We start from the raw sequence: 54,407 nt of genomic DNA on the forward strand, positions 1-54,407 counted from the left end.
GCATCCCGGCACCTTCAAGGTCGGCCGCGGCGAGATCGCCGCCGACCTGACGCTGAGCCCGCAGGAGAACGGCATCCCGCATGCCAAGGCGCAGATCGAGCTGCGGCGCGTCGACATCTCGCGCCTCATGCAGGCCGCCGGGGCCGGCGGCGCGGGCACGCTCGGCGGCGTCGGGCGGATCGAATCGACGGGCCGCTCGGTCTCCGAATTGCTCGGCAACGGCAATGGCGAGCTGACGGTGGTGAGCGTCGGCGGCAACCTGAGCGCCCTCCTCGCCGATCTCTCGGGCTTCGAGTTCGGCAAGGCGCTGCTCTCCGCCCTCGGCCTGCCGCAGCGGACCCAGGTGGAATGCCTGATCGGCGATTTCGGCCTGACGCGCGGGGCGCTGCGCGTGCGCACCCTGCTGCTCGACACCGACAGCCACATCGTGACCGGCAGCGGCGTGGCGGGGCTGGGCAAGGAGGTGCTGGACCTGCGCCTGCGCACCGACAGCAAGCGGTTCAGCATCGGCTCGCTGCCCACCGACATCGCCATCACCGGCACCTTCAAGAACCCCTCGATCGCGCCGGAGGTCGGTGAGCTGGCGGCGCGGGCGGGCGCCGCGGTCGGGCTCGGCGTGCTCTTCGCGCCGCTTGCGCTGCTGCCGACCATCCAGCTCGGCGTCGGCGAGAACAGCCAATGCGAGCGCCTGACCCAGACGGCGCAGGGCAGGGAGGCGCAGCAGCAGCGCTGATCCGGGCGGCACCGGCGTCTCGCGGCATCGTGTGGCGATGCTGTGCAACCCTGAGGCGGGGTCGACAGCTTATTACGTTCCGCTACCCTTCAACGATCGCCCGCGCGGCGTCGCACGAGACCTGATGACCACCACCCCTGCCGAGAAGCCGCGCGGCGGCCAGCCGCCTGCCCTGGAGGGCGGTCAGCCTTTCGACCCGACGAACCGGAGCAGCGAGGTCTTCTTCGCCGCGGTCGCGACGACCCGGATGCCGATGATCGTCACTGACCCGCATCAGCCGGACAACCCGATCATCTTCGCCAATCCCGCCTTCCTGGCCATGACCGGCTATGGCTGGGACGAGATCGTCGGCCATAACTGCCGCTTCCTGCAGGGGCCGCAGACCGACGGCGACACGGTGAACGCGATCCGGGGCGCCATCCGCGGCCGCACCGAGCTGGCGACCGAGATCCTGAACTACCGGAAGGACGGTTCCTCCTTCTGGAACGCGCTCTACATTTCCCCGGTACACGACAAGCAGGGCAGGCTGCTCTACTTCTTCGGCTCGCAACTCGACGTCTCGCGCCGCCGGGATGCCGAGGACGCGCTGCGCCAGGCGCAGAAGATGGAGGCGCTGGGCCAGCTCACCGGCGGCATCGCACATGACTTCAACAACCTGCTGCAGGTGGTGCTCGGCTACCACGAGCTGATGCTGCAGGGGCTCGACCGGCCGGAGCTCGACATCGCGCGCCTCAAGCGCGGCCTCGGCAATGCGCAGGCGGCGGCCGAGCGCGCCTCGACGCTGACGCAGCAACTGCTGGCCTTCGCGCGCAAGCAGCGGCTGGACGGCCGCGTGCTGAACCTGAACAGCGCCGTCCAGGGCATGCAGGACATGGCGCGCCGGACGCTGGGTGACGAGGTGGAATACCGCGTTGCGCTCGCCCCCGACCTCTGGAACTGCCGCGTCGATCCCAGCCAGTGCGAGGTCGCGCTGCTGAACGTGCTGATCAATGCCCGCGATGCGCTGGCGGGGCGGCCGGTGCGGCGGGTGACGGTGGAGACCGCGAATGTCGTGGTCGGGCCGGAGGACGTGGCGAATTTCGCCGGCCTGCCGCCCGGGCAATATGCCAGCATCGGCGTCACCGATACGGGCTGCGGCATGCCGGCCGCGGTGAAGGCGCGCGTGCTGGAGCCCTTCTTCACCACCAAGGAGGAAGGCAAGGGCACCGGCCTCGGCCTCTCCATGGTCTATGGCTTCACCAAGCAGTCCGGCGGCGCGGTGCGCATCTATTCGGAGGAGGAGGTGGGCACCACCGTGCGCCTCTACTTCCCCGCGGCCGAGGCGGAGAGCCGCCCCGCGCCGGAGGCGGCGCCGCGCGCCATGGACCGCCAGGGCAGCGAGACCGTGCTGGTGGTGGACGACCGCCTCGACGTCGGCGACGTGACCCAGGCCTTCCTCGAGGGGTTCGGCTACCGCGTGCTGCGCGCCGGCAACGGGCGGGAGGCGCTGCAGGTGCTGGATGGGCCGGAGCCGGTGCAGCTTCTGCTCTCGGACCTCATCATGCCCGGCGGCATGAACGGGGTGGTGCTGGCGCGGGAGGCGCGGCGCCGGCGGCCGAAGCTGCGGGTGCTGCTGACCACCGGCTATGCCGAGGCCTCGATCGAGCGCGTCGATGCCGGCGGCTCGGAGTTCGAGGTCATCAACAAGCCCTATCGCCGGCTCGAGCTCGGGCGGAAGGTGCGGCAGGTGCTGGACGGTCCCACCGGCGTGGGGTGAGGCCGTCCGGCCGGGTCAGGCGAAGAAGCGGTTGGCCGGGCGGGGCAGGCCGAGATGCTCGCGCAGCGTGCGGCCCTCGTAGTCCCGGCGGAAGATGCCGCGGCGCTGCAGCTCCGGCACGACCTGGTCGACGAACTCCTCGAGACCGCCGGGCAACCAGGGGAACATGACGTTGAAGCCGTCGCAGGCCTCCGTCTCCAGCCATTCCTGCATGCGGTCGGCGATCATCGCGGGGGTGCCGACCATGGCGAGGCCGCCATAGCCGCCCAGCCGCTGCGCGAGCTGCCGTACCGTCAGGTTCTCCCGCCGCGCCAGGCCGATGGCGCGCTCGCGGCCGCTCTTGCTGGCCTCGGTCTCCGGGATCTCCGGCAGCGGCGCGTCGGGATCGAAGCGGGAGGCATCGACACCGAGGGCGATGGAGAGCGAGGCGATGGCGCTCTCGTAATGCACGAGGCTGTCGAGCTTCGCGCGCTTCGCCTTCGCCTCCTCCTCCGTGCTGCCCACCACCACGAAGCAGCCCGGCAGGATCTTCAGGTGGTCGCGGTTGCGGCCAAGCCGATCCATGCGGCCCTTCACGTCGGCATAGAAGGCGCGGGCATCCTCGATGGTCGCGGAGGCGCCGAAGACCGCCTCGGCCGTCTCGGCGGCGATCTGTCGCCCGGCCTCCGAGGCGCCGGCCTGCACGATGACCGGCCAGCCCTGGATGGGCCGGGCGATGTTCACCGGGCCGCGGACCGAGAGCTCCTCACCCTTGTGGTCCAGCACGTGGATCTTCGCGGGATCCCAGAAGATGCCGCTCTCGACGTCGCGGATGAAGGCATCGTCGGCGAAGCTGTCCCAGAGGCCGGTGACGACGTCGAAGAACTCCCGCGCGCGTTTGTAGCGCTCGCCATGCGCCATGTGCGCGTCATGGCCGAAATTGAGCGCGGCGTCGGGATTGGCCGTGGTCACCAGGTTCCAGCCGGCGCGGCCGCCCGAGATGTGGTCGAGCGAGGCGAATTTCCGCGCGATATGCCAGGCATCGTTGTAGGTGGTGCTGGCGGTGGCGATCAGCCCGATCCGCTCCGTGACCATGGCGAGCGCCGAGAGCAGCGTCAGCGGCTCGAAGGAGGTGGCGGTGTGGCTGCGCTTCAGCGCCTCCACCGGCATGTTCAGGACCGCGTAGTGGTCGGCCATGAAGAAGGCGTCGAAGCGGCCTTCCTCCAGCTTGCGGATCAGCCGCACATAGGCGTTCAGGTTGAAATTCGCATCCGGCCAGGCGCCCGGGTAGCGCCAGGCGCCGGTGTGGATGCTGATGGGGCGCATGAAGGCGCCGAGGTGCAACTGCTTCGCGGGCATGGGTGTGTCTCCGCCGGTTGCGCGGAGCCTAGCCCGAAGCGGGGCCGGGGAGGCAACGCGCGCGGCGAATACCCCCCATTCCGCCCGCGACGGGTCAGGCCGCGGGCTTCGACCCGGCCATGGAGGGCCGCTGCTCGAAACGCCCGAACCACGCCGCCAGCCCCGGCCGGCCGGTGCGCCAGCCGAGATCGCCGAAACGGAAGTCCAGCCAGCCCAGGGCGCAGCCGATGGCGATGGTGCCGATATCGACGCGGTCGCCGAGGTCGGGCGCCAGCCGCTCCAACTCGTCCAGCGCGCAGGTGACCTTCTCCATCTGGCCGGACTTCCAGGCCTCGGACTGCAGCTCGGCCGGACGGGTCAGCGCCTCGTAGCGCAGCAGGATGCCGGCATCCATCAGGCCATCGGCCAGGCTCTGCTCGGTCAGCGCCCGCCAGCGCGCCAAGCCGGGTGCGGGGAACAGCCTGCCGCCGCCGCCCTGCGCGTCGAGATACTCGCAGATGACGCGGCTGTCGTAGAGCACCGTGCCGTCATCGGCGATGGCGGTCGGCACCTTGCCGAGCGGGTTCTGCGCGACCACGCCGCGGTCGCGGTTGATCGGGTGCGGCGCGGCCGGGACGCGCTCCAGCGCGATGCCCAGTTCGGCGGCGCAGACGGTGACCTTGCGGGCGAAGGGGGAGGCGGCGGCGAAGAAGAGCTTCATCGGTCGGTCCTCAGCGGTTGGCGAGTTCGGCATTGACCATGAAGGCCGGGTCGCGCGCCCCGTCCAGCACGTCGAGGATGTTCTGCGCCGCGCGCCGCGCCATGCGGGCAAGCCCTTCCTCGGTGCTGGCGGCGTTGTGCGGGCTGACCACCAGGTTCGGGAAGGCGTAGAGCGGGTTGGTGGCGTCCGACGGCTCGACCTCCAGCACGTCAAGCCCGGCGCCGTGCAGCCGGCCGGACCGCAGCGCCGCAACCAGGGCGAGTTGCGAGACGATCGGCCCGCGCGCGGTGTTCACCAGGATCGCGCCGGGCTTGAGGGCGGCGAAGGCGGCCTCGTCCATCAGGTGCTTCGTCGCCGGCGTCAGCGGGCAGTGCAGCGTGACGACATCGGCCTCGGCCAGCGCCGCATGCAGGTCGCGCGCCGGGGTGAAGCCATCGGCCGCGATGCGCATGGGGTGGAAGCCCGGGTCCATGACCATGACCTTCATCTGGAAGGCCCGGCAGTAATTCGCGACCCGGCTGCCGATGCGCCCATAGCCGACGACCAGCACCGTGCGGCCGGCGAGGTCCACCATGCCCGGATCCAGGCTGGCCCACCAGCCGCCGCCCTTGACGTGGCTGTCATGCTGCAACGCCCGGCGCGCGACCGCCAGCATCAGCATCATGGCGTGCTCGGCAACGCTCAGGTCGTTGGCGCCGTTCGTGACCATGACGGGGATGTCGCGGGCGGTGCAGGCCGGGATGTCCACCGTGTCAAAGCCGACGCCGTAGCGCGAGACCACCTTCAGGTGCGGCGCCGCGTCCAGCGCCGCCTGGTCCACGCGCTCCAGCCAGCAGAGCACGGCATCGGCCGAGGAGAGGTGCTGGTGGAACTGCTCGACCGGCGGGTCGTGCAGGGTGACGATGTCAAGGCCGGGGCGCGCATCGAGCACGGCCTGGCCGGCCGGATGGAGCTTGCGGCAGAGCAGGATGCGGTGCGGCATCGCCGGGCGATTCCCCCTTGGGTGTTTCGCCCAGTCTGGCGGCAATCCGCCGGACCGCGAAGGGGGTCAGCGGCGGCCGCGGCGCCCGCCGCCATGGAAGTGCCCGCCACGCCAGCCGCCGAAATGCCCGCCGTAATAGCCGCGATGCCCGCGCCACCAATGGCCGCGATAGACGCCGAAGCCGAGCCCGAGGCCGACGGACGGCCCCCAGTAGCCGGGGCCCCAATAGTCCGGCCCCCAGAAGCCGGGACCGGCGGCCAGCACTTGCGGCGGCGCGACCCAGGGCTGCTCCTCCGGCCCCCAGGGCGCGCCGTGATCCCATTCGTGCATGGCGACCACGGCGGGGTCCGGCAGCGGCGTCGCCGGCTGCGGCGCCGCGCATCCCGCAAGCGCCAGCGCGCCCGCCGCCATTCCCAACAGAATCCCGCGCCGCATGACCTTCCGTCCTCCGCCCCGTCATATGGGGCGGGCGGCAAGCGGCATCATCCTTTCGTTGCCTTACGCGGCGGCAATCTCGCCGCGCTCGATCACGAAGCTCCGCTCGACCAGCGGCCGCAGCAGTTCCGGATTGCTCTCGGTGATCAGGATGGCGACGTCGGGCAGAGCCTGGTGCAGGCGGCTCAGCGTATCCGCGTAGCGCAGCGCCAGCGCCGGGGCGAGGCCCTGGAAGGGCTCGTCCAGCAGCACCGCCCGCGTGCCGACCATCAGCGCGCGGCCGAGCGCGACCATCTTGCCCTGGCCGCCGGAGAGGCCGGCGGCGCGGCGCGGCGCCAAGTCCTTCAACTCGGGCAGCAGGGCGAAGACAGCATCAAGCCGGCGCGCCACCTCGGCCGCCGGCAGGCGCAGCACCTGGGCCGGCAGCAGCATGTTTTCCCGCACCGAGAAGCTGCCGAAGAGCCGCCGCTCCTCCGGCGCATAGCCGATGCCGAGGCGGGCGCGATGATGCGCCGGGACGCCCGTGGTCTCCGTCCCGTCGATGGCGATGCGCCCGGCGCGGATGGGCAACAGGCCCATCAGGGTGCGGAGCGTCGTGGTCTTGCCGGCGCCGTTGCGGCCGATCAGCGCCACGCGGCCGCCGGGCGGCACCACCAGATGCACGTCGCGCAGCACCGGCACGCCGGCGATGTCGACGGAGACGTTGTGCAGCTCAAGCATGGGTATGCGCCGGCTCGATGCCGATGACGTCGCGCTGCACGGCCGGGTCGTTCAGCACCTGCTCCGGCGGGCCGAGGGCGGCGATCCGCCCCTGGCTCCAGACCGCGACGCGGTCGGCGAAGCGCTCCACCACCTCCATGTCGTGCTCGACGAAGACGGCCGTGACCTGGGCGTCCCGCAGGACGCGGACCAGAGTCTCCACCACCCCCATCTTCTCCGTCGCCGCGACGCCGCTGGTGGGCTCGTCCATCAGGATCAGCCGCGGCTGCAGGGCGACGGCCATGGCGATGTCGGCGAGCTTGCGCGCGCCCTCGTTCAGCGCATCGGCCCGCTGCTCCGCCAGCGGCGCGAGGCCGAAGCGGTCGAGCAGCTCCATCGCCTCCCGCCGCCAGGAGGGGCGGAGCAGCGGGACCAGCGGCGACCAGATCCCGGCGCGGGCGGCGATGGCCAGCGCGGCATTCTCCAGCACCGTGTGCTCGGTGAAGAGCTGCGGGAGCTGGAAGCTGCGGCCGATGCCGCGGGCGACGATGGCGCGCGGGCCGAGACCGAGGATCGGCTGCCCGTCATAGTCGATGCTGCCGCCCTGTGGCCTGAGATAGCCGGTGGTCATGTTGATGAAGGTGGTCTTGCCCGCGCCGTTCGGGCCGATGATGGCGAGGAACTCGCCGGGCATGACGTCGAGGTCGATGCCGTCGGCCGCCTTCACGCCGCCGAAGGCGAGCTTCAGGCCGCGGGCCGACAAGAGCGGCGCGGTCATGCGCTCCTCCGCATCCGGCTGGTGAGCATTCCCCAGATGCCGCCCGGGGCGAAGAGGATGACCAGCAGCAGCACCGCGCCGAGGATCATCTGCCAGGCATCGGCGACGGCCGCCGCGGCATAGACCCGCACCAGCTCGAAGGCCGCGGCGCCGAGGAAGGGGCCGAGCGCGCTGCCCGCGCCGCCGAGGATGGCGATGAAGACCAGCTCGCCCGAGGAGGTCCAGTAGGCGAGCTGCGGCGTCACGTGCCGGCTGGTCATCGCCACCAGCGCGCCCGCGGTGCCACCCATCAGCGCCGAGAGGACATAGGCGAAGAGCAGCACGCGGCGGGCGGAGATGCCCATGAACTCCAGCCGCGTCTCCCGCGTCTTGATGCCCGCCAGCGCCCGGCCCATGGGGGAGGCGAGATAGGTCCGCACCAGCAGGCCGAAGCCGATGGCCAGCAGCAGGGCGAGGCCGAACATCAGCCATTCCTGCGTCTCGCGTTCCGGCCGCTGGCCGGCGAAACTCAGCACCGCGACGCGGATGCCGTCCGTGCCCTTGGTCAGGTCGTAGAGCTTCTCGAGCAGCGAATAGAGCACCATCGACAGCGCCAGGTTCAGCATGCCGAAGAAGATGTCGCGGTAGCGCATGACGAAGAGCCCGACCGCGAGGCCGAGCAGGGTCGCCAGCAGCATCGCCAGCGGCAGCAGCAGCAGCACCTCGGTCTGGCTCGGCGCCACGAAGGCGACGGCATAGGCGCCGGTCGCCAGGAACATGGCATGGCCGAAGCTGACCTGGCCCGCGCGCAGCAGCAGCAGGATGCCGAGCACGGCGATTCCTTTGGCCAGCGCCACGGTCAGGACGAATTTCAGCCAGGGCACCGCCCATGCCGCGAGGATGACCGCGGCGACGCCCAGGACGGCCAGCGCCGCCTCCGTCATGCTTCCGGAGGGCCGGATCAGCCGTCCGGTGCTCCGGGCATCGGGCCCCGCGCTCATACCCGCCGCGTCTCCAGCACGCCGAACAATCCCTGCGGGCGCACCAGCAGCACGGCCACCATGATGATGTAGGGCACCACGACCTCGAATTCCGGGGCGAAATAGACGGCGATGCTGCGGCCGAGGCCGATCAGCAGGGAGGTCAGCGCCGCGCCCTCGATCTGGCCGAGGCCGGCGGTCGCCACCACGGCGAAGGAGAGCACGATGGTCTGCGCCCCGATCCCCGGCACCAGGGAGGTGGTGGGGGAGGCGAGCGCGCCGCCGAGCGCGGCGAGCGCCGCGCCGAAGCTGAAGGTCAGCAGGGTCACCTTGGCAGCGTCGATGCCCATGGCCATCGCCGCCTCCTTGTCCGTCGTCACCGCGACGATCACCCGCCCCGTCAGCGTCCGCCGCAGGAACCAGGCGAGGCCGAGCAGGGTCGCCACCGCCACCCCCGGCAGGACGAAGAGCTGGTAGATGGTGAAGGGGATGACGTCCTCGCCGAAAGGGACGTCCACCGTGCCGAGGAATTTCATCGGCAGGTCCTGCGAGACCGGCTGCACGCCCCAGACCAGCTTCTGCACGTCCTCGAGGATCATGAAGAGCGCGAAGGTGACGAGGAGCTGCAGCACCTCCTCCTGCCCGTAGATCCGGCGCAGGATCAGCTTCTCGATCAGCGGGCCGAGCACCGCGCCGACCAGCGCCGCGGCGACGAGCAGCGCGGCATAGGAGGCCCAGGGCGGCAGGCCGGCCGCTGCGAGGAAGAGGCCGAGCGAGGCCGCCGCATAGGCGCCGATGGCGAAGAGGCTGCCATGCGCCACGTTGACGATGCGCAGCACGCCGAAGACCAGGTTGAGCCCGACCGCCACCATGAAGACCAGCGCCGCATAGGCGAGGCCGTCGAGCAGCGCGAGGCCGAGGAGCAGCGAGTTCTGGGTGAACCACTCCGCCATGATGCCGGGCTCAGCCGGCGATCGGGGCGGGGACCTGGGCCAGGAAGTCCTGCTTGAGGGTCTTCAGCCAGTCCACGCTCTTCTGCCCGACGGGCGCGGAGACCATGGCGGCGGGGAAGATGATCATGTCCTTCGGCACGGCGAAGGGGAATTTTTCCTGGAAGCTGCTGAGGCCGACGATCTGGTCCTCGAGGCCCTGGCCGTCCTCGCGCAGGGTGATCGAGGAGGTGGGGGTGTCGAAGGTCAGGCCGCGGAAGGCATTCGCCAGCTCCTGGTCGTTCGGCCAGCCGCCGCCCTTGGCCTGGATGGCGCGGGCGAGGCCCGCCTGCAGCGCGCTGATCGCCTGCGCCATGTGGTGGCAGGGGTAGATCGGGTACTCGTTGTACTTGGCGCGGTAGGCGTCCACGAACTTCGCCAGCTTCGCCGGGTCCTTCGGCTTCGGGTGGTTGTTCCAGTGGTCGCCGCGGGCGCCGATGATGTGCCCGGCCGGCATGGTCTTGCCGAGGGTCTGCATCGACGCCTCGGCGACCGGCATGACGAAGGTGGAGCGATCGAAGAGCCGCCGCTCCGCCGCCTGGCGCACCAGCGTCACCAGGTCTCCGCCCCAGCTCGTGGACAGGATGACATCCGGCCGCGCCGCCAGCAGGCGCGTGACCTCCGTGCTGTAGTCGGGGGCGCCGAAGCGCGGGAAGAGCTCGGCGACGACGCGCACGCCGGGCTTGAGCGCATCCATCCCGGCCTTCCACAGCTCCCAGCTATCGCGGCCCCAGGCATAATCCTGGTTGATGACGGCGAGCGTCTTGAAGTCCGGCTTGTGCTTCAGGAGGTAAAGCAGCGGCGCCAGCACCTCAGGCGTGCCGTAGCCCTGGGTGCGGAAGGCATAGGGGTGCGGGCCTTCCTCGAAGATGCGCTGCGTACCGCAGTCCCAGAGGAGTGTGGTCTTCTTCATCTCGTCGCTGAGCGGCGTGCAGGCGAGGCAGGAGCCCGAGGAGATCGAGGCGAAGATGACGTGCACGCCCTCGTTCTGCACGAGGCGGCGGTACTCGCCGACGAGGTGGTCGGTGCCCGGGGCCTCGTCCACGAAATAGGCGCGGACCGGCAGGCCGGCGATGCCGCCCGCCTTGTTGATGTCCTCGAAGATCAGCTCCGCCGCCTGCCGGGCCGGCACGCCGAAGACCGAGGCGGCGCCGGAGAGGAAGGTGGTGATGCCGATCTTGAGCTCCGTCGGCTTGCTCTGCGCCCCGGCATTGCCGCCGGCGAAGAGCAGGCTGCCGGCGGTGGCGGCGGCGCCGAGCAGGGCCTCGCGGCGGGTGATGGCGTCGGTCATGGCGTTTCGCTCCCAGGTGCCGGCGCCCGCCGGCTTTGGCCGCAGCATGCCGGGGTCGTGCCGGGGTGGGAAGGGGGGCGGTTGACCGGTCCCGCGAGCGATGCCAAGCCTCGGATCCGTGAACATCCTCTCGATCCAGTCCTGGGTCGCCTTCGGCCATGTCGGCAATGCCAGCGCGGTCTTCCCACTGCAGCGGCTCGGCGCCGAGGTCTGGGCGATCCACACCGTGCAGTTCTCCAACCACACCGGCTACGGCGCCTGGCGCGGCCAGGTCCTGCCGCCGGGGCTGATCGGCGACTGCGTGCAGGGCATCGCGGAGCGCGGCGCGCTGCCGGCCTGCGACGCGGTGCTGACCGGCTATGTCGGCGATGCCGAGACGGGGGCGCAGATCCTGGAGGCGGTCGCGCGGGTGAAGGCGGCGAATCCGGCGGCGCTCTGGTGCTGCGACCCGGTGATCGGCGATGTCGGCCGCGGCGCCTTCGTCCGCCCGGGCATCCCGGAATTCTTCCGCGACCGCGCGCTGGCGCTGGCCGACATCGCCACGCCGAACCAGTTCGAGCTGGAATGGCTGACCGGCCGGACGATCGCGACGCTGGACGAGGCCAAGGCGGCGGTCGGCGCGCTGCAGGCCGGCGGCCCGCGCTGCGTCCTCCTCACCTCGCTCCGCACGGCGGAGACGCCGGCGGATGCGCTGGACCTGCTGGCGGCCGAGGGCGGGCAGGCCTGGCGCCTGCGCACGCCGCTGCTGCCGCTCTCGGTCAATGGCGCGGGCGATGCCATCGCGGCGCTGTTCCTCTTCCACCGGCTCCGCTCGGGCAGCGCGAAGGCGGCGCTGGAGCAGGCGGCCGCCTCGATCTACGGCCTGCTGCGGCGGACGGCGGCGGCGGGCTCGCGCGAGCTGCTGACGGTGGCGGCGCAGGAGGAGTTCGTCGCGCCCTCGGAGGTCTTCGCCGCCGAGCCCTGCTGAGGCCGCTCAGCCCGGGCGGAAGCCCGCGATCAGCCGGGCCATCTCCGCCTCCAGCCCCGGCCATTCCGCGACCGGGGCGGAGGCGACCAGCAGCCAGCTCCGCGCCGGCCCGTAGAGGCAGGCGGCGCGCACCACCACCGGCACGCCGCTCGGCACCCCGGTCGCGCGCGCCTGCAGCAGGTCGGCCGGCAGTCCGGCGAGGTCCGCATGCTCTTCGGCCGGCAGCGGGCCGACATGCAGGGTGCGGAGGTTCTGCAGCGTGCGGGCGAGGTGGCCCGGGCGGGCGGCGGCGGGCACCGGGCGCTGCGCGCGGACCAGCAGCATGCCCATCTCCGCCGCGCCATGCGGCGCCGTCGCGTCGCGCAGCACCGTCCAGCCCAGGCCATGCGTGACGAGGCGCATGCGGTCCGCCTCCGGCAGGGTGAAGGGCGCCTGGGCGCGGGCCGCGGGCGCGGCCAGCAGCAGGCAGGACAGCAGGAGGGCGCGGCGCATGCCCCGGCAGGTGAGGCCGGCGGCGCGCCCCGGCAAGCCCGCGCCGCGTGTTGTGCCCCCGCCGCGGCCGCAGGCATCATCGCGGCGAGGACCGGGAGACACCCCATGCGACTGACCCTGACCGGCGCGGCGCTCGCCGCGACCCTTGGCGCCGCCGCGGCCTGGGCGCAGCCCCAGTCGCCGGGCCCGACGCTGGCCGCGGTGAAGCAGCGCGACGTGCTGGTCTGCGGCACCTCCACCGGCGCGGCCGGGTTCTCGCTGCCCGACAGCCGCGGCGAGTATCGCGGCCTCGACTCCGATCTCTGCCGCGCCCTGGCGGCCGCCGTGCTGGGCGATACGACGAAGATCCGCTGGGTGCCGCTGACCGGCCAGGCACGGCTGCCGGCGCTGCAATCCGGCCAGGTGGACGTGCTGATCCGCACCACCACCTGGACCCAGGTGCGGGATACCGCCAACGGGCTGAACTTCACCGCCGTCAACTTCTATGACGGCCAGGGCTTCATGCTGCGCAAGTCGCTCGGCATCGGCCGCGCGACGGAGCTGCAGGGCGCCTCGATCTGCGTCACCTCGGGCAGCACGAACGAGCTGAACCTGGCGGACTGGGCGCGGCTCAACAAGGTGGAGTACCGCCCCGTGGTGTTCGAGCAGAACGACGAGGCGCGCCGCAGCTATCTGGCCGGCCGCTGCGACGCCTATTCCACCGATGCCAGCCAGCTCGCCGGCTTGCGGTCCAGCTTCCCGAACCCGGAGGAGCATGTGATCCTGCCGGAGATCATCAGCAAGGAGCCGCACGCGCCGGCGGTGCGGCACGGCGACGACCAGTGGTTCGACATCGTCCGCTGGACCTTCTTCGCCCTGCTGACCGCCGAGGAGCTCGGCATCACCCAGGCGAATATCGACGGCTTCCAGACCAGCCAGAACCCGGAGGTGCGGCGGCTGCTCGGCCTTACCGGCGATCATGGGCCGCTGATGGGCCTCGACCGGCGCTGGGCCTGGCAGGCGGTCAAGGCGGTCGGGAACTATGGCGAGATCTTCGAGCGCAACCTCGGCATGGGCAGCGCTGTCAGGCTGCCGCGCGGCCTGAACGACCTCTGGACCCGCGGCGGGCTGATGTACGCGCCGCCCATTCGCTAAGCAGGCTTTCGCGGATTGAGCCACACGTCGTGCGGCCCAAGCCCCTGAGTTGAATGCCTGCTCAGGATTGGCTTGCGGCGCAAACCCCGAGGGGTTTGCTCAGCCCAGGTTGTCCCTGTGCCCGTCATCCGGCACGCGGTATTTCGGCAGGTCGGGCGGCAGGACCGGCAGCCAGGGCGGCCGCTCCGGCGACGGCTCCCGCACCCGCGGCGTGGTGCGGCCGAAGGGCGGCAGCATGTCGGGCGGGCCGATGCTGGCGGCACCGGGATAAGGCTCCGGCCCGGCGGTGCAGCCGGGCAGGGCGAGGCTCAGGGCCGCCAGGGCAGCCAGGATCGCGGGACCGCGCGTCATGCCCGAACACCCCTACAGATCGCGAGGCCGCTCGCGCAAGTGACGGGTGATTGACCCAATGTTACGGCCCGGGCCCAGGCCGGGTCAGCAGCCAGGCCGTGGCCGGGAAGGCGACCGCGGCGATGAGGGTGGTCAGCAGCACCACCGCCGAGGTCTCCTCCGCCCCGGTGTGGAAACGTTGGGCGAGGACATAGGCATTGGTCGCGGTCGGCATGGCCGCCAGCATCACGCCCGACTGCACCCAGAACCATTCGAGGCCGAGGACCGGCCCGAGGAAGAGCCAGGCGAGCAGCGGATAGGCCACCAGCTTGCCGAAGGTCGCCGCGCTGGCCGCGAGCGCCATGCGCCGGTCGAGGCTGAGCCGGCCGAGCGTCCCGCCGAGGGCGAAGAGCGCGGTCGGCCCGGCCGAGGCGCCGAGGAAGGCGAGGAAGCGCTCCGCCGGCCCCGGGATCGGCACCTGCAGCGCGCCCAGCACCGCGCCGCCGCCGATCGAGAGCAGCACGGGGTTGAACAGCAGCGACCGCAGCACGCGTGCCAGCACCCCGCGCTCCCCCATCGGGGCCATGAGCACGCTGCCGAGGGCGATGACGATCGCCACCTCGCTCATGATCGCCATGGCGACCGGGCCGGCCCCCCGTTCGCCGAGGATCGGTAGAAGCAGGGGTGGGCCGAGATAACCGACATTGCCCATGGCCGCCCCCGCGCCGATGGCTGCGCCCTGGCCGCGCCGGCGCCGGGCCAGCAGCATGGCGCCGGCCATGGTGGCGAAGAAGACGACCAGGCAGGCCGAGAGGTAGCCCGCGAAGAAGCGCGGCTCGAAGCTCTCGGACAGCCTCTGGGCGGCCATCAGCCGCAGCAGCATGGCGGGCAGGGCGAAGTGGAAGGCGAAGAGGCCGATGCCGTCGGTGACCGTCGGCGCGATCATCCGCCGCCGCACGGCGGCCCAGCCCAGGCCGACCACGGCGAAGATCGGCAGGCAGAGGGAGAGGAAGCCCAGCACCTCGCCACCATAGCCGCTGGCGCTGCCGGCGCCAGCTTGCCCCGGGCGCCCCGGCGCGCTTGGCTGTGGACAAGCAGGCCGAAGAGGGAACGACCATGGAATTCGGGATCGCCATGCCGACCGATGCCGAGAGCTGGCGGCTGGCCGAGCGCGCCGAGGAGCTCGGCTTCCGCTCCGCCTGGTTCTACGACACGCAGATGCTGAGCGCGGATTGCTTCGTCGCCATGGGCGCGGCGGCGATGCGGACGAAGCGGATCCGGCTGGGGACGGGGGTGCTGATCCCGTCGAACCGCATCGCGGCGGTCACGGCCAATGCCTTCGCCACGCTGAACAAGCTGGCGCCGGGGCGAGTGGACATGGGCCTCGGCACCGGCTTCACGGGGCGGCGGGCCATGGGCCTCGGTGCCATGCCGTTGAAGGAGTTTTCCGAGTACATCCGCGTCATGCTCGGCCTCCTCGCGGGGGAGACCATCGAGACGATGGTCGAGGGGCAACAGCGGAAGATCCGGCTGCTGAACCCGGAGCTCGGGCTGATTGACACGCGGACGCCCATGCGCCTGCACCTCGCCGCCGCCGGGCCGCGGGCGCGGGCGCTGACCGCGCGGCTCGGCGCGGGCTGGATCAACTTCTTCTCCGACGTGCCGGCGGCGGTCGCCATGCTGGGCGAGATGCGGGAGGCCTGGCAGGCGGCGGGACAGGCCGGCGCGCCGGAGGCGACGGCCTTCGTCCTCGGCTGCGTGCTGGAGGAGGGCGAGCCCTATGACAGCCCGCGCGCCATCGCCCAGGCCGGGCCGCGCGCCGCGGTTATGCTGCACCGGGCGGCGGACGAGGTGCTGTCGGGCCTGCAGAACATCTCGCCGATGCCCGAGAGCTGCCGCGCGGCGGTGGAGGCCTATGTCGAGCTTGCGAGGAGCTTCGAGCCGAAGGACGCCCCCTGGCTCGAGAACCATCGCGGCCACCTGATGTTCGTCAAGGAGGAGGAGCGGCCCTTCGTGACCGGCGAGATGATCCGCCTGAGCAGCTTCACCGCGACCGAGGCGGAGCTGAAGCGCCGCATCGGCGACCTGCGCGATGCCGGCTACACCGAGTTCACGGTGCAGATCGTGCCCGGGCAGGAGCGGGCGATCGAGGACTGGGCACGGATCAAGCGCGCCTTCGCTTAGGCGTTGCGATGCGCCTTCGATTGCGTCGAAGGCGAACAGCGCCGGGAGCCATGGCGCCGGAGGCGAGTCAAGGCTGCGGCTTCGCCGCACCGCGCGAAGCGCGGCTCGGCCTTGACTCGCCTCCGGCACCATGGCCGGGGCTTGGGGTCGCTCGACGGTGTCGAGCGCCCGGTCCGGGCGCTTCCGACACGTGCGGCAGCCCCCGTTGCCGGCCGCCGCGCCGCGCCGCATCATCCCGGCCCGTCAACCGGGAGATTCGGGCCGATGAGCCTCACCTTCTCGCGGCGCGCCCTGGCCGGCGGCGCGCTCGCATTGCCCTTCATCCGCACCGCGCGGGCGCAGCAGAGCATCGAATGGGTCGCCGGCTCGCTCGGTGGCGGCTGGTACACCATGGCGGCCGGCCTCTCGGCCCTGGTGAAGGACGAGAACCCGGACGTCCAGATCCGCGTCGTCCCGGGCGGCGGCCTGGCCAATTCCACCCGCGTGAACCGCAACCAGTCGCCCATGGGCTGGGGCATCGACGCCTTCGCCGCCGCCGCCCGCCGGGGCGAGGAGCCCTATACCGAGAAGCACGAGGCGCTGCGCTGCCTCGGCAGCGGCTACTCGCCGACCGAGCACAATTTTCTCCGCCGCGCCGATGGCGGGCCGGAGGACATGAAGTCCATCCTGACCATGAAGGGCCTGCGCATCGCCTGCCCGCAGCGCTCCTCGACCGACGAGATGACGCTGCGGCGCATCCTGAAATTCTACGGCACCACGCCGGAGCGCATCCGTGCCGAGGGCGGCACCTACCTCAACGGCAGCTATGCCGATATCGGCAGCGCCTATACCGACGGGCAGGTGGACTACCTCTATGTCGCGCTGGCCAAGCCGGCGGCGATCCTGACCGAGATCGCCCAGGGCCGCCGCAACAGCCTGCTCCTGGAATTCCCCGCGGACCTGCGCCGGCACCTCATCGATACCTATGCCTATGCCGAGGGCCCGATCCCGGCCGCGACCTATCCCGGCCTGCAGAAGCAGGACCTGATGGTCACCACCATGGACAGCGTCATCATGGTGCATGAGAGCCTGCCGGAGGAGGTGGCCTACAAGGTCACCAGGACGCTGATCCGCAACAAGGGCCAGCGCCTCGTCTCCATCCATGCCAGCATGGGCGCCTGGGATCCGGCGACGTCGTGGAAGTACCAGGGCTTGCCGCTGCATCCGGGCGCCGCCAAGGCCTTCCGCGAAGCGGGCGGGATGCCGGCCTGACCGCGGGCGGCACGGCTGCCGCCCCTCCGCGCACCAGGGCGGCGGCACGCCGACCACGCAGCATGACGCCGCCCTGGCCTGCCGTTTGCAGGCAATCCCAGCCCTCCGCGGCGCAAGGGCCGGGACACGCGGTCCCGCGACCAACCCCAATCAGGACCCATGATGCGTGACCTGGCCGCACCGCTGAAGCTCGCCCTGACGCTCTGGATGGCGGCCGCGGCGGCGATCCACCTCTATTTCGGCGGCTTCGGCTTCCCTGAACCCATCACCATGCGCGGCTTCCACCTGCTGGTCTTCGTGCCGCCGCTCTTCCTGCTCTACCCCGCCCGCGCATCCTCGCCGCGGGCGCGGCCGAGCCTCCTCGACTGGCTCTGGGCCGTGGCCGCCGCCGCGCCGCATGCCTGGGTGATGGCGAACTGGGCCGCCGTCTCCGACCGCATGGAATATGTCGATCCCTTCACCCCGACCATGGTCGTGCTCGCGGTGCTGGCGATCGTGACCCTGCTCGAGGCGACGCGGCGCGCGGTCGAGGTGGGCCTCGCCTGGATGATCATCGCGTCATTGGCCTACATGCAGTGGGGCCATTGGTTGCCCGGCGTGCTGAACACCCGCGCCTTCACCCCGGCCGAGATCCTGGAGGCCTCCTGGCTGGTGCCGACCGCGGGCGGCGTCTACGGCCCGCTGACCGGCATCGTCGCCACTACCATCGCGGTCTTCATCATCTTCGGCTCCTTCATGCAGGGCAGCGGCACGGGGCGGCTGTTCAGCAATCTCGGCGCCGCCGTCGCGGGCCGCTATACCGGCGGGCCGGCCAAGGTCGCCGTCATCACGTCAGGCCTCTTCGGGACGATGAGCGGATCCTCCGTCTCCAACGTCATCACGACAGGGGCCATGACCATCCCGCTGATGCAGCGCATCGGCTACCGCCCCGCGGTCGCCGGCGGGATCGAGAGCGCGGCGAGCGTGGGCGGCGCGCTGATGCCGCCTGTCATGGGCGCCGCCGCCTTCGTCATGGCGGAGATCACCGGCATCCCCTATGGCCAGATCGTCGTCGCCGCAGCGATCGGCGCCGTCCTCTACTACTTCGCCATCCTGGTCGCGGTGCATGTGGAGGCGAAGAAGGCCGGCATGGCCCCCATGGCGGCCGCGGACATCCCGCCCTGGCGGGAGGTGCTGCAGGACGCCCACCTGGTCATCCCGATCGGCGTCCTGGTCTGGCTGATGATGGCGCGCTGGAGCGGCAATTTCGCCGCCTTCTGCGCCACGCTCACCATGATCGGCATCGCCTTCCTGCGGGCGCGCACCCGCATGTCCTGGCGCGCGGTGCTCGACAGCCTGGCCAATGCCGGGCTGACCATGGCGCCGCTCGCCGTCTCCATCGCAGGCGCCGGCATCGTGGTCTCGGCGCTGACCGCGACCGGCATGGTCGTCGCACTCGGCGGCATCATCAAGGACATCGCGGCCGGCAGCTTCCCGCTGCTGCTGATCCTGCTGGCCGTCACGGTGCTGGTGCTGGGCATGGGGCTGCCGACCACGCCGAGCTACATCATCGCCGCCGCCATCGGCGTGCCGCAGATCCTCGAGCTCGGCGGCCGCGCGCTCGGGATGACGCCGGCCGAGCTGCTGCTGCCGGCGCATCTCTTCATCTTCTACTTCGCGGTGCTGGCCGATGCCTCGCCCCCCGTCGCGGCCGCGGCCTTCGCAGCGGCGGCGATCGCCCGGGCCAGCCCGCTCGTCACCAGCATCCACGCGACGCGGCTCGGCATCGCCGGCTTCACCGTGGGCTTCGCCTTCCTCTACGACCCCGGGATCATGCTGCGCGGCGGCCTCGGCGGCATCCTGCTGGCGACCGGCATCCAGGTCGTGGCGCTGACCGCGATCTGCGCTGCCTATGCCGGCTTCCTGCTGCGGCCGATGGGCCCGGCCGCGCGCCTGGCGCTGGCCGCGGCGGGGCTCCTCGCCGCCTTCTGGCACGGCGTGCCGGACCTGCTGAGGTTCGCCGTCGCGGCCGGGTCCTTGCTGGCCTTCGCCGGGCTGCCGATGCTCGCGGCACGACGCGGATAAGGAGAGGGCAGATGCTGCGACGGGCGATCCTGGCATTCGGGCTGCTGCTGTCGGGGGCGGCCGCCGCCCAGCAGGCGGCGACGCCCGGGCCGACCCTCTCGGCGGTGCGGGCGCGCGGCGCGCTCTCCTGCGGCATCTCCACCGGCGACCCGGCCTGGAGCCAGCCGGACAGCCGCGGCATCTGGCAGGGGATGGATGCCGATCTCTGCCGCGCCGTCGCGGCGGCGGTGCTCGGCAGTCCGGACAAGCTCGTTTGGCAGCACCTGACCGGGCAGAACCGCTTCCCCGCGCTCGCCAGCGGCCAGGTCGAGGTGCTGACCCGCACCACCACCTGGACCTTCCTCCGCGACGCGCAGCTCGGCCTGAATTTCACCGCGCCCAATTTCTACGACGGCCAGGGCTTCCTGGTGCGCGCGGATGCCGGGATCGCCAGTGCGAAGCAGCTCGACGGCGCGGCCATCTGCTTCGTCTCCGCCAGCACGCATGAGCTGAACCTGACGGACTGGAGCCGCACGCAGGGCATCCGCTTCACGCCGGTGATCTTCGCCGACAAGGACGAGGCGCGCCGCGCCTACGAGGCCGGGCGCTGCGACAGCTATACCGGCGATGCCAGCCAGCTCGCCGCCATCCGCGCCGCCTTCCCGGACCCGAAGGCACATGTGCTGCTGCCCGACCGTATCAGCAAGGAGCCCTATGCGCCGTCGGTGCGGCAGGGCGACGACCAGTGGTTCGACATCGTGCGCTATGTGATGTTCGGCTTGGTGGAGGCGGAGGAACTCGGCATCACCCGTGCCAATGCCGAGCGCATGCTGGCGGAGAGCCAGAGCCCGGCGGTGCAGCGGCTGCTCGGCAGGACCGGCGAACTCGGGCCGGCGATTGGCCTCGACAAGGGCTGGATGCTGAACGCGATCCGGGCGGTCGGGAATTACGGGGAGATCTACGACCGGCACCTCGGCAAGGACAGCCCGGTGCAACTGCCGCGCGGGCTGAACGACCTCTGGACCCGCGGCGGGCTGATGGTCGCGCCGCCGATGCGCTAGTGCTCAGACCCAGACAGATGGTGCAGCCTTGACGGAGCAACGCCCGGGCCTGGGCAGCCTCTGATCGCGGCGGCAAGCATCCAGAAGGGATGTAACTTCTGATTGGTTCTGAGCACCAGTACCGGCTCCTATGCTCTCGCGGAGCGCTGTGGCATCGGACAGGCTGACTGAGGATTTCGTTTCGAGCCGAACTGTAGTTGGTTCGACGGAAAAGCCGCTTCGAAAATGTCCGCTGGGAGCATAGGTGCATCGGCGGGCCAAATCATTGCGAAGGGCCGGATTCATGAGGGCAGGGGAGTGTTCTTCCGTCTGGCTCCAGGACACGTCATTCTTCGTAATCCGGATTGCTCTCAATCATCATCCCGCTCGCGCGAGATGACCTCGAGCGTGTCGGCGCGGAGCTTCAGGTCCCACTCCCGGCCCTCGGCGTCGCGGGCATCGTCCACCTCCCAGGCGCCGTCCTCCATCTCGATCTCGTCCCAGCGGACATAGCCGAGGCGGCGGAGCGCCGCCTCCACCCGCGCGCGGTCCTCGACCGTGCCGCCGCGCTCCGCGCCCGCGCGCCAGGCGAGGATGGGCGCCCCCACCACGACCAGGAGGCCGAGCGAGAGGGGCAGGATCAGGCGACGGCGCGAGGCTTCCATGGCGGCGGTCCTTCCCGGCAGGGTTCGGTGGCGGTTCCAACGGCCGGGCCGGGCGTGGGATGCAGCGCTCCTATGCCTTGACCAGCGGGCAGCCGCCCTCCGACAGCGGGCGGAAGGCCTGGTCGGCCGGCACCGTCCCGGCGAGCGTATAGACATCGCCGGCATAGCGGCTCTCGCCGGGCTTCTTCACCTGCAACAGGTAGCTCGGGTGGATCTTTCGCCCGTCCTCGCGGATGAGGCCCTGGCCGAAGGCGTCGTCATCGGTGGGCATGCGCTTCATCAGCGACACCACCTCCCGCCCGCTCTGCTTGGCCCGCGCCGGGCCGAGTTCCTTCGCCGCCTTCAGGTAGTGCAGGATGCCGGAGTAGTTCGCGGCGTGGACGTAGTTGGGGAAGACGCCCGCCGGCAGCTTCTGCTGCACGCGCTTCGTGAAGCCGCGGGTGCGGTCGTCGAGGTCCCACCAGAAGGTCTCGGCGATGTACATGCCCTGCATGGTCTCGAGCCCCGCCGCCAGCACGCCGGTGATGGAGCCTATGATGGCGGCGAACTTCATCCCCGACTTGCCCAGCCCGAATTCCTGCGCCTGCTTCACGCAATTCACCAGGTCGTCGCCGGCCATGGCGAGGCCGAGCACCTTGGCGCGCGACGCCCTGGCCTGCAGCAGGAAGGCGGAGAAATCCGTGGTCTGCGGGAAGGGATAGCGGGAGGCGCCGAGCAACTTGCCGCCCGCGGCCTCGATGAAGCGCGTGGTGTCGCGCTCGATCGCATGGCCGAAGGCATAGTCGGCGGTGATGAAGTACCAGGTGTCGCCGCCCATCCTGGTGAGTGCGGTGCCGGAGGTGTTGGAGAGGCACCAGGTGTCGTAGGCCCAGTGGATGGTGTTCGGCGTGCAGGACTTCGCCGTGAGCTCCGAGGTCCCGGCCGAGGCGTTGAGGTGGATGCGGTCCTTCTCCACGCAGACGGGATTGATGCCGAGCGCGATGGCGCTGTTGCCGACATCGGTCACGATGTCCACGCCGCGCTGGTCGAACCACTGGCGGACGGTGTTGACGCCGACATCCGGCTTGTTCTGGTGGTCGGCGGTGATGATCTCGACGCGGATGGCCGGGTTCTGCGCGGTGAACTCCTCGACCGCCTGGCGGACGCAGGTGACGGAGGTCGGGCCGGTGACGTCGCGATAGGGGCCGGAGAGGTCCGTCAGCACGCCGATGCGGATGGTCTCGGCCGCCTGGGCGCGGGCATGGGCGGAGGCGAGGACGGGTGCGGCGGCGGTCGCGCCGAGGAGGGCGCGGCGGGTGGACGGCATGGACGGGCTCCCTGGTGGCGGCACGACCGGCCGCTCTCCGGAAAGCCTAGCAGGCTAACGGAAGCGGCTGGAAGCCTCGCCCGGCGGCGGCAGGAGATGCCTCGATACTGTGCCTCTACGCCGCAATAATGCACAAATAGTCGGCTGCATGGCCGTATTGCTCAGCTCTTCGGCAAATTCTAGCCTCGGACCTCGCCCTGTCCCGGAGTGAGGCCGCCCATGTCACTGTCATTCTCCCGTCGCGCCCTGCTCGGGGGCCTCGGCGCCGCCGCGCTTCCCTGGGACCTCGCCCGGGCCGAGGCCGCCGGCGGCACGCTGCGGGTCGGCATGACCGCCTCCGCCATCCCGCTCGCCAATGGCGTCCCGGACCAGGGAGCGGAGGGGCACCGCTTCATGGGCATCACGCTCTTCGACCAGCTCGTCCACTGGGACCTCTCGAGCGCCGAGAAGCCCGCGGTGCTGAAGCCCGGCCTGGCGACCGACTGGAAGCCCGACCCGGCCGAGCCGAAGCGGTGGATCTTCACCCTGCGCGAGGGCGTCCGCTTCCACGACGGCAAGCCCTTCACCGCGGAGGACGTGGTCTTCTCCTTCGACCGGCTGCTGAAGAACGACCACCCGGCCTTCGATGCGCGCGGCTCGGCGATCAGCCGGTCGCGCTTCGTCACCGTCGCCTCCTACCGCGCGGCGGGGCCGCATACCCTCGTCATCGACTGCAACCGCGTCGACAGCATGCTGCCCTACCTGCTGGTCTGGGTCGGCATCACCCACCAGGGCGCCTGGGAGGCGGCGGGGCGCAACTGGGACACCTTCATGACCCGGGCGGTCGGCAGCGGTCCCTGGAAGATGGAGAGCTTCTCGATCCGGGAGCGGTGCGTCATGCTCCGCAACCCCGACTACTGGGATGCCGACCGCATCCCGCGCGCCGAGCGCCTGGTCCTGCTCCCTCTCGCCGAGCCCAATACCCGCGTCGCCGCGCTGCGCGCCGGGCAGGTCGATTTCATCGAGGCGCCGCCGCCCGATGCCATCCCGACCCTGCAGCAGGCGGGCTACCGCATCACCAGCAACGTCTATCCGCACAACTGGATGTATTTCCTGAGCTATGTCGAGGGCTCGCCCTGGCGCGACCCGCGCATCCGCCGCGCCGCCAATCTCGGCATCGACCGCACCGGCATGAAGGCGATGCTGGGCGGGATGATGAGCGAGGGGGCCGGCCTGCTCTACGAGGGCCATCCCTGGTATGGCGAGCCGAAGCACCGGCCGCGCTTCGATCCCGACGCGGCGCGGAAGCTGCTGGCCGAGGCCGGCTTCACCCCGCGCAGCCCGCTCAGGACCAAGGTGGCGATCTCGCCCAGCGGCTCCGGGCAGATGCAGCCCCTGCCGATGAACGAATACGTCCAGCAGAACCTGAAGGAGGTCGGGATCGACATCGCCTTCGAGGTGATGGACTGGAATACCCTGCTGACCCAGTTGCGGGAGGGCGCCTGGATGCCCGGCGCGCGCGGCTGCCATGCCATCAATGCCTCCTGGAACGCGCAGGACCCCTATGTCGGCTTCATCCGGCCGCTGCACAGCGCCTTCGCGCCGCCGGTCGCCTTCAACTGGGGCAAGCATTCGGACCCGCAGGCGGATGCGCTGATGGATGCGATGCTGCTGGAATTCGACACTGACAAGCAGGACGCGCTGATGCGCCGCCTGCATGCCCGGCTGGTCGAGCAGGATGCCTGCATCTTCATCGCGCACGACCTGAACCCGCGGGCCATGGGCCCGAAGGTGAAGGGCTTCGTCCAGGCGCAGTCCTGGCTGCAGGACCTGACGCCGGTCCGCATCGGCTGAGCCGGGCCGGGCGGGGCGCCGGGGGAGCGGCGCGGCCCGCGCCTTGCTTCCCCGCCCGGCATCTTCGACCGGGATAGGGGAATATCGTGGTGCATACCGGCTTCGGACGGCGCGGCCTGCTGGGCGGCGCGGGCGGCATCCTGGCGGCCGCGGCGCTGCCCTGGGACCTCGCCCATGCCCAAGGCGCGGGCACGCTGCGCGTCGGCATGACGGCGGCTGCCGTGCCGCTGGCCAATGGCGTGCCGGACCAGGGGGCGGAGGGCCACCGCTTCATGGGGGTCACCGTCTATGACCAGCTCGTCCACTGGGACCTGTCGAAGGCGGATACCGCCGCGGTGCTGCGCCCCGGCCTCGCCACCGCCTGGAAGGTCGATCCGGCCAATCCGAAGCGCTGGCTCTTCACCCTGCGGGACGGCGTGAAGTTCCATGACGGCAAGCCGCTGACGGTGCAGGACGTCGTCTTCTCCTTCGACCGCGTGTTGAAGACGGATGCGCCGCATTTCGACCGCAACGCGGCCGCCTTCGGCCGCGTCCGCATCCCGACCATCGCCGGCTACGAGGCGGTGGACGAGAAGACCTTCGCGGTCGAGACCCGCACGGTGGACAGCACCGTGCCCTATGGCGCGAGCTGGATCGGCATCGTCCACCAGGGCGCCTGGGAGGCCGCGGGGAAGAGCTGGGAGGCCTACAACACCAAGGCCATCGGCACCGGCCCCTGGAAGCTCGAGGCCTGGTCGATCCGCGAGCGCGCCGTGCTGGCCCGCAATGCCGAGTACTGGGAGGCGGCGCGGGTGCCGAAATGCGAGCGCGTGGTGCTGCTGCCGCTCGCCGAGCCCAATACCCGCGTCGCCGCGCTGCGCAGCAACCAGGTGGACTGGATCGAGGCGCCGCCGCCCGATGCGGTGCCGAGCCTGAAGCAGGCCGGCTTCACCATCGTGACCAACCAGTACCCGCACAACTGGACCTGGCAATTCGCCACCGCCGAGGGCTCGCCCTGGCGCGACCCGCGGGTACGGCGCGGCGCCAACCTCGCCATCGACCGCGCGGCCATGAAGGACATGCTGGGCGGGCTGATGGACGAGGGCGCCGGCCTGCTGCCCAAGGGCCATCCCTGGAACGACGTGCCGAAGTTCAAATGGGCCTACGACCCGGCGGCGGCGAAGAAGGTCCTCGCCGAAGCGGGCGTCACGCCGCGCACGCCGCTGAAGACGAAGATCGGCATCTCCACCAGCGGCTCCGGCCAGATGCAGCCGATGGCGATGAACGAGGCCGTGCAGCAGATGCTGAAGGAGGTCGGCATCGAGATCGAGTTCGAGGTCTTCGAGTGGAACACCCTGCTGTCGATCTGGCGCGACGGCTGGAAGGCGCCGTCCAACCGCGGCATCAGCGCGATCAACATCAGCTTCACCGCCATCGACCCCTTCACGGCGATGATCCGCTTCCTGCGGTCCGACCTGATGCCGCCGGCGGGGAACAACTGGGGCGGCTTCGCCAATCCGGACTACGACGCGCTGATCGGGAAGATCCTGTCGGAATTCGATCCGGCGGCGCAGGACCGGCTCTGCGCCGAGCTGCACGCGAAGATCGTGGAGGACGCGCTCTTCCTTTTCGTCGCGCATGACCTGAACCCGCGGGCGATGAGCCGCAAGGTGCAGGGCTTCGTGCAGGCGCGGTCCTGGTTCCAGGACCTGACGCCGGTGCGCGTCACCGGCTGAGCGGGGACGGCGGGCTCCCCGCAGAGGCGATCCGGGGAGCCCCGCCTGAGGCACCGCGCCGGGGCCTTCCAGCGACCGGACGGGGTAGATGGGGCCAGTCTTCCCGCGAGCCGCCCGCGCCGGGCTGCCCCCCAGCTTCGGTGGTCCCATGACGGTGGCAATGAGCGTTCCGGGCCTTTCCGTGGATGCCTGCGTCACGGAGAGCCTGCTGGCCGCGCTGTCGGCGAGCGGCCAGGCCGTGGCGCTCTATGACGAGGCCGATCGCCTGCGCTATGCCAACGACGCCTACCGGCAGATCTTCCTGGGCGGCAGGACCGGCGAGGTCACCTTCGCGGAACTGCTCCGCCACGGCGCGGCGCATGGCCTCGGGACGCAGATCCGGGGCGATGTCGAGGCGCTGATCGCCAGGACCTATGAGCGACGCCGGACATCGCCGCGCAAGGCCTTCGAGACCGACCTCATCGACGGACGCTGGCTCTGGATGGAGGAGGTCAGCCTGCCGAATGGCTGGGTGCTGACCGTGGGCTCGGACATCACCTCGCTCAAGCTGAGCGAGCGGACGCTGCGGCGGGCGCATGACGAGGCGCTCGCCGCTGCGCTGACCGATGCGCTGACCGGCCTGCCGAACCGCCGCCACATCCTGGCGCTGCTGGACGAGGCCCTGGCCGAGGCCGGCCGCGACGCCGCGCCGCTCTGCCTCGCGCTGCTGGACCTGGACCGGTTCAAGGGCATCAACGACGCGCATGGCCATGAGGGAGGCGACGCCGTCCTCCGGCATTTCGGCAGGACCTGCCGGGAGAGGCTGCGGCGCGGCGACCATCTCGGCCGCCTCGGCGGGGAGGAGTTCCTGGCGCTCATCCCGCATGCGGGCCTGCGCGATGCCTTCGGCGCGGTCACGCGCTTCCGGGAGGGCTTCCCCGCCGTCGAACTCGCCGCCGGCGAGACTCCCCTGCGCTACACCTTCAGCGTCGGCCTCGCCGAGGCCGCCCCGGGCGAGGACGGCGCCTCGGTCCTGCAGCGGGCGGACCGGGCCCTCTATGCGGCGAAGGCCGCCGGGCGGGACTGCGTCAGGATCGGGCTGCGGCCGGCGGACCGGCAGCGCTGCCTCGGCGACTGGCCCGACCTCGCGGCGCTGGCGGCGTGAGGACGGGGCACCGAACCGCCTGATCCCTCCGGGGGCGGCCGGTCAGCGGACCGTCGCGGGCGCATGCCGCGGCAGGGCGGACTGCCGCGCCCTGACCTGCGCGTCGATCCTCCGCCAGTGATAGAGGATGATCGAGACGCCCGTCGCCAGCGGGATCGCCCACATCAGCGGATTCAGCGCCAGTTCCGGGATGACGCGGACGGAGCCGAAGGCCATGAAGGCGGTGTAGACCGAGATGCCGGCGCCGACGAGCGCCTTCAGGTGCTCCTTCAGCCAGTCCATCGGCCCGGGATTCGGCTTGTAGAGGAACCAGAGATTGGTCGCGCCCGTCGCAATGCCGACGAAGGCGATGCCGATCATCAGGGGCTGGTCGATCAGCAGGCCCTGCAGGGCGCAGTTCAGCGCCGCCAGCATCACCAGCGGCTGCAGCAGCAGGTTGCGCCACTCCCGCGACTTCTCCCGCCGCCTGCCGTTCCGCACCACCAGCCAGCCATGCCAGGCGAGGTTGATGGTGAGGATGCCGGTATGCAGCATCATCCAGCCGAAGATGCCGCGGATGAAACCGGCATCGAACCGGCCGACCAGATGCGGGTGCGTCGCCATCGGGTCGATCAGCGTGAAGACGCTCATGCACACCGCGAGCGAGCCGGTGACGAGCATGGCGACCGTGAAGACCCGGCCCCATCGCCGGTGCGTCTCGCCGCCCTTCCGTCCCAGGATCGGCACCCAGACCGTGATCGCGCCGGCCGTGCCCGTGGCGATATGGGCGGCGATCAGGATTTCGAAGAGGAGGTACTCCATGGCGGCCCGTCCCGGCGTTGCCTGACAATGCCACCTGACATAGGCTGGTGTAAAGAAAACGGAACGCATCCCAGGAGCGCCCGGCCCCGGTGTATATCCCTCCGCGCCCCCATTCCCGCTCCGCCCTGATCGCCCTGCTGCGCGTGGCGCTGCGCGGCGACGGCAACCTGCTGGCCCTGCTGCCGGCGGCCGCCTACCGGATGGAGATCGGGCCGCTCGGCTGGTCGCGGCGGCAGACGCTGATCGTCAACCGGCCCGACCTTGTGAAGCAGGTGCTGCTGGACCCGGAGGGGATCTTCCCGAAGTCGGACCTGATGGTGAACGCGCTGGAGCCGCTGATCGGCGACAGCATTTTTGTGAGCTCGGGCGAGACCTGGCGGCGGCAGCGGGCGATGATCGACCCGTCGCTGACCTTGATGCGGGTCAACCGTGCCTTCCCCGACATGGAGGCGGGCTGCGCCGCGGCCGAGGCGACGCTCGGCGAACGTGCCGGGAGCGGCGAGTCCTTCTCGCTGGACCTCACGATGTCGGCCCTGACCGCCGACATCATCTGCCGGACGGTGTTCTCGACCGGGCTCGAACACAAGGCGGCGCACGACGTCTTCGACGCCTTCACCGTCTTCGAGCGCAGCGTGGCACAGGTGGAAATCCGCCGGCTGATCATGGACAAGGCCTGGACCCGCATCCCGCAGAAGGCGGACGTGCTGGAGGCCTGCCGGCTGATCCGCGGCCATCTCGGCGCGCTGCTCGACGGTCACCTCGCCGCCGGCGCGCGCTTCGACGACATCGCCTCCAAGGTCATCGAGGCACGCGACGGCGAGGGCCATGCCTTCACGCGGGAAGAGCTGATCGACCAGCTCGGCGTGCTCTTCCTCGCGGGCCACGAGACCAGCGCCAGCGCGCTCACCTGGGTCTTCTATATCCTGGCGACGCAGCCCGCCATCGTCGCCCGCCTGCGCGCCGAGGTGGAGGCGGTGACCGGCGGCGGCCCAGTGGAGTTCGAGCACACCAAGCGCCTGGTCTTCGTCCGCAACATCTTCCGCGAGACGCTCAGGCTCTACCCGCCCATCACCTTCCTGCCGCGCATCGCCAACGAAGCCACGGAACTGGGCGGCACGAAGGTGCGCCGCGGCGCGCTGATCATGGTCGCGCCCTGGGTGCTGCATCGCCACCGCCGCTACTGGCAGGACCCGGACGTCTTCGACCCCGACCGCTTCCTGCCCGAGCGCGAGACGGCGCAGGTGCCGGGCGCCTATATTCCCTTCGGCATCGGCCCCCGCATCTGCGCCGGTGCCGCCTTCGCCACCATCGAGGCGGTGCTGCTGGTCGCCCGGCTCTTCCGCGAATTCGACTTCCAGGTCGAGGCGCCGGAGCGGGTGCAGCCCGCGGCGCGGCTGACCACGCGGCCGGTGGAGCAGGTGACCTGCCGGGTGAGGCGGGCGCGGTGACGGACACGGTCCTCCTCACGCTCGGGCGGCTGCCCAAGGCGCTCGACCTCGCCCGCAGTTTTTCCCGCGCTGGCTGGCGCGTGGTCGTCGCGGAGCCGCACCGGCGGACGCTGACCGGCATTTCCGGCAGCGTCGCGCGCAGCCTGCAGGTCACGGCGCCGGCCGAGGACCCCGACCGCTACCTTGGCGACCTCGCGCGCATCGTCCGCGAGGAAGGCGTCTCGCTGGTCGTGCCGGTCTCGGAGGAGGCGCTGCATGTCGCCTTCCTCCGCCCGCTGCTGCCGGCCGGCGTGCGGCTGCTCGCCATGCCGCCCGAGACCATGCTGCGGCTGCACGACAAGCACGGCTTCGTGCGGCAGGCCGAGGCGGCGGGGCTGACGGTGCCGGAGACCTGGGCGCTGGACGATCCGCGGGCGCGGGCGCTGGCCGAGGCGGCGGATGTCGTCGTCAAGCCCATCCATGCCTGCTCCGGCCGCGGCGTCCGGCGGCTGCCCGCCGGCGCGCCGCTGCCGCCGCCCGAGCCGGCGATCGTCCAGCGCCTGATCCGCGGCACGGAGCACAGCACCTGCACGCTCGCGCACCAGGGCCGGGTGCAGGGCACCGCCATCTATCGTGGCACGCTGATGTCGGGCAGCGTCGCGGTCGGCTTCGAGCGGGTGGAGAACCCGGCGATCGAGGCCTGGGTCGCGCCCTTCGTCGCCGCCACGCGCTGGACCGGCTTCATCGCCTTCGACCTGATGCTCGACGCCGCCGGCACGCCCTGGGGCCTCGAGTGCAATCCGCGCACGACGAGCGGCCTGCATTTCTTCGCCGAGGACGACCTCGCCCGCGCCGTGCTCGACTCCGCGCATTCCCTGCGCTTCCGGCCGGAGCGGCGGCTGCAGCAGTTCTGGTCCTGCCTGACGGAGACGCAGCACAGCTTCGGCGACTGGCCGCGCTTCCGCGCCAACCTCCGGCACCTGCTGGGCACGCGCGACGTGACCTGGCAGGGCAGGGACCCGCTGCCGCTGCTGACCATGCCCTGGACCGCCTGGCCGATCATCGCCGAGGCGAACCGCCGCGGCGTCCCCTTCGGCGAGGTGGCGACGCTCGATGTCGGCTGGAGCGAGCCGCCCGCCGTCACCGCCGGGCCCGCGGCACCCTCACGGGCAGCATGACCTGCACCGGCAGGGCGGCGAAGCGGTCGAGCGCCAGGCTCTCATGCACCGCCGTCGCCTCCTGCCCCAGCAGGCGGGTGTGGATCTCGGAGCGGGTGTAGAAGGGCGCGTCCTCCAGGCTGCGGACGAGGCGCGCGGTGCCGTCCTCCGACCGCGCCGGCCGCGCGACGCCCCAGAAGCCGCGCGGCAGCCGCGCGGGCGGCGGCGGCGCGATGTCCTCCACCACGCCATCGGCGCGCACGCGCAGCGCCAGCGACTGCCCGCTGCCGTCGCGCCGGATCGCGTTGTAGAGCACGGCGGTCTCCCGCGGCATCGGCGCGCGGCACCAGTCCCACTCCAGGAAATCCGCCTCCAGCGGCGCGGCGCCGGCATTGGTGTCGAAATAGGCCGGGCCGGACCAGCGCAGCGCCGGGCTGTCGAAGGCGACCTCGGCGCGGGCGCGCGCCGCGATCGGCTGCCAGCGGTGCCGCCCCGCCGCATCCAGCAGGAAGGCGCGGGTCGAGACCGCCTCCGGCAGCAGCCGCACGGTGCCGCTGATGCGCGAGGGCAGGGGGGCCGTCACCTCCTCGATCCGCACCGTCAGCGCGGTGCCGTCCCAGTCCATGGAACTCGGCCCGATGCGGAGGAAGTCCGCGCCCCGCCGCAGCGCGGATCGCGGCCGGTCGGTCATTGCCCAGCGGCGCGGCCGGCCATAGAGCGCGACGTTCATGCAGCAGTGGTTCTCGGGATCGCCCGCGCCCCAGCGGCGGCTCCAGGCATACCAGGGCGAGAAGACCGTGCCGATGAAGGCGATGATGGTGATGCCATGCGCCCCGTCCTCGCTGAGGGCATCGAGGTACCACCAGGCATAGCCGTGCTTCGGTACCGGCCGGTCGAACTCCCACCCCCGGAGCCCCGTGCCGGGCGGCGGCGCGATCGCGTTCATCGCCGGTCCTCCATGACGGCGGCCGCGGCGAGGCGGCCGGAGAGCGTGGCCATCGGCACGCCGGCGCCGGGATGCGCGCTGCCGCCCGCCAGGTACAGGCCGGGCAGCCGCGTGCGCGCGCCGGGCCGGCTGAAGCTCGCCTGCCAGCCATGCACCGCCATGCCGTAGAGCGCGCCGCCGGTCGCCGGGAAGAGCGCCTCGAAGCCGGCCGGCGTCGTCACCACCTCCCGCGCCGGGTCGCGCGCGACCTGCAGGCCGCAGCGCTCCAGCAGGCCGAAGCAGGCGGCCTCCACCGATGCCATGTCAGCCGCATCGGGCGGCCTGGAATCGCCGCGCGCCGGGGCATTCACCAGCACCAGCAGCCGCTCCGGCCCGCCGTGCGGCGCGTCCGCGTCGCCGCGGTCCTGCGCGCAGACATAGACGGTGGGCGCCGCGGGCAGGCGCGCCCGCGCCGTCAGGTCGCCGAACTCGGCCGCGTAGTCGCGGCTGAAGAAGACGTTGTGCCGCACCAGCGGGAAGCCCCTGGTCTCCGCATGCATCGCCCAGGTGACGGCGGAGAGCGAGCGGCGCGACCAGGGCACGGCATCCGCCGCCTTGGCGACCGCGGGCCCGAGCCGGCCGGTGCCGATGGCCGAGACATCGGTATTGGCGACGACCGCCGCGGCCTCGATCACCTCGCCATCCCCGAGCTTCACGCCGGTCGCGCGCCCGCCGGCCGCCAGTACCTCGGCGACCTCCGCGCCGGTGCGGAAGCGCGCGCCCTTCGCCTCGGCCAGCGCCGCGATGGCGCGGGCGATGCGGTGCATGCCGCCCTCGACCAGCCAGACGCCGGACTGCTCGACATGCGCGATCAGCATCAGCGTCGCCGGCGCGAGGAAGGGCGAGGAGCCGACATAGGTCGCGTAGCGCGCGAAGAGTTGGCGCAGCCGCTGGTCCCGGAAATGCGTGCCCAGCGCGTCCCAGAGCGTGGCGAAGGGCGCGGTCGCCAGCAGCCGCCCGACGCCGCCGATGCCGGCGCGGGAGACGAGCGAGACCGGCGTCGGGCGGCCGGACTTGATGAAGGGCTCCTCGAGCGCCGCATAGGTCCGCCGCGCCCGCTCGACGAAGTCGAGATAGCCGCGCGCCTCGGCCGCGCCGGCGAAGGCGCCGATGGCATCGGCCGATTCGCGGATATCGGCGAAGAGATCGAGCCGCCCCCGCGCGTCCTGGCCGGAAGCGCCGTCCCAGGCATGCCGCGCCAGCACCCGCACGGGCTGCAGCGCAAGGTGGTCCTCCAGCCGCGTGCCGGCGGCGGCGAAGAGGCTTTCGAAAACCCAGCGCATGGTGAAGACGGTGGGGCCGCCATCGATGCGGGCATCGCCGATGGCGATCTGCCGCATCTTGCCGCCCGGCGCCGCGGCGCGTTCCAGCACCAGCACCTCGCGGCCCCGCGCGGCGAGGTCCAGCGCCGCGGCCAAGCCGCCGACGCCCGCGCCGATGACGACCACGCGCCGGCTCATGCCGTCCCCTCCACGCTCCGCCGGGCCCATTCAAGACCGGGCGCGGGGATTGTCAAGATAACTGGACACTCAGTTCGACAGGCAGATTAGACATGACGTGCGGTCCGAAAAAGGTTCACGGCCCAAAGGCGACACGTTTCCGCGACGGCGGGTGACAGGCTGTAACTGCGCATACAATAGGCGGAGCATGGGGCGCCGGGGATGGCCGCCCCGCTGGGAGGGTTCGTCTCGTGTCACGCAAGCTCGCGGCGGAGTTCTTCGGGACTCTCTGGCTCGTCCTCGGCGGCTGCGGCAGCGCCGTGCTCGCCGCCGCCTTCCCGCAGGTCGGCATCGGCCTGCTCGGCGTCGCCTTCGCCTTCGGCCTCACTGTGCTCACCATGGCCTTCGCCATCGGCCATATCTCCGGCTGCCACCTCAACCCGGCGGTCACCTGCGGCCTGGTCGCGGCCGGCCGCTTCAAGGCCGGGGAGGCGCTCCCCTACATCGCCGCGCAGGTCATCGGCGCCAGCGTCGGCGCCTTCCTCCTCTACGCCATCGCCTCGGGACAGCCGGGCTGGGACATCGCGGTGAAGGGCCTGGCGGCGAACGGCTATGGCGAGGCCTCGCCGGGCAAGTTTGGCTTCGGCGCCGGCTTCATCACCGAGGTGGTGATGACCTTCTTCTTTCTCGTCGTCATCCTCGGCGCCACCTCCGCCCGCGCGCCGGCCGGCTTCGCGCCGATCGCCATCGGGCTCTGCCTGACGCTGATCCACCTGATCAGCATCCCCGTGACCAATACCAGCGTGAACCCGGCGCGCAGCACCGGCCCGGCCTTCGTCCTCGGCGGCACGGCGCTGGCGCAGCTCTGGATGTTCTGGGTGGCGCCGATCCTGGGCGGTGTCCTCGGCGGCCTCCTGCATCGCTGGCTGAGCACGGAGGAGGAGGCGGATGCGCGCGACCGCGCCGCCGCCGCGGCCAGCGCGCGCAGCGCAACGCCGGAGGCGCTGGCGCCCATGCCGGCGCGGGAGCCGCGCTGATGCGCGGCGCCGCGCTGGCCGCGCTCGCGGCCGGGCTGTTCCTGGCCGCCGGGCCGGCGCTGGCGCAGACCGCGCCGCCGGCCGAGGCGCAGCGCGCGCTGACTGCGCCGCAGCAGCGCATGCAGGGCTGCAATGCCGAGGCGGGGCGGAAGAGCCTCGCCGGCGAGGCGCGGCAGAAATTCATGAGCGACTGCCTCAGCGGCAACACGACGGAGGCGCAGCCGGCGCTGACCGCGCAGCAGGAGCGGATGAAGACCTGCCAGGCGGAGGCGACGACGCGCAACCTCTCGGGCGAGGCGCGGCAGCGCTACGTCAATGGCTGCCTGTCCGGCAATGCCGCGACCGGGGCGAATGCCGCGCCCGCCCCGGCCGGCAATGGCGGCCGCTTCGCGTCCGAGGCGGAGGCGAAGCGCACCTGCGGCGGCGACGCGGTGGTCTGGGCCAATCCGGACAGCAAGGTCTTCCACGCCGCCGGCACGCAGTTCTACGGCAAGACGCAGCAGGGCGGCTACATGTGCCGCCCGGCGGCGGAGAAGGCCGGCTTCCGCGCCGCGGCGGCGGGGCGGAGCTGAGGCGCGGGGCGACGCCGCCTGAGCAGACTTTCGCGGGTTGGGCCACACTTCGTGCGGCCCAACGCCTCGAGACGAAAGCCTGCCTGGGATTTTATTGCGGCGCAAACCCCAAGGGGTTTGCTGAGGGCGGGCCGGTCCGGACCTGCCTGCCTTTCGGCGCTCCGGCCATCGGGCCGGCTCGTCGAGCGGGCCGATTCGGACCGCCCCGCCTGGATCCTGACCTGTTCGAGCGAGAGGTGGCCGGTCAGGGACTGCAGCCGGTCCCCGGTGAGCGCGAGGCATGCGATGCGGAGTGCCTCGAGGATGGCGTCGGACCGGCTGCCTGGACGATGGCGCGCGGGCGGGCGGCGGGCGAGGGGGCCTGCCCAGCAACCGGGCAGCGCCTGGGCCGGGACGCCGCGCCGGGGCGCGGGCCTGCTGGCACGAGGCTTGCTGTCCCGGCGCCATGAGCATCGCCCAGAGCATCCATGAGGACCGCGGCGGCCCGGGCCAGCCCCTGCTGCTCGTCCAGGACCTGCAGAAGCACTTCCCGATCCGCGGCGGCATGTTCGGCGCGACCGTCGCCACGGTGCGGGCCGTGGACGGCGTCTCCTTCGCCGTGCGCAAGGGCGAGACGCTGGGCATCGTCGGCGAGAGCGGCTGCGGCAAGTCCACCACCGCGCGGCTGCTGATGCGGCTGATGGACCCGGATTCGGGTACCCTGGTCTTCGATGGCGAGGGTGTCGGGCAGAATGCCCAGACCGGCGGCATGTCCCTCAAGGACTACCGCCGCCAGGTGCAGATGGTCTTCCAGGACAGCTACGCCTCGCTCAACCCCCGCCTGCCGATCGAGGACAGCATCGCCTTCGCCCCCAAGGTGCACGGCGTCTCGGATGCCGAGGCGCGGTCCCGCGCGCGGGAGTTGCTGGCCGCCGTCGGCCTGGCGCCGCAGACCTTCGCCCGCCGCTACCCGCATGAACTCTCGGGCGGCCAGCGGCAGCGGGTGAACATCGCCCGCGCGCTCGCCCTGCAGCCGCGGCTGGTGCTGCTGGACGAGCCGGTCTCCGCCCTCGACAAGTCGGTCGAGGCGCAGGTGCTGAACCTGCTGGTGGACCTGAAGGAGAAGTTCGGCCTCACCTACGTCTTCATCAGCCACGACCTCAACGTGGTGCAGTACATCTCCGACCGCGTGCTGGTGATGTACCTGGGCGAGGTGGCGGAGATGGGACCGGTGGACGCGATCTACGAGCGCCCGGCGCATCCCTATACCCAGGCGCTGCTGGCCAGCCGGCCCTCGATGGATCCGGCGAGGCGCCGGACGGAGCCGCCGCTGACCGGCGACCCGCCCAACCCGATCAACCCGCCGAGCGGCTGCCGCTTCCGCACGCGCTGCCCCTTCGCCGAGGCCGTCTGCGCCGACCGCAAGCCGGCGATGGCGGAGATGGGCGGCGGCCATGTCGCGGCTTGCCACATGGCGATGCCGGGCAGCGGCCACAGCAGGGCGGGGAGGCTGGCGGCATGAGCGAGGTCATGGAGCGCCCCACGGTGAGCGAGACTGTGGCCAAGCCGCTGGTGAAGATGCGCGACGTCGGCGTGAAATTCGTCACGCGCGACCGCACCGTGCATGCGGTGAACGGGGTCGATCTCGACCTCGCCGCCGGCGAGGTGCTGTGCATCCTGGGCGAATCCGGCTCGGGCAAGTCGGTCACCATGCGGGCGCTGATGCGCCTGCTGCCGAAATTCGCCCGGGTCAGCGGCAGCATCGAGGTCGCCGGCCGCGACGTCGTGGCGATGGACGAGGGCGCGCTCTCCGACTTCCGCGGCGGCGACGTGGCGATGATCTTCCAGGAGCCGATGACGGCGCTGGACCCGGTCTTCACCATCGGCCGGCAGATCGCCGAGACGGTGCAACGGCATGAGGGCCTGTCCCGCCGTGCCGCCGATGCCCGGGCGCTGGAACTGCTGGAACTGGTGCAGATCCCCTCGGCCAAGCGCCGGCTCGCCGCCTATCCGCATGAGCTCTCGGGCGGCCTCCGGCAGCGCGCCATGATCGCGGTGGCGCTGGCCTGCAAGCCGAAGCTGCTGCTGGCGGACGAGCCGACGACGGCGCTGGACGCCACCGTGCAGATCCAGGTGCTGCTGCTGCTGCGCCGGCTCCAGGAACAGCTCGGCATGGGCGTCATCTTCGTCACCCATGACCTCGGCGTCGCCGGCGAGATCGCCGACCGCGTCGCCGTCATGTATGCCGGCCGGGTGGTGGAGGAAGGGCCGGTCGGCGCGCTGATGCAGCAGCCGCTGCACCCCTATCCCCGCGGGCTGCTGGGCGCGACGGTGCATCCCGGCATGCGCGGCCAGCGGCTGACCACCATCGCCGGCGCGCCGCCGAGCCTGGAGACGGCGCCGACCACCTGCCCCTTCGCGCCCCGCTGCCCCGAGGCCGAGCCGGCCTGCCAGGAGGAGATGGGCCCCGCGCCGCGGCGCCCCGTGCCCGGCCGCATGGCGCGCTGCGTCCGGGTGCCCGCTTCGGGGTGATTTCCGGTCGCATCGCCGCCGGATAGGATGCCTCCCAAGTCAGGTCAGAGACCGGGGAGGCATTCATGAACGAGATCGGCGCGCGGGCGCGGCGCAACACCATCGGCGATGCGGTGCGCCGGGCCGGGGCGCGGTTCCGCGACCGCCCCGCGCTGCGCTTCGGCGAGCGCGCCTGGTGCTTCGCGGAGATCGACCTGGCGGCCGACCGGGTCGCGCGCTTCCTGCTGGCGCGCGGCCTCAGGCAGGGCGACCGTGTCGTCGCCTATGGCAAGAACTCCGATGCCTACCTGTTCCTCTGGCTCGGCTGCGCCCGGGCCGGGCTGGTGCATGTCCCCGCCAATTTCGCCCTGACCGCGGCGGAACTGGACTACATCCTGCGGCAATGCGGCGCCGCGGCCGTCTTCGCCCAGCCGGCGCTGCGCGTGACCGCCGACCAGGCCGGCGGCGAGGTGCTGCGCGGCACGATCGATGCCGGCGCCGGCGAACACGACATCCTGGCCGCGGCCGGGGATCCGCGCTGGGGCCAGCCGGGCGATGCCGAGGCGGGGGAGGGCGTGCAGGACACCGACCTCGTCCAGCTCCAGTACACCTCGGGCACCACCGGCCAGCCCAAGGGCGCGATGATGACGCACCGCGCCATCCTGGCCGAGTACAGCAGCGTGACCATCGAGCTCGAGATGCGCCGCGACGACCGGGCGCTGGCGGCGCTGCCGCTCTACCACACCGCGCAGATGCACTGCTTCACCATGCCGCAGATGCTGACCGGCGCCTTCACCCTCCTGATCGAGGCGCCGCAGCCCGCGCTCGTCCTGGAGCTGATCGAGCGCGAGCGCATCACCTCCTTCTTCGCCCCACCCACGGTCTGGATCACGCTGCTGCAGCATCCGGATTTCGGCCGGCGCGACCTGTCGAGCCTGCGCAACATCTACTACGGCGCGTCGATCATGCCCGTCCCGGTGCTGCAGGAGCTCCGTCAGCGGCTGCCCGGCGCGCGGCCCTTCAACTGCTACGGCCAGAGCGAGATCGCGCCGCTCGCCACCGTGCTGCGGCCGGAGGAGCATGATGCCCGCCCCGGCTCGGTCGGCCGCCCCGTGCTGAATGTCGAGACGCGGGTGGTGGATGCGGAGATGCGCGACGTCGCGCCCGGCGAGCGGGGCGAGGTCATCCATCGTTCGCCGCAGCTCTGCCTCGGCTACTGGAACATGCCGGAGGAGACGGCCAGGGCCTTCGAGGGCGGCTGGTTCCACAGCGGCGACGTGGCGACCATCGATGCGGAGGGCTACCTTGCGATTGTCGACCGCACCAAGGACCTGATCAATACCGGCGGGGTGCTGGTGGCGAGCCGGGAGGTGGAGGAGGCGCTCTTCACCCACCCCGCGGTCGCCGAGGTCGCGGTCATCGCGGTGCCCGACCCGAAGTGGATCGAGGCCGTGGCCGCGGTGGTGGTGCTGCGGCCGGAGGCGCCGATGGACGTCGAGGCGGCGCTGCTGGCGCATGCCCGCGAGCACCTCGCCCCCTACAAGGTCCCCAAGCGCATCATCCTGGCGGACAGCCTGCCCAAGAACACCGCGGGCAAGCTGCTGAAACGGGAGTTGCGGCAGCACTATGCCGGCACCGCTAGCGGCGCCCTCGGCCTCGATCGCCCCGGACCGGAGCGATCCGGGGCGTGAATCGAGGCCGCCCCGCCTCCGGCCCGATGGGGTGACGACCCAGCCACCCCCGGTTATGGTCCGCCACCATTTTCTGTGGCGGGACGGGAGCGGACCAGATGACCAAGGCAGGCGAGGCGCGGCTCGGCGGGCATATCCTCGCGGATGCGCTGGTGGCGCAGGGCGTGACCCATGCCTTCTGCGTCCCGGGCGAGAGCTACCTCGACCTGCTGGACGGGCTCTATGCCCAGCGCAACCGCATCCAGCTCGTCACCTGCCGGTTCGAGGCGGGCGCGGTCCATATGGCCGAGGCCTATGGCAAGCTGACGGGCAAGCCCGGTGTCGCCCTCGTCACCCGCGGCCCGGGCGCCTGCCATGCCGCGATCGGCGTCCATGTCGCCTTCCAGGACAGCACGCCGCTGGTGCTGATCGTCGGCCAGATCCCCTTCGAGGAGACGGACCGCGAGTCCTTCCAGGAGGTGGACTACCGCAAGATGTTCGCCCCGCTGGCCAAGTGGGTGACGCAGATCGACGACGCGGCGCGCATCCCGGAACTGATGGCGCATGCCTTCGATGTCGCGACCTCCGGCCGGCCAGGCCCGGTCGTGGTGGCGATCTCGGAGGAGATGCAGAAGGAGCTGGCCGTCGTGCCGGACCTGCCGCCGGCGCCGGTCTTCCCGCCGCATCCGGCGCCCGAGGCGCTGCCGCGCATGATGGACATGCTGCGCCGGGCGCAGCGCCCCCTGGTGGTGCTGGGCGGCGGCGCCGGCTGGACCGCGCAGGGCAAGGCGGACATCCGCGACTTCCTGCTGGCCAACGACCTGCCCGTCGCCGTCTCCTTCCGCCGCATGGGCCTCTTCGACGGGACCAGCCCGAACTATGTCGGGGACCTCGGTGTCGGCGCCGATCCGGCGCTGGTGAAGGCGGCGAAGCAGAGCGACCTCTTCCTCGCCATCGGCACCCGTATTGGGGAGACGGTGAGCCAGGGCTATACGCTGATGGACATGGCCGGCTCGAAGCCGGTGGTCCATGTCTATCCGGAGCAGGCGGAGATCGGCCGCGTCTACCGCCCGGCGCTCGGCATCACCGCCGACCTCAATGCCTTCGCCGCCGCCGTCAGGGCGCTGCCGCCGGTGGAGAAGCCCGTCTGGTCCGGCTGGCGGGCGGAACTGCGCGTGGCGCGCGAGGCGCAGGCCAGGGCGCCGGACTACGAGGGGCCGCTGAACCTCGCCGTCGCGCTGCAGCAGCTCGAGAAGGTGCTGCCGCCCGACACCATCTTCACCACCGATGCCGGCAATTTCGCCACCTGGCCGCAACGCTTCATGCATGTCGGCGCCGGGCAGGACTTCCTCGGCCCGACCAATGGCGCCATGGGCTATTCGGTGCCGGCGGCGATCGGCGCGAAGATCGTGCATCCCGAGCGCACCGTCGTCTCCTTCGTCGGCGATGGCGGCATGCTGATGACGGGGCAGGAGATCGCCACCGCCTTCCATCACAAGGTCAACCCGATCGTGCTCGTCTTCAACAACGCGATGTACGGCACGATCCGCATGCACCAGGAGCGAACCTATCCCGGCCGCGTCTCCGCGACGCAGCTCACCAACCCGGATTTCGCCCGCTTCATCGAGAGCTTCGGCGGCCATGGCGAGGTGGTGGAGGCGACCGACCAGCTCGTGCCCGCCGTCCAGCGCGCCATGGCCAGCGGCAAGCCGGCGGTGATCGAGGTGCGGACGAACCCGGAGCAGGTGACGAACCGCGCCACCATCGCGCAGCTCCGCGCCCAGGCCGCGAAGGCGTAGGAAAGCTCGGGGAGGGAAAACTATTCCCTCCCGTTGGACGCCCTTGGCGTCCAACCCCACCCTTCCTTTTTGTGAGTCGGGTGCCGCCGCGCGGCGGATGCAAGCCCACAGAAATAGATGAGGGGTTCGGGGAGAATACCTTCTCCCCGATCTTTCTCTTCCCTGCCGCCTGACTCAGCAGAAATGCGCGCCGCGGGTCTCGACCGGCAGCAGGTAGATGCTCTGGCTGGCGGTCATCAGAAGCTGGTTCCGCCGCGCGCCGCCGAAGCACAGGTTGGCGCAGATCTCCGGCAGCTTGATCAGCCCGATCCTGCCCCCGTCCGGCGCGAAGACATGCACGCCGTCATAGCCGTCGCCCACCCAGCCGGCGCCGACCCAGAGATTGCCGCTCTCGTCGCAGCGGACGCCGTCGCCGAAGCCCGACTTGCCCTCGAACTCCATGCTGCAGAAGGTCCGGGGATTGCTGACCTTCTGGCCGTCCACGTCGAAGGCCCAGATGATGTTCTTGGCCTCGGGATAGTGGCTGCTGCCGCTGTCCGCGACATAGAGCCGCTTGTAGTCGGGAGAGAAGCAGAGGCCGTTCGGCTTGAAGGGCTGGTCGGCGATCTTCGTCACCTGGCCGGTCTGCCCGTCGATGCGGTAGATCGCCTCCTTGATGAAGGGGCGGGGGCTGTTGGCGGCCTCCGGCGCGCGCTGGCCCTCGTAGTTCATCAGCGCGCCATAGCCGGGGTCGGTGAACCAGATGCTGCCATCCGCCGGATGCACCACGCCGTCATTCGGCGCGTTGAAGGCGCCGTCCGGCCCGCGCGCGGCCAGCACCGTCATGCGGCCGTCCGGCTCGTAGCGCACGACGTCGCGGTAGAAGTGGCGGAAGGCGATCTGCCGCCCCTCCCGGTCGAAGGTATTGCCGTTGGAGAAGCCGGACGGGCTGCGGAACCGACGGTGGACGGAATGGTCCTCCTCGTTCATCCGCAGGCATTCGTCGTTCGGGATGTCGGACCAGACCCAGAAGCGGCCGGTCGCGTGCCAGGCAGGCCCCTCCGCCCAGCCGAGGCCGGTGTAGAGCCGCTTGATGGTGCTGTTGCCGAGCGGCGCGGTGAAGCGCTTCTTGTCCAGCGCGACGATGTCGGCATCCGGGTAGCGGGCGGGCGGCGCATCCTGCCCGTAGACGCGCTGGGCATTGGCCGGGATGGCGGCGCCGGCGGCGAGCGCGCCGGCGAGGCCGCCGAGCACGCGGCGGCGGCTGGCAGCGGATGAGGCGATGAGCATCTCGTTTCACTCCCCCTTGGGCTGCGCGATTGGCGCGGCCTGGGGGAGCGTGCCATGGTTCGGTCCGGGGTAGGCAAGCTGATCGTCGCGGACATCACAGGCCCGTGCACGGGTGCTGTCCCGGCGGGCGTGCCGCGCCTGCCCATCCAAGAAGGGAGCTGCGTCCATGATCACCGTCAGCGTCTTCTATCCGAACGACCCGGCGACCAAGTTCGACGAGGCCTATTACATGCAGAAGCACATCCCGCTGGTGAAGGAGCGCTGGTCGGGCATGGGCCTGAAGGACGCCAAGGTGCTGAAGGGCATGCCGGGCCCGGATGGTGCCGCGCCGAACCGTATCATCGCGCTGCTGACCTTCGACTCCGCCGAGGCCTTCCAGAAGGCCGCGCAGGCGCATGGGCCGGAGCTCTTCGGCGACGTCCCGAACTTCACCGACGGCAAGCCGACGGTGCAGATCAGCGAAGTGCTGGGCTGACGCATCCCGCGTCCGGCGGGCCTCCATCGGCCCGCCCGGAAGGCCGCCGGCCCCGGGCCAAGTCCGGGACCGGCGCCTTCCTCAGGCCAGCGTCGTCAGGTCCTGGAACCAGTGCTGCGCCTGGGTATAGCCGCGCACGGCGCGGCCGAGCGCGTGCGGGTTGGTATCGTGCACCACGAAGACCAGCAGCGCCTGGTCCACCACCCGCTCATGCACCTTCGCCATCAGCCGGTCCACCTCGGCGGGGTCGAAGGTGTTCAGCGCGGTGTCGATCAGCCGGTCGGTCTCGGCGTCCTTGTAGTGCGACCAGTTCACGCCCGTGGGCGCGACCTGGTTGGAGTGGAAGAAGCGGATCAGCGCATAGAGCGGGTCGGAGGTGACATAGGCAACGTTGTTCGCCGTGATGTTGCCCTGGCGCGCGATCTCGCCCGCCGCGCCCTGCCGCCAGCAGGTGTAGAGCACCTCGAGCTCCACGGCCTGGAATTCGACCTCGATCCCGACCTCGCGCCAGGCGGACTGGATGTACTCGTTCATCGGCATGGACAGCATCTGCCCGCTGCCGCCGGTGGCGATCAGGAATTTCGTGCGCAACGGCGACGACTTGGAGTAACCGGCCTCGGCGATCAGCCGGCGCGCCGCGTCGGGGTCGTACTTCACCTGGAATTCCGGCCGGCCGAACCAGGGGGAGGAGGGGTCCACCACCCCGACCGCGGGCTTCGCCAGGCCGTTCATCAGGGCGACGACCTCGTCGCGGTTGATCGCCAGGTTGGCGGCGCGGCGCAGCCGCAGGTCGCGCCAGGGCGAGCCCTCCAGCAGGCTCAGGTGGTAGTTCCAGACATGCGGCGTCACGTTCTCCACGATCCGCATGCCGGCCTGCTTGAGGCGCGGCACCAGGTCGGGCGCCGGCGTCTCGATCAGGTCCACCTGGCCGGTCAGCAGCGCATTGGTGCGGGTCACCGCCTCCGGCGCCACGACCAGCACCAGCCGGTCGACCTTCGGCAGCCGCGCCTTGTTCCAGTAGTCGGGGTTGCGCACCAGTTCCGCCCGCTCCCGCGGGACCAGCCGCGCCAGGCGGAAGGGCCCGGTGCCGGAGGGCTCGGCGGCGAAGCGTTCCCAGCTCCGCCCCAGCTTCTCGTACTGCGCCGGGGAGGAGATGAGGAACCACAGCATCTGGTAGGGAAAGATGCTGTCCACCGTCCTGGTGGTGACCTCGACCGTCATGGCGTCGATCTTCCGCCAGGACGCCACGGAGGGTAGCCGCGGCCGCACCTGCGCCGCCTGGCGGTTGTCGAAATGCGGCGCCTGCGGGTTCAGGACCTTCTCGAAGTTCCAGATCACGGCGTCGGCGTCGAAGGCGGAGCCGTCGTGGAATTTCACGTCCGGTCGTAGCTTGAACACCCACTTCTTCCGGTCCGCCGGGTCGGCCTCCCAGGCCGTCGCCAGCCCGGGGACGAGCTTCCCGGGCCGATCGGCGACGTCCATCTCCCAGGCGACCAGCGGGTCGTACAGCGTGGTGCCGGTGAACTGGTAGGCACCGGCGCCGCGGTCCGGCTGGCCCGTGGTCTGCGGGATATCGGCCATGGAGATGCCATAGCGCAGCACGCGCTCCGCCTGCGCGGCGGCCGGGCGGATTGCCCAGGGCGCGGGCAGGGCCGGCAGGGTCGCAAGGCCGGAGGCGCCCAGCAGGGCGCGACGCGAGAAGGACATGCAGGGTTCCCGGACAATGACGTTGCCCGGGCATGGCAAGGGCCGTGCCGGGCTATACCCCTTCGGCCACCACCACCCGCCGTGCCGGGGCCTTCGCCGCGCCGGCCGGGATCGCCTCGCAGAAATCCTTGACCGCCTCGATCAGGATCACCCCGGCGAGGCGCGGGCAGACCTGCCGTCCCAGCCGCTCCCAAGCCCCCGCACCGCGCAGCAGCAGCCGGGTCCGGAAGGGCGGCACGAAAAGGGCCAGGTCGCGCCGCTCCGCCAGGAACATCTGCCGCCGCAGCAGTCCCTCGAGCTGGTTCGGCGAATAGGGCTGGCCATGGCCGAAGGGCGTGCGGTCCAGATGCGCCCAGAGGCCGAGGCGGTTCGGCGCCACCACGATCAGCCGCCCGTCATCCTTCAGGACGCGCCAGGCCTCCCGCAGCATCCGCCGGGTGTTCTCCGCGGTTTCCAGCCCATGGACCAGCAGGATGCGGTCGAACATCAGGTCGGGAAAGGGCAGCGCATCCTCCTCCGCAACCGCGGTGCAGGAGGCCGCGCTGCGCGGCCAGCGCCAGCGCGGCAGCGGCGTGGGCACGACGGCGACGCAGCGCGCCGCCTCCGCCCGCCAGAGCCGCAGGAAGGGGCTGGCATAGCCGAGCCCGAGCACGGATTGCCCGGGAAGCGAGGGCCAGAGCAACCGCAGACGGTCGCGCAGCAGGCGCGCCGTCACCAGCCCCGCCGGGGTGGCGTAGAAATTCCCCAGGCCGTGGACCTCGTGGCTCATGCCGTGGATATAGAGCGCCGAGGTCCCCGATGCAGCGGGGCCGGAGGAGGAGCCCCCATGACGCTCTCGGTCACCCCCGTGCCGTGTCTTTCGGACAACTATGTCTGGCTGCTGCAGGACAAGGCGACCGGGGCGGTCGCGATCTGCGACCCGGGGGAGGCCGGCCCGGCCATCGCGGCGGTGGAGCGGCTGGGCGGCCGGCTCGACCTGATCCTGCTGACCCACCACCATGGCGACCATGTCGCGGGGGTGGCGGAGTTGCAGGCGCGCTGCGGCGGCAAGGTGGTGGGTGCGGCGGCGGATACCCACCGGCTCCCGAAGCTCGACCAGGCGGTGAAGGCCGGGGACAGCGTGGCGCTGGGCGAGAGCCGGGCGACGGTCATCGAGACGCCCGGTCATACGGTCGGCCACATCGCCTTCCACTTCCCCGAGGGCGCGGTGCTGCTCTGCGGCGATACCCTGTTCTCGCTGGGCTGCGGCCGGCTGCTCGAGGGCGACGCGGCCATGATGTTCGACAGCCTGCGCAAGCTATCGGCCCTGCCGGACCCGACGCTGGTCTGCTGCGGGCACGAGTATACCGAGAGCAATGCCCGCTTCGCCCTGACGGTGGAGCCGGAGAATGCCGCCCTGGTCGCCCGCGCGGCCGAGGCGAAGGCCCAGCGGGCGGCCGGGCAGCCCACGGTGCCCACCACCATGGCGCAGGAGCGGGCGGCGAACCCCTTCCTCCGCGCGGGCGACGTGGCTCGGCTGGCGGCGATCCGCAGCGCCAAGGACAGCTTCCGCTGAGCGGTGCGGCGCGGCGGCAGGCGGGAAGCCGGATATCGGCGAGGCTCGATAGCGCTGCAGGGCTTCGCATCCGCCGGCGGCGGCCTGGCGGTGCGATCCTGACGGCGTGAGCGGCTACCGGCCCGCCTCCGCCGGGGCCGTCGCCGCCAGCGCCCCGCCGCCGACGACCAGCAGCGCAGCGAGCAGGACGGTGCCGCTGAGCCGCCCCTCGCCGGCCACGACCAGCAGCAGGGTGGAGGCGACGGGCGTCGCATAGGCGAGCGTCCCCAGCAGCCGCGGATCGCCCCGCTTCATCCCGACATCCCAGAGGAAGAAGGCCGCGCCGACCGGCCCCGCCCCCAGCAGCAGGATCGCCGGCCATTGCGCCGCCGCCGGCCAGGCCGCGGGCTCGACCAGGGCATGCAGGCCCAGCGCGACCGCGGCCGAGGCGAGGCAGAAGCCCGCCACCGCCTCGGTCGGCACCCCGGCGAGGCGGGGCGTGCCGGCCAGCACGGAGTAGAGCGCCCAGGTGACGGCCGCCCCGGCCGCCGCGGCATAGCCCGCGAGGCTGCCGCCGCCGAACCCCTGCCCGCCGCCGGCCAGCAGCAGGACCGCGCTCACCGCCCCCAGCCCGACCCCCGCCAGCCGCCGCGGTCCGAGGTGCAGCCCGCGGATCGGGCCGGAGAGCAGCACGATCAGCAGCGGCCACATGTAGTTCAGCAGGTTGGCCTCCACCGGCGGCGCAAGTGCGAGGGCGGCGAAATAGAGCGCGTGATAGCCCGCCAGCCCGCCGACCCCGTGCAGCCAGACCGGCCAGGGCTGCCGCAGCCGGCCCAGCCGCCCGCGTGCCGCGACGACGCCGAGCCCGAGCAGGCCGCCGACCGCGAAGGCGAGGCCGGTGAGCAGCAGCGGCGGCAGCGGCTGCGCCAGCCGCGCCAGCAGGGCGAGGAAGGCCCAGAGCAGCAGCGCGGCGCAGCCGGCGAGGGTCGCGCCGGCCGCGCCGCCCTGGAACGAAGTTGTCACGGCAGATCCATTCGGGGTGCGAGGGGCGCGCACCATATGCCAGCCTGCGGCATTCGCGGAGACGGGCGCATGGGCTTCTGGGCACGCACTTTCATCACCGCCTTCGCGCTGTGGGCGGCGACGCAACTCGTCCCCGGCATCGAGGTGCGCGGGGTCTTCTCCCTGCTGCTGGCGGCGCTGGTCTTCGGCCTGGTGAATGCGGTGGTCCGGCCGGTGCTGGTCCTGCTCTCGCTGCCCTTCACCCTGGTGACGCTCGGCCTATTCCTCTTCGTGGTGAATGCCGCGATGCTGGGACTGACCGCCTGGCTGCTGCCGGGCTTCCGGGTGGACGGCTTCGGGCCGGCGCTCTTCGGCGCCATCGTGGTCTCGGTGATGAGCTGGGCGGCGACGCGGCTCTTCGCCGGGCCGGAGGCCGAGGCGCGCCGCTGATCAGCCGCCGGTCAGGTCCCGCCAGGGCTGCCAGGCCTCCACCAGCGCGGCGAGCGCGGCATAGCCGGCGGCATCGGGATGCACGCCGTCGCCGCGCGCCGCCGCGCTCCGCCAGGCATTGCCGGCCGAGAGCGGGGCATGGGTGGCGAGGAAGGGCACGTCCAGTGCCGCGCAGAGCCCGCCCAGCCGGTCCGACAGCGCCGCGACCCGCGCATCATGCCCCGCGTCATGCGCGAGCGGCGGCGGGCCGACCATCAGCACCGGCCACCGCGCCGCCGCCCAGCCGAGCAGCGCCGCGGCATTCTCCTCCGTCACCTCGGGCGGCACCCGGGGCATCTCGTCCTCCAGCGTGCAGTCATTGGCGCCGAAGCTGAACACCACCGCCTGCGCATCGCCGGCGCCGAGCAGCCGGGCCAGGACCTCGGCCTCCGCCCGCCGCCGCAGGTCGGCGCTGGTGTCGCGCCGGACACCGAGGTTGTAGGCGGTCAGGCCCACGCCGCGATGCCAGGCCGAAGCGGTGACGCGCCCGACCCAGCCGAGCGCCGTCTCGTCGCCCGCGCCGGCGACGAAGCTGTCGCCGACGAAGCAGATGCGGAGGTCGCGGCTCACCGGTCGAAGGCCTCGTCGACCGGCACCCGCAACGCCTCGGCGAGGCGGTTGGTCTCGGCCGCCATGCCGACGACCGCGAGCAACTCGCCGAACATCGCGTCATCCATGCCGGCGCGCCGCGCCGCCGCGCCGTGGCTCGCCGTGCAATAGGCGCAGCCGGCGGCCATGGAGACGGCGAGGTAGAGCATCTCCTTCGTCCGCACATCCAGCGCGCCGGGGGCCATGACCTGCGAGAGGCTCTCCCAGGTGCGCCGCAGCGTCGGCGGATCGACCGCCAGCGCCTTCCAGAAATTGTTCACGTCCGGCACGCCGCGCGCGGCCTTGATGGCATCGAAGACGGCGCGGACCTCGGGCCCTGCCTCGGCATGGTCGATGAGGCGCGGCATCAGGCGGCGCCCGGCAGCGGCTGGTAGGGCAGCGGCGCGAAGCGCGTGCCGTAGAGCGTCGTCTCCTGCCAGACGCCGCCGGTGGTATAGGGATCCTCCGCCAGCCAGGCGCGCGCCGCGGCGTCGGTCTCGGCGGCGATGACGACGGCGGAGCCGATCATCCGCTCGCCGCCCGGGTCGAGGAAGGCGCCGCCGAGCGCGAGCATGCCGCTCCCGGCCATGGGGCGCACGCGGTCCAGATGCGTCCCGCGCACCGCCATGCGGCGGTCCTGCGCGCCGGCATCCGTCCCGTCCCAGGCGATGACGACCGTATGCGTCCGCACCGGCGAGAGCGGCGTGCCCGGCTGCGGCAGCGGCCGATAGGGCAGGGGCGCGATGCGGAAGGGCCAGGTCGTGCGCTTGCGCCAGACATCCTGGTTGTTGAACGGCTCCTCCGCCAGGTAGCGCTCGAGGATCGCGGGGTCGTCGCCGTTCAGCACCATGAAGGAGCCGAGCGCGCGGCCGTCATCGGCCAGCAGCGGCGTGCCGAAGGCGAGGCGCCCGCTGCCGGCCCAGTCCGTCAGCACCTCCAGGTGGCGCGGTCGCGCCGCGAGCCGGCGCGCGGGCGCCCCGTCATCCTCGCCGTCGAAGGCGAGCACCGCGAAGCCCATGCCGTGATCCTCCCGCTGTTCCCGCGCGGAAGATGCCCCGATCGGGCGGTGGCGGCTACCGGTTGGTGCGGCCGCGCTGGTTCGGGTCGACGCCGCCGGTGCTGGTGACGTCGTTCATCACGTCGCCCTCGCTGGTATTCGCGCCCTCGATATCCTCCGGGTCGCCGTCGCTGCGGCTCTGCGTGCCCTTGCTCGCGCCGATGCCCGGATCGCGCTCGAGGTCGTCCGGCGGCCGCGGGGTGTCGGCGCCGAGGCCGTCCTTCCGGTCCTGCGGTCCGCGCGGATGCTTGCTGCTGGTCATGCTGGCCTCCCTCCGGGTCAGGTGAGGGAGGCCCAACGGGGCGCGGGGCCGGGCGTTCCCGCGCAGCGCGAGCTGCGCCAGGGCCGGGACACGTGGCCCCGGCCGCGCCGCTCAGTACATGTGCTGGCCGCCGTTGATGGACAGCGTCGAGCCGGTGATGAAGTCGTTCTCGTCGGCGGTCAGGAAGGCGACGCCGCGGGCGATGTCCTCGGCCTTGCCGAGCCGGCCGCGCGGGATCCTGGCGACGATCTTCTCCAGCACGTCCGGCGGCACGGCGCGCACCATCTCCGTATCCACATAGCCCGGCGCCACCGCGTTGACGGTGATCCCGATGCGCGCGCCCTCCTGCGCCAGCGCCTTGGTGAAGCCGTGGATGCCGGACTTGGCGGCGGCGTAGTTGACCTGGCCGTACTGCCCGGCCTGGCCGTTGATCGAGCCGATATTGACGATGCGGCCGAATTTCCGCTCGTTCATGCCGTCCCAGACCAGCTTGCACAGATTGTAGCAGGAACCGAGATTGGTATCGATGACGTCGTCCCACATCTGGCGATTGAGGCGCTTCATCGTGGCATCGCGGGTGATGCCGGCATTGTTCACCAGGATCTCGATGGGGCCGACCTCGGCCTCGATCTTCTTCACCGCCGCGGCGCATTGTTCGTAATCGGCGACGTTGAACTTGTAGCACGGGATGCCCGTGCTTTCGGTGAAGGCCTGTGCCGCGGCGTCGTTGCCGGCATAGTTGGCCACCACCTTGCGGCCTGCCTTCTGCAGCGTCTCGCTGATCGCCGCGCCGATGCCGCGCTGCCCGCCCGTGACCAATGCGACCCTTGCCATGCTCCCCGTCTCCTCGTGCTTGTAGCGTTCGGCCCTGGCCGGTCCCGTCCCGGGCGAAGCGTCGCGCGGGGCCGGCCATGCTAGGTCAACCCGGATATCCCGCCCGATCAAGCGCCAATGCCCGGCCGTGTCATTGCGCGGGATCAAGGACGTGCCGCTGCCGCTTGCATAATGTCCGGCCACCGGCGCGCAGTGGCGCGCCGGGCTTTCGACTGACGATCCTCCCTCGACTCGGGCCCGGCGGACTTCCGCCGGGCTCTTCTTTGCCGGCTCAGCGGTCCTTTAGGGCCAGGATCCAGGTCACCACCCCATCGAGTTCCTGCTGGCTCAGCCGATAGTCCGGCATGCGGCTGTGCGGCGTCTGCAGGAAGGCCCGCAGCGACATCTCGGTGGTCGAGGGCATGCGGGCGATGGCCTGGAAGGGCGGGGCGGCGTCGCCGGCCGGGCCGCGGTGGCCCGGGGCGATGACGTGGCAGTTCGCGCACCAGGTCTCGGCGACGCGGCGGCCCTGGTCCAGCCGCTCCTGCTGCGCGGCACCCTGGGCGGAGGCGGCCGGGGCATCGGCGAGCAGGGCGAGCAGGGCGGCCGGGACAAGCAGGATGCGCATGGGGTGCTCCTCCTTCGTGGCCGGCGCTAGGATTCGCCGGCACCGGATATGGGGAGGGAACAATGGCGCGATTTGCGGGCAAGGTGGTGCTCATCTCGGGCGGCGCGCGTGGCCAGGGCGCGGCCGAGGCGCGCCTGCTGGTGGCCGAGGGCGGCCGGGTCGTCATCGGCGACGTGCTGGAGGCGCAGGGCCGCGCCCTGGCGGCGGAACTGGGCGCGGCGGCCCGCTTCGTCCGGCAGGACGTCACGCGCCTCGAGGACTGGGCGGCGGCGGTCGAGGCGGCCGAGTCGATGGGCGGCCTGCACGGCATGGTGAATAATGCCGGCATCTATGTCCCGAAGCCGCTGATGCAGACCGATGCCGAGCTCTTCGAGCGCCACATGCGGGTCAACCAGCTCGGCTGCTTCCTCGGCATGCAGGCTGTCGTGCCGGCCATGGAGCGGGCCGGCGGCGGCTCCATCGTCAACATCTCCTCGACCGCGGGGCTGCGCGGCTCGCCCGGCGCGCTCGCCTATTGCGCGACGAAATGGGCGCTGCGGGGCATGACCAAGGCGGCGGCGGTGGACCTGGCGCCGCGTGGCATCCGGGTGAACAGCGTGCATCCCGGGCCGATTGACACCGACATGGTGAAGGTCTGGACCAACGAGCAGCGGGCGGTGCGGCTGTCCCAGATCCCCATCGGGCGGATCGGCGAGGCGGAGGACGTGGCGCGGGTGGTGCTGTTCCTGCTGTCGGAGGAGAGCGCCTACATGACCGGGGCCGAGCTCTCGGTCGACGGCGGCGCGTCGCTGTAGCCCACGGCGCGGGGCCTGCGGCGAATGGGGCGGGCGGCCGTTCGCTCGGCCAACCGAATTATGGTGGCCCTGCGGTTCCGCTCGGGCGCCGTTTGCTCTAAGCAAACCCCTCGGGGTTTGCGCTGCTACAAAACCCTAAGCAGGCTTTCACTTCAAAGGATTGGGCCGCACGAAGTGTGGCCCAACCCGCGAAAGTCTGCTTAGGCGGCGGCCATGACCCTGTCCCTCATCCCGCGCCGTGCCGCGCTCGCCGGCCTCGGCGCCGCCGCCCTGGCCGGCCGCGCCGGCGCCCAGCCGCCCCGCCCGATCACCCTGGTCGTGCCCTATGCCGCCGGCGGCGGCACCGACATCATCGGCCGTGAATTCGCCATCGGCTTCGCCGATGCGCTGTCGCAGACCGTCGTCGTGGACAACCGCGGCGGCGCGGCGGGGAATGTCGGCTCGGTCGGCGTGGCGCGGTCGCGGCCGGACGGCACCACGCTGCTCTTCGCGGTCTCGACCAACATCGTGGTCAACCCGCACTTGCAGAAGGGCGAGCGGCTGGACCTGGCGACGGCGCTGCAGCCGGTGGCGCAGGTCTCGACCTACCAGTACGTGCTGGTGGTGCACCCCGACGTGCCGGCGCGGACGCTGCCGGAGCTGATCGCCTGGATCAAGGCGAAGCCCAAGGGCGAGCTCACCTATTCCTCGGGCGGCGTCGGCAATGCCAACCATCTGGCCGGCGTGCTCTTCTCCGAGGCCGCGGGCGTCGAGATGGAGCATGTGCCCTATCGCGGCACGGCGCCGGCGCTGCTCGACGTGGTGGCGGGGCGGGTGACGATGAACTTCTCCTCCCCGCCGCCGGCGCTGGCCCTGGTGCGGGAGGGGAAGCTGCGCGCCATCGCCGTGACCGGGGAGCGGCGCATCGCCGCCATCCCCGAGGTGCCGACGCTGGCGGAGGCCGGGCTGCCCGGCACCACCATCACCGGCTGGCATGGCGTCTTCGCCCCGGCCGGCGTGCCGGCGGAGCAGATGGACGCGCTGGAGGCGGCGGCGCGCAAGGCGGCGGCCCAGCCGCGCTACCTCGAGCGGCTGGCGCATGACGGGCTGGAGCCCGCGCCGGAGCGCCCCCGCGCCGCCTTCGCCGCGGCGGTCGCGCAGGAGAGCGCCATTTGGGCCCGCAAGGTGAAGGAACTCGACCTCAAGCTCGAATAGGGCCGGGCCGCAGGGGGTGCGGCCCGCCGCGTCCGGCACCCCCGCGGCAGGCCTCCAGCCGGCTACCAGTGCCGGCCGTGCCAGCCATAGCCCCGGTAGAAGCCGAAGCCGAGAGAGACGCTCGGCCCGTAATAGGGATACGGATAGGGGTAGCCATAGGCCGGGTATGGATAGGGATAGGCATAGGCCGGGGCCACCGGATAGGCCGTGACCACCGACGGGGGCGGCGCCTGCACGCCGTTGCCGGTGCTGGCGATGCACTGGACATAGGCGTTGTCGTAGCGCTGCTGCAGCGACCCGGCGGAGGCCTGGGCGGTGTTCGCGCCGATCGCCGAGCCGGTCAGCAGTCCGACGCCCGCGCCGATCGCCGCGCCCGCGCCCATCGCGCCGCCCGCCGAGCCGAGCAGCGCGCCGGCGCCGGCGCCGAGCGCAGTGCCGAGCGCGGCGCTGCCGACCGCCGCCTGGTTGGCGCCTTGGGCCGGCGTGCCGCCGATCTGCGCCTGGGCATAGTTCCGGCACTGTGCGTCCTCGGCCTGGAAGGTCGCGAGGTCCTTTCCCTTGGCCGGCACGGCGAGGACGGATGGCCCGGCCGGCGGCGCGACGGCGCAGGCCCCGAGGGAGAGGGGGACGAGCAGGGCGAGTGCAGTGCGTGACGTGGTCATGGTCCTGTCTTCCTGCCCGGCGCGAGGCCGGGCGCCTTCCACCTGGGGATATTGGGTTGGCCGGGGCATCCTTCCCGTCTCGTTACATGTCCGCATGTTGCGGCCCGCTGGCCGTCAGGTGGACTTTGCAACGAGGATCCGGGCGAAAATCGGCACGGCGGCAGCCAGGTCGCGCAGGGCCACGCATTCGTGCGGCGTATGCGCCGTCTCGATGCTGCCGGGGCCGAGGATGACGCAGGGGGCGAGGGCCTGCAGCTCCGAGGCATCGGTGCCGTAGGGGGCGGTGCGCGGCGCCTGGCCGGTGAGGTCCGCGGCGAGGCGGATCAGCGGGTGGTCCGGAGGCAGTTCGGGCGGCGGGCCTTCCTCGGCGATCGTCACCGCGATCCCCGCGCGCTCGCCCGCCGCGCGGATGGCATCGAGGATCGGCGCGCGGTCGAGCCGCTGGCTGGAGCGGAACTTGATCCGCGCCGTGGCGCGGGCCGGCGTGACGTTCACCGCCGTGCCGTGGTTGTCCAGCACGAGGTTGAAGTCGCAGAAGGGCGGGTCGTAGCCGGGATCCCGCAGCGCCGGATCCTGCCGCAGCCGCTCCTGGATGGCCCGCATCTCGGCGAGGAAGGGGATCAGCGCCCAATTGGCGTTCACGCCCTGGCCGGTCGAGGAATGCGCCTGCACCCCGCGCGCCTCCGCGATGATGTTGGCCGAGGAGCGATGGCCGCGCACCGGGACGAGGCCGGTCGGCTCCGCCACGACGATGCCCCTGAGGCCGAGCGAGCGGGCGAGGGGGCTGGCTGCCACGGCCCGGGCGCCCGCCTTGGTCGTCTCCTCGTCCGTCGTGATCAGCAGGGTGGCGGGGATGTCCGCCGGGACCGCCCTGGCCGCGAGGATGCAGGCGGCGACCGCGCCCTTCATGTCGACGCTGCCGAGGCCATGCAGCACGCCCCCGGCATCCACCCGCGGGGTCCAGGGATCCTCCTGCCAGCCCGTGTCGGGTACGGTGTCCATATGGCCCGAGAGGGCATAGCCGCCCGGTGGGCCGCGATGCGCGACCAGCGCGCGCTTCGCCACGCCGGCGGCATCGGTGTAGTCCAGCCGCTCGACCTCGAAGCCCGCGAGCTCGGCCTCGATCCGCTCGGCGACGGCGAGGTTGGAGCGGGAGGACCGGCTGTCCAGCGCGACCAGGTCGGCGGCGAGGCGCGCGACCGCATCCAGATGTTCCATGAAACGGAAGCTTGTCCGGCCGGGGCGAAAGGGCAAGTCTCCGCGGCATGGACGCGCTCGCATATCTGGATCCCCGCACCGGCCGGACCTGGCCGCTCGAGACCCCGCGCTGGTGCGGGGACGCACAGGAGCCCCTGCTGCTGACCGAGCTGCCCGGCCTTGCGCCGGGCGATATCGACCCTGGCCTGCGCAGCCTCTGGCGCTACCGCGCCGCCCTGCCGCCGCTGGCCGGCGATCCCATCACCATGGGGGAGGGCTGCACGCCGCTGGTGCCGCGCCTCCTCGCCGGCGCGAAAGCGCTGCTGAAATGCGAGTGGTTCATGCCGACCGGCAGCTTCAAGGACCGCGGCGCCTCCGTCATGCTCTCCCTGCTGCGGGCGCAGGGGGTGGAGGCGGTGCTGGAGGACAGCAGCGGCAATGGCGGCGCGGCCATCGCCGCCTATGCCGCGGCCGGCGGGATGCGGGCGAAGATCATGGTCCCGGCCTCGACCTCCCCGGCCAAGACGGTGCAGAGCCGGGCGAGCGGCGCCGAGATCGAACTGGTGCCCGGCACGCGGCAGGACTGCGCCGATGC

The 54,407-nt window shown here is 71.7% G+C and carries 54 protein-coding genes (2 of these 54 cut by a window edge); 25 read left to right on the forward strand and 29 right to left on the reverse strand.

The genetic code is table 11. The features are described from left to right. Positions 1-733: the final stretch of an AsmA family protein gene (locus tag Q7A36_RS02955; protein ID WP_305102153.1), read on the forward strand. 1,217 nt of this gene lie to the left of the window's left edge; 733 of the gene's 1,950 nt are visible here — the last part of the coding sequence; the start codon falls outside the window, past its left edge; its stop codon occupies positions 731-733. 124 nt (positions 734-857) lie between these two features. After that, on the forward strand, positions 858-2,489 hold the full coding sequence (locus Q7A36_RS02960; protein WP_305102154.1) for a histidine kinase famiy protein: 1,632 nt from the start codon (positions 858-860) through the stop codon (positions 2,487-2,489). A 15-nt stretch (positions 2,490-2,504) separates the two neighbouring features. On the opposite strand, the gene Q7A36_RS02965 is transcribed toward Q7A36_RS02960, so the two are convergent. The 9 genes from Q7A36_RS02965 to Q7A36_RS03005 form a co-directional block, all read right to left on the reverse strand. Continuing rightward, positions 2,505-3,827, reverse strand: a complete 1,323-nt coding sequence (locus Q7A36_RS02965) for an LLM class flavin-dependent oxidoreductase (RefSeq protein ID WP_305102155.1) — start codon at positions 3,825-3,827, stop codon at positions 2,505-2,507. A 94-nt stretch (positions 3,828-3,921) separates the two neighbouring features. Then, positions 3,922-4,527, reverse strand: a complete 606-nt coding sequence (locus Q7A36_RS02970; RefSeq protein ID WP_305102156.1) for a glutathione S-transferase N-terminal domain-containing protein — start codon at positions 4,525-4,527, stop codon at positions 3,922-3,924. A 10-nt stretch (positions 4,528-4,537) separates the two neighbouring features. After that, positions 4,538-5,509: a hydroxyacid dehydrogenase gene (locus Q7A36_RS02975; RefSeq protein ID WP_305102157.1), complete on the reverse strand. Its 972-nt coding sequence runs from the start codon at positions 5,507-5,509 to the stop codon at positions 4,538-4,540. 66 nt (positions 5,510-5,575) lie between these two features. After that, the gene (locus Q7A36_RS02980; RefSeq protein ID WP_305102158.1) at positions 5,576-5,944 is read right to left on the reverse strand and encodes a hypothetical protein; all 369 of its coding nucleotides are present in this window, start codon (positions 5,942-5,944) and stop codon (positions 5,576-5,578) included. A 63-nt stretch (positions 5,945-6,007) separates the two neighbouring features. Then, positions 6,008-6,664, reverse strand: coding sequence for an ABC transporter ATP-binding protein (locus Q7A36_RS02985; RefSeq protein ID WP_305102159.1), 657 nt, complete (start codon positions 6,662-6,664; stop codon positions 6,008-6,010). Continuing rightward, positions 6,657-7,421, reverse strand: a complete 765-nt coding sequence (locus tag Q7A36_RS02990) for an ABC transporter ATP-binding protein (RefSeq protein WP_305102160.1) — start codon at positions 7,419-7,421, stop codon at positions 6,657-6,659. Before Q7A36_RS02990 ends, Q7A36_RS02985 begins: the two co-directional genes overlap by 8 nt. Further along, a complete protein-coding gene (locus tag Q7A36_RS02995) occupies positions 7,418-8,401 on the reverse strand; it encodes a branched-chain amino acid ABC transporter permease (RefSeq protein ID WP_305102161.1) in 984 nt (327 codons plus the stop codon). The genes Q7A36_RS02990 and Q7A36_RS02995 overlap by 4 nt, the downstream gene beginning before the upstream one ends. Beyond that, on the reverse strand, positions 8,398-9,333 hold the full coding sequence (locus Q7A36_RS03000; RefSeq protein WP_305102162.1) for a branched-chain amino acid ABC transporter permease: 936 nt from the start codon (positions 9,331-9,333) through the stop codon (positions 8,398-8,400). The genes Q7A36_RS02995 and Q7A36_RS03000 overlap by 4 nt, the downstream gene beginning before the upstream one ends. A gap of 10 nt (positions 9,334-9,343) precedes the next feature. Next, positions 9,344-10,660, reverse strand: coding sequence for an ABC transporter substrate-binding protein (locus Q7A36_RS03005; protein WP_305102163.1), 1,317 nt, complete (start codon positions 10,658-10,660; stop codon positions 9,344-9,346). 118 nt (positions 10,661-10,778) lie between these two features. On the opposite strand from Q7A36_RS03005, the gene pdxY reads away from it, so the two are divergent. Then, entirely contained in the window at positions 10,779-11,627 is an 849-nt protein-coding gene (pdxY, locus tag Q7A36_RS03010) for a pyridoxal kinase PdxY (RefSeq protein WP_305102164.1), read from the forward strand. A gap of 6 nt (positions 11,628-11,633) precedes the next feature. Here the strand turns inward: pdxY and Q7A36_RS03015 are convergent, their stop codons facing one another. Further along, the gene (locus tag Q7A36_RS03015; protein WP_305102165.1) at positions 11,634-12,119 is read right to left on the reverse strand and encodes a hypothetical protein; all 486 of its coding nucleotides are present in this window, start codon (positions 12,117-12,119) and stop codon (positions 11,634-11,636) included. Between the two features lie 105 nt (positions 12,120-12,224). Here Q7A36_RS03015 and Q7A36_RS03020 point away from each other — a divergent pair, with 105 nt between their 5' ends. After that, on the forward strand, positions 12,225-13,253 hold the full coding sequence (locus tag Q7A36_RS03020) for an amino acid ABC transporter substrate-binding protein (protein ID WP_305102166.1): 1,029 nt from the start codon (positions 12,225-12,227) through the stop codon (positions 13,251-13,253). A gap of 99 nt (positions 13,254-13,352) precedes the next feature. Here the strand turns inward: Q7A36_RS03020 and Q7A36_RS03025 are convergent, their stop codons facing one another. After that, positions 13,353-13,604, reverse strand: a complete 252-nt coding sequence (locus tag Q7A36_RS03025) for a hypothetical protein (RefSeq protein WP_305102167.1) — start codon at positions 13,602-13,604, stop codon at positions 13,353-13,355. A 61-nt stretch (positions 13,605-13,665) separates the two neighbouring features. Continuing rightward, entirely contained in the window at positions 13,666-14,604 is a 939-nt protein-coding gene (locus tag Q7A36_RS03030; RefSeq protein WP_305102168.1) for an AEC family transporter, read from the reverse strand. A 95-nt stretch (positions 14,605-14,699) separates the two neighbouring features. Here Q7A36_RS03030 and Q7A36_RS03035 point away from each other — a divergent pair, with 95 nt between their 5' ends. From Q7A36_RS03035 to Q7A36_RS03050, 4 genes are all read left to right on the forward strand, one after another. Further along, the gene (locus tag Q7A36_RS03035) at positions 14,700-15,767 is read left to right on the forward strand and encodes an LLM class flavin-dependent oxidoreductase (protein ID WP_305102169.1); all 1,068 of its coding nucleotides are present in this window, start codon (positions 14,700-14,702) and stop codon (positions 15,765-15,767) included. Between the two features lie 264 nt (positions 15,768-16,031). Then, positions 16,032-17,018 carry a TAXI family TRAP transporter solute-binding subunit gene (locus tag Q7A36_RS03040; RefSeq protein ID WP_305102170.1) on the forward strand — a complete coding sequence of 329 codons (987 nt, stop codon included), beginning with the start codon at positions 16,032-16,034 and terminating at the stop codon, positions 17,016-17,018. Positions 17,019-17,177: 159 nt separating this feature from the next. After that, positions 17,178-19,082, forward strand: coding sequence for a TRAP transporter permease (locus Q7A36_RS03045; RefSeq protein WP_305102171.1), 1,905 nt, complete (start codon positions 17,178-17,180; stop codon positions 19,080-19,082). 11 nt (positions 19,083-19,093) lie between these two features. Next, entirely contained in the window at positions 19,094-20,122 is a 1,029-nt protein-coding gene (locus tag Q7A36_RS03050) for an amino acid ABC transporter substrate-binding protein (RefSeq protein ID WP_305102172.1), read from the forward strand. A 350-nt stretch (positions 20,123-20,472) separates the two neighbouring features. Here Q7A36_RS03050 and Q7A36_RS03055 read toward each other — a convergent pair whose 3' ends face one another. Both Q7A36_RS03055 and Q7A36_RS03060 read right to left on the reverse strand, forming a co-directional pair. Continuing rightward, the gene (locus tag Q7A36_RS03055; RefSeq protein WP_305102173.1) at positions 20,473-20,766 is read right to left on the reverse strand and encodes a PepSY domain-containing protein; all 294 of its coding nucleotides are present in this window, start codon (positions 20,764-20,766) and stop codon (positions 20,473-20,475) included. 70 nt (positions 20,767-20,836) lie between these two features. After that, the gene (locus Q7A36_RS03060; RefSeq protein ID WP_305102174.1) at positions 20,837-22,072 is read right to left on the reverse strand and encodes an ABC transporter substrate-binding protein; all 1,236 of its coding nucleotides are present in this window, start codon (positions 22,070-22,072) and stop codon (positions 20,837-20,839) included. 219 nt (positions 22,073-22,291) lie between these two features. On the opposite strand from Q7A36_RS03060, the gene Q7A36_RS03065 reads away from it, so the two are divergent. From Q7A36_RS03065 to Q7A36_RS03075, 3 genes are all read left to right on the forward strand, one after another. Next, the gene (locus tag Q7A36_RS03065; RefSeq protein WP_305102175.1) at positions 22,292-23,905 is read left to right on the forward strand and encodes an ABC transporter substrate-binding protein; all 1,614 of its coding nucleotides are present in this window, start codon (positions 22,292-22,294) and stop codon (positions 23,903-23,905) included. An 86-nt stretch (positions 23,906-23,991) separates the two neighbouring features. Next, on the forward strand, positions 23,992-25,620 hold the full coding sequence (locus tag Q7A36_RS03070) for an ABC transporter substrate-binding protein (protein WP_305102176.1): 1,629 nt from the start codon (positions 23,992-23,994) through the stop codon (positions 25,618-25,620). A 160-nt stretch (positions 25,621-25,780) separates the two neighbouring features. Next, on the forward strand, positions 25,781-26,764 hold the full coding sequence (locus tag Q7A36_RS03075; protein ID WP_305102177.1) for a sensor domain-containing diguanylate cyclase: 984 nt from the start codon (positions 25,781-25,783) through the stop codon (positions 26,762-26,764). Positions 26,765-26,806: 42 nt separating this feature from the next. On the opposite strand, the gene Q7A36_RS03080 is transcribed toward Q7A36_RS03075, so the two are convergent. Further along, entirely contained in the window at positions 26,807-27,565 is a 759-nt protein-coding gene (locus tag Q7A36_RS03080; protein WP_305102178.1) for a hypothetical protein, read from the reverse strand. Between the two features lie 89 nt (positions 27,566-27,654). Between Q7A36_RS03080 and Q7A36_RS03085 the strand changes: the two genes are divergently transcribed. Next, positions 27,655-29,013: a cytochrome P450 gene (locus Q7A36_RS03085; protein ID WP_305102179.1), complete on the forward strand. Its 1,359-nt coding sequence runs from the start codon at positions 27,655-27,657 to the stop codon at positions 29,011-29,013. Continuing rightward, positions 29,010-30,170 carry an ATP-grasp domain-containing protein gene (locus Q7A36_RS03090; RefSeq protein WP_305102180.1) on the forward strand — a complete coding sequence of 387 codons (1,161 nt, stop codon included), beginning with the start codon at positions 29,010-29,012 and terminating at the stop codon, positions 30,168-30,170. Before Q7A36_RS03085 ends, Q7A36_RS03090 begins: the two co-directional genes overlap by 4 nt. Here the strand turns inward: Q7A36_RS03090 and Q7A36_RS03095 are convergent. Together Q7A36_RS03095 and crtD are read right to left on the reverse strand one after the other, a co-directional pair. Next, complete coding sequence (locus Q7A36_RS03095) at positions 30,133-31,095, reverse strand: carotenoid 1,2-hydratase (protein ID WP_305102181.1); 963 nt, start codon at positions 31,093-31,095, stop codon at positions 30,133-30,135. The genes Q7A36_RS03090 and Q7A36_RS03095 overlap by 38 nt on opposite strands. Next, positions 31,092-32,594 (reverse strand): 1-hydroxycarotenoid 3,4-desaturase CrtD, encoded by a 1,503-nt coding sequence (crtD, locus tag Q7A36_RS03100; RefSeq protein WP_305102182.1) that lies wholly within the window; start codon positions 32,592-32,594, stop codon positions 31,092-31,094. The genes Q7A36_RS03095 and crtD overlap by 4 nt, the downstream gene beginning before the upstream one ends. A gap of 230 nt (positions 32,595-32,824) precedes the next feature. Here crtD and aqpZ point away from each other — a divergent pair, with 230 nt between their 5' ends. The 6 genes from aqpZ to Q7A36_RS03130 all read left to right on the forward strand — a co-directional run bounded on the left by aqpZ (position 32,825) and on the right by Q7A36_RS03130 (position 40,141). Next, positions 32,825-33,610: an aquaporin Z gene (gene aqpZ, locus Q7A36_RS03105; protein ID WP_305102183.1), complete on the forward strand. Its 786-nt coding sequence runs from the start codon at positions 32,825-32,827 to the stop codon at positions 33,608-33,610. Then, positions 33,610-34,182: a PsiF family protein gene (locus Q7A36_RS03110; RefSeq protein ID WP_305102184.1), complete on the forward strand. Its 573-nt coding sequence runs from the start codon at positions 33,610-33,612 to the stop codon at positions 34,180-34,182. The genes aqpZ and Q7A36_RS03110 overlap by 1 nt, the downstream gene beginning before the upstream one ends. Before the next feature lie 445 nt (positions 34,183-34,627). Further along, on the forward strand, positions 34,628-35,683 hold the full coding sequence (locus tag Q7A36_RS03115) for an ABC transporter ATP-binding protein (protein ID WP_305102185.1): 1,056 nt from the start codon (positions 34,628-34,630) through the stop codon (positions 35,681-35,683). Continuing rightward, positions 35,680-36,693 carry an ABC transporter ATP-binding protein gene (locus Q7A36_RS03120; protein ID WP_305102186.1) on the forward strand — a complete coding sequence of 338 codons (1,014 nt, stop codon included), beginning with the start codon at positions 35,680-35,682 and terminating at the stop codon, positions 36,691-36,693. Before Q7A36_RS03115 ends, Q7A36_RS03120 begins: the two co-directional genes overlap by 4 nt. A gap of 65 nt (positions 36,694-36,758) precedes the next feature. Continuing rightward, positions 36,759-38,363 (forward strand): fatty acyl-CoA synthetase, encoded by a 1,605-nt coding sequence (locus Q7A36_RS03125; RefSeq protein ID WP_305102187.1) that lies wholly within the window; start codon positions 36,759-36,761, stop codon positions 38,361-38,363. Between the two features lie 98 nt (positions 38,364-38,461). Beyond that, the gene (locus Q7A36_RS03130) at positions 38,462-40,141 is read left to right on the forward strand and encodes a thiamine pyrophosphate-dependent enzyme (protein ID WP_305102188.1); all 1,680 of its coding nucleotides are present in this window, start codon (positions 38,462-38,464) and stop codon (positions 40,139-40,141) included. Between the two features lie 174 nt (positions 40,142-40,315). Here Q7A36_RS03130 and Q7A36_RS03135 read toward each other — a convergent pair whose 3' ends face one another. Continuing rightward, positions 40,316-41,410, reverse strand: coding sequence for an SMP-30/gluconolactonase/LRE family protein (locus tag Q7A36_RS03135; RefSeq protein ID WP_305102189.1), 1,095 nt, complete (start codon positions 41,408-41,410; stop codon positions 40,316-40,318). Positions 41,411-41,576: 166 nt separating this feature from the next. Between Q7A36_RS03135 and Q7A36_RS03140 the strand changes: the two genes are divergently transcribed. After that, positions 41,577-41,885: an EthD family reductase gene (locus tag Q7A36_RS03140; RefSeq protein ID WP_305102190.1), complete on the forward strand. Its 309-nt coding sequence runs from the start codon at positions 41,577-41,579 to the stop codon at positions 41,883-41,885. An 81-nt stretch (positions 41,886-41,966) separates the two neighbouring features. On the opposite strand, the gene Q7A36_RS03145 is transcribed toward Q7A36_RS03140, so the two are convergent. Further along, the gene (locus Q7A36_RS03145; RefSeq protein ID WP_305102191.1) at positions 41,967-43,592 is read right to left on the reverse strand and encodes an ABC transporter substrate-binding protein; all 1,626 of its coding nucleotides are present in this window, start codon (positions 43,590-43,592) and stop codon (positions 41,967-41,969) included. Positions 43,593-43,644: 52 nt separating this feature from the next. Further along, positions 43,645-44,361 (reverse strand): class I SAM-dependent methyltransferase, encoded by a 717-nt coding sequence (locus tag Q7A36_RS03150; RefSeq protein ID WP_305102192.1) that lies wholly within the window; start codon positions 44,359-44,361, stop codon positions 43,645-43,647. 57 nt (positions 44,362-44,418) lie between these two features. On the opposite strand from Q7A36_RS03150, the gene gloB reads away from it, so the two are divergent. After that, the gene (gene gloB / locus Q7A36_RS03155) at positions 44,419-45,147 is read left to right on the forward strand and encodes a hydroxyacylglutathione hydrolase (protein WP_305102193.1); all 729 of its coding nucleotides are present in this window, start codon (positions 44,419-44,421) and stop codon (positions 45,145-45,147) included. Between the two features lie 114 nt (positions 45,148-45,261). Here the strand turns inward: gloB and yddG are convergent, their stop codons facing one another. After that, entirely contained in the window at positions 45,262-46,149 is an 888-nt protein-coding gene (gene yddG, locus Q7A36_RS03160) for an aromatic amino acid exporter YddG (protein WP_305102194.1), read from the reverse strand. A 69-nt stretch (positions 46,150-46,218) separates the two neighbouring features. Here yddG and Q7A36_RS03165 point away from each other — a divergent pair, with 69 nt between their 5' ends. Beyond that, positions 46,219-46,578 (forward strand): phage holin family protein, encoded by a 360-nt coding sequence (locus Q7A36_RS03165; RefSeq protein WP_305102195.1) that lies wholly within the window; start codon positions 46,219-46,221, stop codon positions 46,576-46,578. Here the strand turns inward: Q7A36_RS03165 and Q7A36_RS03170 are convergent, their stop codons facing one another. From Q7A36_RS03170 to Q7A36_RS03195, 6 genes are all read right to left on the reverse strand, one after another. After that, the gene (locus tag Q7A36_RS03170) at positions 46,579-47,187 is read right to left on the reverse strand and encodes a GDSL-type esterase/lipase family protein (protein ID WP_305102196.1); all 609 of its coding nucleotides are present in this window, start codon (positions 47,185-47,187) and stop codon (positions 46,579-46,581) included. Next, complete coding sequence (locus Q7A36_RS03175; RefSeq protein ID WP_305102197.1) at positions 47,184-47,573, reverse strand: carboxymuconolactone decarboxylase family protein; 390 nt, start codon at positions 47,571-47,573, stop codon at positions 47,184-47,186. Before Q7A36_RS03175 ends, Q7A36_RS03170 begins: the two co-directional genes overlap by 4 nt. Beyond that, positions 47,573-48,223 carry a YciI family protein gene (locus Q7A36_RS03180; RefSeq protein WP_305102198.1) on the reverse strand — a complete coding sequence of 217 codons (651 nt, stop codon included), beginning with the start codon at positions 48,221-48,223 and terminating at the stop codon, positions 47,573-47,575. The genes Q7A36_RS03175 and Q7A36_RS03180 overlap by 1 nt, the downstream gene beginning before the upstream one ends. A 55-nt stretch (positions 48,224-48,278) precedes the next feature. Then, positions 48,279-48,524: a hypothetical protein gene (locus Q7A36_RS03185; RefSeq protein WP_305102199.1), complete on the reverse strand. Its 246-nt coding sequence runs from the start codon at positions 48,522-48,524 to the stop codon at positions 48,279-48,281. A 111-nt stretch (positions 48,525-48,635) separates the two neighbouring features. Then, a complete protein-coding gene (gene phbB / locus Q7A36_RS03190) occupies positions 48,636-49,358 on the reverse strand; it encodes an acetoacetyl-CoA reductase (protein ID WP_305102200.1) in 723 nt (240 codons plus the stop codon). 271 nt (positions 49,359-49,629) lie between these two features. Further along, positions 49,630-49,965, reverse strand: a complete 336-nt coding sequence (locus Q7A36_RS03195) for a c-type cytochrome (protein WP_305102201.1) — start codon at positions 49,963-49,965, stop codon at positions 49,630-49,632. Positions 49,966-50,027: 62 nt separating this feature from the next. Here Q7A36_RS03195 and Q7A36_RS03200 point away from each other — a divergent pair, with 62 nt between their 5' ends. Both Q7A36_RS03200 and Q7A36_RS03205 read left to right on the forward strand, forming a co-directional pair. Continuing rightward, a complete protein-coding gene (locus Q7A36_RS03200; protein WP_305102202.1) occupies positions 50,028-50,759 on the forward strand; it encodes an SDR family NAD(P)-dependent oxidoreductase in 732 nt (243 codons plus the stop codon). Positions 50,760-50,972: 213 nt separating this feature from the next. Continuing rightward, positions 50,973-51,953 carry a Bug family tripartite tricarboxylate transporter substrate binding protein gene (locus Q7A36_RS03205; RefSeq protein WP_305102203.1) on the forward strand — a complete coding sequence of 327 codons (981 nt, stop codon included), beginning with the start codon at positions 50,973-50,975 and terminating at the stop codon, positions 51,951-51,953. 62 nt (positions 51,954-52,015) lie between these two features. Here the strand turns inward: Q7A36_RS03205 and Q7A36_RS03210 are convergent, their stop codons facing one another. Both Q7A36_RS03210 and Q7A36_RS03215 read right to left on the reverse strand, forming a co-directional pair. Beyond that, positions 52,016-52,615: a glycine zipper family protein gene (locus tag Q7A36_RS03210; RefSeq protein ID WP_305102204.1), complete on the reverse strand. Its 600-nt coding sequence runs from the start codon at positions 52,613-52,615 to the stop codon at positions 52,016-52,018. A 114-nt stretch (positions 52,616-52,729) separates the two neighbouring features. Further along, complete coding sequence (locus Q7A36_RS03215) at positions 52,730-53,833, reverse strand: M20/M25/M40 family metallo-hydrolase (RefSeq protein WP_305102205.1); 1,104 nt, start codon at positions 53,831-53,833, stop codon at positions 52,730-52,732. Positions 53,834-53,880: 47 nt separating this feature from the next. On the opposite strand from Q7A36_RS03215, the gene Q7A36_RS03220 reads away from it, so the two are divergent. Continuing rightward, positions 53,881-54,407: the start of a threonine synthase gene (locus tag Q7A36_RS03220; protein ID WP_305102206.1), read on the forward strand. The gene runs 598 nt beyond the window's last position; only the first 527 of its 1,125 coding nucleotides appear in the window; it begins with the start codon at positions 53,881-53,883; its stop codon lies off the right edge, out of view.

The sequence above is a fragment of the Paracraurococcus lichenis genome, from assembly GCF_030657435.1.
GTDB lineage: Bacteria > Pseudomonadota > Alphaproteobacteria > Acetobacterales > Acetobacteraceae > Paracraurococcus > Paracraurococcus lichenis.

Bases quoted from the DNA above. Each gene is read 5' to 3' on its own strand.
- Q7A36_RS02960 (WP_305102154.1), top strand. From the start codon at position 858: ATGACCACCACCCCTGCCGAGAAGCCGCGCGGCGGCCAGCCGCCTGCC.
- Q7A36_RS02965 (WP_305102155.1), bottom strand. From the start codon at position 3,827: ATGCCCGCGAAGCAGTTGCACCTCGGCGCCTTCATGCGCCCCATCAGC.
- Q7A36_RS02970 (WP_305102156.1), bottom strand. From the start codon at position 4,527: ATGAAGCTCTTCTTCGCCGCCGCCTCCCCCTTCGCCCGCAAGGTCACC.
- Q7A36_RS02975 (WP_305102157.1), bottom strand. From the start codon at position 5,509: ATGCCGCACCGCATCCTGCTCTGCCGCAAGCTCCATCCGGCCGGCCAG.
- Q7A36_RS02980 (WP_305102158.1), bottom strand. From the start codon at position 5,944: ATGCGGCGCGGGATTCTGTTGGGAATGGCGGCGGGCGCGCTGGCGCTT.
- Q7A36_RS02985 (WP_305102159.1), bottom strand. From the start codon at position 6,664: ATGCTTGAGCTGCACAACGTCTCCGTCGACATCGCCGGCGTGCCGGTG.
- Q7A36_RS02990 (WP_305102160.1), bottom strand. From the start codon at position 7,421: ATGACCGCGCCGCTCTTGTCGGCCCGCGGCCTGAAGCTCGCCTTCGGC.
- Q7A36_RS02995 (WP_305102161.1), bottom strand. From the start codon at position 8,401: ATGAGCGCGGGGCCCGATGCCCGGAGCACCGGACGGCTGATCCGGCCC.
- Q7A36_RS03000 (WP_305102162.1), bottom strand. From the start codon at position 9,333: ATGGCGGAGTGGTTCACCCAGAACTCGCTGCTCCTCGGCCTCGCGCTG.
- Q7A36_RS03005 (WP_305102163.1), bottom strand. From the start codon at position 10,660: ATGACCGACGCCATCACCCGCCGCGAGGCCCTGCTCGGCGCCGCCGCC.
- Q7A36_RS03015 (WP_305102165.1), bottom strand. From the start codon at position 12,119: ATGCGCCGCGCCCTCCTGCTGTCCTGCCTGCTGCTGGCCGCGCCCGCG.
- Q7A36_RS03020 (WP_305102166.1), top strand. From the start codon at position 12,225: ATGCGACTGACCCTGACCGGCGCGGCGCTCGCCGCGACCCTTGGCGCC.
- Q7A36_RS03025 (WP_305102167.1), bottom strand. From the start codon at position 13,604: ATGACGCGCGGTCCCGCGATCCTGGCTGCCCTGGCGGCCCTGAGCCTC.
- Q7A36_RS03035 (WP_305102169.1), top strand. From the start codon at position 14,700: ATGGAATTCGGGATCGCCATGCCGACCGATGCCGAGAGCTGGCGGCTG.
- Q7A36_RS03040 (WP_305102170.1), top strand. From the start codon at position 16,032: ATGAGCCTCACCTTCTCGCGGCGCGCCCTGGCCGGCGGCGCGCTCGCA.
- Q7A36_RS03045 (WP_305102171.1), top strand. From the start codon at position 17,178: ATGATGCGTGACCTGGCCGCACCGCTGAAGCTCGCCCTGACGCTCTGG.
- Q7A36_RS03050 (WP_305102172.1), top strand. From the start codon at position 19,094: ATGCTGCGACGGGCGATCCTGGCATTCGGGCTGCTGCTGTCGGGGGCG.
- Q7A36_RS03055 (WP_305102173.1), bottom strand. From the start codon at position 20,766: ATGGAAGCCTCGCGCCGTCGCCTGATCCTGCCCCTCTCGCTCGGCCTC.
- Q7A36_RS03060 (WP_305102174.1), bottom strand. From the start codon at position 22,072: ATGCCGTCCACCCGCCGCGCCCTCCTCGGCGCGACCGCCGCCGCACCC.
- Q7A36_RS03065 (WP_305102175.1), top strand. From the start codon at position 22,292: ATGTCACTGTCATTCTCCCGTCGCGCCCTGCTCGGGGGCCTCGGCGCC.
- Q7A36_RS03075 (WP_305102177.1), top strand. From the start codon at position 25,781: ATGAGCGTTCCGGGCCTTTCCGTGGATGCCTGCGTCACGGAGAGCCTG.
- Q7A36_RS03080 (WP_305102178.1), bottom strand. From the start codon at position 27,565: ATGGAGTACCTCCTCTTCGAAATCCTGATCGCCGCCCATATCGCCACG.
- Q7A36_RS03095 (WP_305102181.1), bottom strand. From the start codon at position 31,095: ATGAACGCGATCGCGCCGCCGCCCGGCACGGGGCTCCGGGGGTGGGAG.
- crtD (WP_305102182.1), bottom strand. From the start codon at position 32,594: ATGAGCCGGCGCGTGGTCGTCATCGGCGCGGGCGTCGGCGGCTTGGCC.
- Q7A36_RS03110 (WP_305102184.1), top strand. From the start codon at position 33,610: ATGCGCGGCGCCGCGCTGGCCGCGCTCGCGGCCGGGCTGTTCCTGGCC.
- Q7A36_RS03115 (WP_305102185.1), top strand. From the start codon at position 34,628: ATGAGCATCGCCCAGAGCATCCATGAGGACCGCGGCGGCCCGGGCCAG.
- Q7A36_RS03120 (WP_305102186.1), top strand. From the start codon at position 35,680: ATGAGCGAGGTCATGGAGCGCCCCACGGTGAGCGAGACTGTGGCCAAG.
- Q7A36_RS03125 (WP_305102187.1), top strand. From the start codon at position 36,759: ATGAACGAGATCGGCGCGCGGGCGCGGCGCAACACCATCGGCGATGCG.
- Q7A36_RS03130 (WP_305102188.1), top strand. From the start codon at position 38,462: ATGACCAAGGCAGGCGAGGCGCGGCTCGGCGGGCATATCCTCGCGGAT.
- Q7A36_RS03135 (WP_305102189.1), bottom strand. From the start codon at position 41,410: ATGCTCATCGCCTCATCCGCTGCCAGCCGCCGCCGCGTGCTCGGCGGC.
- Q7A36_RS03140 (WP_305102190.1), top strand. From the start codon at position 41,577: ATGATCACCGTCAGCGTCTTCTATCCGAACGACCCGGCGACCAAGTTC.
- Q7A36_RS03145 (WP_305102191.1), bottom strand. From the start codon at position 43,592: ATGTCCTTCTCGCGTCGCGCCCTGCTGGGCGCCTCCGGCCTTGCGACC.
- Q7A36_RS03150 (WP_305102192.1), bottom strand. From the start codon at position 44,361: ATGAGCCACGAGGTCCACGGCCTGGGGAATTTCTACGCCACCCCGGCG.
- gloB (WP_305102193.1), top strand. From the start codon at position 44,419: ATGACGCTCTCGGTCACCCCCGTGCCGTGTCTTTCGGACAACTATGTC.
- Q7A36_RS03165 (WP_305102195.1), top strand. From the start codon at position 46,219: ATGGGCTTCTGGGCACGCACTTTCATCACCGCCTTCGCGCTGTGGGCG.
- Q7A36_RS03175 (WP_305102197.1), bottom strand. From the start codon at position 47,573: ATGCCGCGCCTCATCGACCATGCCGAGGCAGGGCCCGAGGTCCGCGCC.
- Q7A36_RS03180 (WP_305102198.1), bottom strand. From the start codon at position 48,223: ATGGGCTTCGCGGTGCTCGCCTTCGACGGCGAGGATGACGGGGCGCCC.
- Q7A36_RS03185 (WP_305102199.1), bottom strand. From the start codon at position 48,524: ATGACCAGCAGCAAGCATCCGCGCGGACCGCAGGACCGGAAGGACGGC.
- phbB (WP_305102200.1), bottom strand. From the start codon at position 49,358: ATGGCAAGGGTCGCATTGGTCACGGGCGGGCAGCGCGGCATCGGCGCG.
- Q7A36_RS03195 (WP_305102201.1), bottom strand. From the start codon at position 49,965: ATGCGCATCCTGCTTGTCCCGGCCGCCCTGCTCGCCCTGCTCGCCGAT.
- Q7A36_RS03200 (WP_305102202.1), top strand. From the start codon at position 50,028: ATGGCGCGATTTGCGGGCAAGGTGGTGCTCATCTCGGGCGGCGCGCGT.
- Q7A36_RS03205 (WP_305102203.1), top strand. From the start codon at position 50,973: ATGACCCTGTCCCTCATCCCGCGCCGTGCCGCGCTCGCCGGCCTCGGC.
- Q7A36_RS03210 (WP_305102204.1), bottom strand. From the start codon at position 52,615: ATGACCACGTCACGCACTGCACTCGCCCTGCTCGTCCCCCTCTCCCTC.
- Q7A36_RS03215 (WP_305102205.1), bottom strand. From the start codon at position 53,833: ATGGAACATCTGGATGCGGTCGCGCGCCTCGCCGCCGACCTGGTCGCG.